The sequence below is a fragment of the Desulfovibrio piger genome, from assembly GCF_012843875.1.
GTDB lineage: Bacteria > Desulfobacterota > Desulfovibrionia > Desulfovibrionales > Desulfovibrionaceae > Desulfovibrio.
Genome location: NZ_JABAFY010000005.1, coordinates 1 through 57,671, shown reverse-complemented (window position 1 = coordinate 57,671; position 57,671 = coordinate 1). Strand labels below are relative to the sequence as shown.

Genomic DNA, 57,671 nt, shown 5'->3' with positions numbered 1-57,671 from the left:
GGGGACCGGCGAACCGGCCCCCCGGACAGTCATTGTTCCATTTACTTCTTGGGCATGGCCGCCAACACCTTTTCGGGGTACGCGGGCAGATGGGTCACGCGAACGCCGCAGGCGTTGTAGATGGCGTTGATGATGGCCGGATGCGGGCCGCACAGCGGGATCTCGCCCGTGCCGGAGGCGCCGAAGGGGCCGTCAGGACGCGGGGTCTCCACGTAGATGAGCTCGAGGTCGTCCGGGATATCCTTGATGGTGGGGATACCGGCGCCGGCCATGGTGCTGTGCTTCTTGATGTCCTCGTAGTCTTCGGTGAGGGCCAGACCGATGCCCTGGGCGATACCGCCGTAGAGCTGGCCGTCGGTGAGCAGGCGGTTGACCACCTTGCCGATGTCGGCCACCATGGTCATCTTTTCCACCTTGGTCTTGCCGGTGGCCACTTCCACGGCCACTTCGGCCATGAACAGGCCGTACATGTAGCAGCAGAAGGGTTCGCCCTGGCAATTCTTGCCGCAGTCGCGGGCCGGAGCGGTCCACTTGCCGTCCTGATGCACGGCGCGGCCCTCGGCCTTCATTTCATCATAGGTGTAGAAGCCGCCGTCAGGCTTGCGCATGGCTTCCACCAGCTGTTCGCAGGCCACGCGGATGGCGTTGCCGGTCATCACCTGGGAGCGGGAACCGCCGGCAGGACCGGAGTTGGGGGTCTTGCTGGTGTCGTTCATGACCAGGCGGATCTTTTCCACAGGCAGGCCGATGGGACGCAGGGCCTCATGGGCGGTGCACTGCGCGCCGGAGTCGGCGCCCTGGCCGTGATCTTCCCAGGAGCTGCCGATGGTCACGGAGCCGTCGGGGTTCAGTTCGGCCCAGGCTTCGGAGGAGTCGGGGCCGTCCAGACCGGCACCGTACACGGCAAGGGCCAGGCCCACGCCGCGCTTGACGGCATCGGTGGATTCCGCCTTGGCCTTGGCTTTGGCGGCCTCATACTTGGGACGCAGGGCCTTGAACATGGTGGGCAGGTTCATGACCTCGGGCTTCTGGCCGGTAGGCGTGGTGTCGCCTTCCTTGTAGCAGTTGAGCTCGCGCAGATCGAAGGGATCCATGCCCAGCTTTTCGGCCAGTTCGTCCATCAGCACTTCGGAGGGGAATTCCGATTCGGGACCGCCGTAACCGCGGAAAGCGGCGCCCCAGGCGTGGTTGGTGGCCACGGTGCGGCCGTCACCACGGATGTTGGGGATGCCGTAACCGGCGCCGATGAACTGGGCGCCGCGCAGGGTCAGCAGGTCGCCGAATTCGGAGTACGGGCCGTGGTCGCAGGTCCAGTCGGTCTCCATGGCCACGATCTTACCGGTCTTCTTGTTGGCGGCCATGCGCACCTTGGTCCAGAAGGGCGAACGCTTGCCGGTGTACTGCTGTTGCTGCTGGTAGTTGTAGCGCAGGTGGCAGGGACGGCCGGTGGCCAGCACGGCCACGCCGATGAGGGCTTCCATGGTGGGGCTGAACTTGTAGCCGAAGGTGCCGCCGGTGGTGTTCTGCACCATGACCAGCTCTTCGGGGAATTTCACGCCCAGACCGGGGGCGATCATCAGGGCATGCAGGTGCAGGCCGATGGACTTGGAGTGGATCACCAGCTGTCCCTGCTCGTTCAGGTAGCCGTAACCCACGTCAGGCTCGATGTTCAGGTGCGGCTGACGCTGGGTGTAGAAGCTGTCTTCCACCACCACGTTTTCGGGATCGTCGAAGAAGGGCTTGGTGTCCTCGCCCTTTTCGATGTGGGGCTCATAGTAGATGTTGGGCGTGCCGGGATGGATCTCGATGGCGTCGGGAGCCATGGCTTCGGGCGCGCTCATGTATTCGGGCAGCAGTTCCAGGTCGAACTTGACCTTGTCGGCAGCGGCGCGGGCGTGGGCCTCGCTGTCGGCGCAGACGATGGCCAGGGCGTCACCGTACTGGAACACCTTGGTATCGTTGAGGATGGGACGATCCCAGCCATCGCCCTTGTTGTCGGCAAAGGTGATGAGGCCGGTGATGCGGTTCTTGCCCTTGACGTCCTTGTGGGTCAGCACGCGGACCACGCCGGGCATCTTTTCGGCTTCGGAGGTGTCGATGCCCTTGATGATGGCATGGGAGACCTTGGCCTGGGCCAGGGCCAGGTGCAGGGTGTCGGGCGGCATGTGCACGGCGGCGTCGGCGCCGTATTCGGCCAGACCGGTCACCTTGACCAGGGCGCTGGGACGGGGCAGACGCGAACCGAAGGCGCGACCGTCGGCGGGCAGCTTGTAGTGCAGCTCTTCGATGTCCTTGTCACCGCGCATGACGGCGGCGGCGTCCATGACGGCGTCCACCAGGGGCTTGTAACCGGTGCAGCGGCAAATATTGTGATGTTTCTGGAACCAGTCGCGCACTTCTTCACGGCTGGGGGCGGGATTGGAGTCCAGCAGGGCCTTGGCGGACACGATGAAGCCGGGCGTGCAGAAACCGCACTGGGCCGCACCGTGGAACATCCAGGATTCCTGGAGGGGATGCAGTTTGGCGGGGGTGCCCACGCCTTCGAGGGTGGTGATCTGGGCCTGATCGGGCACGCGACGCATCTTGACGATGCAGGCGCGGGTGACCTTGCCGTCGAGGATCACGGAACAGGCACCACACTGGCCCTGACCGCAACCGACCTTGACGCTGGTGATCTGCAGCTGGTTGCGCAGCACGTCAACGAGAAGAGTGTCGGAATCCACCAGGACCTGACGGGGAATACCATTGACCACAAGCGTTTTCGTTTCCATATGCGACTCCTAGAAACGGCTTGCAAGTTGAGACGGTCGCTGTCGCGCCGTCTATTTTCCAAACGGACAGATGGGATAACGGCATTCGCCACAGCCGGCGCAGAAGCCCCCGTGACCCATGCCGGCGATATCCTCGGCTGTCACCTCCAGTCCGGCCAGAAGGCGCGGGACTACGAGTTCGAAGATGCTGGCCTTGTAATACATGACACAGCCGGGCAGCCCCAGTACGGGGACGCGGCCGCGTTCCGTGGGCACATAGCCCAGCAGGAACATGGCCCCGGGATAGACCGGTGCGCCATAGCTCACCACCTGCGCGCCAGCGGCACGGATGGAAGCGGGGGTCTTGTCGTCGGGATCCACGGACATGCCGCCCGTCACCACCACCATGTCGGCTCCCTGTCGGATGAAGCCGCTGATGGCTGACGAGGTCATCTCCACTTCGTCGCTGGTGAAGACCTGATCCATGACGGTGCATTCAAGGCGGGCGAACTTGTCTCGAAGCACAGGGCCGAAGGCATCCTTGATGCGGCCCGTGTAGACTTCGCTGCCGGTAGTGACAATGCCTACCTTGAACTTTTGCAGGGGCAGGACCTCGACCACGGGACGGGAAACCAGCTGCTCGAGAGCGACGATCTTGCTTTCCTCGATGAGCAGGGGCACCACGCGGGTGCCCGCCAGGTTCTGTCCCGGCCTGACCTGCTGCATGCTGTGCAGCGTGGCCAGGGTGATCTCTCCCAACAAATTGATGCGGGTCAGCGTGGGGACATCCACCCGCAAGAGGCCCATACAGGACGCCGAGTAGTTGATGCGCCCTTCCTTGGGCTCGCTCAGCGTGATGTTGGCCCCGGCCGTAGCGGCCGCGATGCGCCGGGCGGCTTCATTCTCATGCAGCACGCCCTCCTGCGGCTCGTACACATACAGATGTTCCTTGCCCACCTCCAGAAGGGTTTGGATGTCTTCCTCCCTCACGATATGCCCCTTGCGGAAAACGGGCCCTTTGTCCCCTCCGGGCACGATGCGGGTGATATCGTGACAGAGCACGCTGCCGACAGCGTCCTTGACGTGAATGGTTTTCATGGCAGCAGCTTTCATTGTCTCTCCTGAACAAACTGTGAGATACGGAAAAGAAATAGCAAGTTTTCATAAAAAGTGCAAAGAAAAACCTCATAAAATAAGATGGCTTGATGTGTCAGCGAATGATGCACGCTTTTCCAATGATTTCCGGGGGAATGTCACGCTTTGAGCTTTTCCGGTGATAAAAGTGCGCCTTGCAGCCTTTAATTGTGAAAACAAGTACAATCGTCACTGCTTCCCTGCCCATCGTTGCACCATTATTTTTTGCAGTGTCCTCTGTCCGTATCCCAAGCGGCACCCTCCCCTTCCGGGATACTGTTCCCGATCGCCCGGAGCCCGGCCCGATCGACCATGACGACCGTCTCCGGCTGCCAGTCCGTGCACAGATACGCAGGCGCCAAGAGCCCGGCCAAGCGAACGGACGAGGCTCCGGACCATAAAGAGGATCACGGGGAAAGGAACGAAATCCCCTCCCTACCTGCCGCAGGCCGGAAACGCACGAACGGCCGCATGACCACCGTCCCCTCCCCTCCGCAGCCCTGCCCATAAACACGAAAAGGCCGGAGCCTTTGGGGCTCCGGCCTTGCCGATGCATGTGAAAGGACGTCCTGCTAGATGCGCAGGCTGTCGCGGATGTCTTCCAGACGGTTCTTGGTGAACATCAGGTAGGAGATGATGAGCTCACCGGAGTTGAACGACGAGGTGATGTACATGGGATCATAGGTGCAGATGTCGTTCATGAACTGCATGGCGGCGGCCATGTTCTCGGCGTTGTTCTTCTGGGCGATCTCGGGATACAGGTCGTACAGGGCCTTCACGAAGTCACGGATGACCAGCACCATGCCCTGCACTTCGTAGATGCGGTTGTCCAGGGTATAGAAGGGGATGTCCTGGGCATCGGCCAGCAGGCCCAGGGCATAGCCCAGCATGTTCTCGCCCACCACCGTGTTCAGGGCCGCGTACAGGTCGTCAGTACGGCAATTGTAGGTGCCCTTGCCGGTATCCAGGGACTTCTTGTATTCCTCCACCTGCTTCAGGGCCTTTTTGTAAGAGCCTTCCGCCGAGGGGAACATGAAGCTGCGCGGGTCCACGGCAAAGCCGTTGAGGCGGGCCTGGTACAGGAACTCGCTTTCGCGGTCATTGGAGCCCAGCTTGGCGATCTGGGTGGAGTACAGGTCCATGAGCACGCGCGTGGCGTGGTAGACCCCGTACTGGCGATAGGCGCGGTTATCCAGCACGAAGCGGTTGAACACGATGTCGTTCATGGTCCAGCCGAAGGTGGAGCCCATCTCGCGACGCAGCTGATTGGTGACGGAATCCACCAGCAGCTTGCCCTTGTCGTTCTCGCTCAGGTTCGCCGTCTCGCCCACACTGTAGGCCTGGGGGAATTTTTTGGTATCGATGACGCCGTAGAAGGCCTGGCTGCCCCAGACCAGCACCAGCAGGCCCACAAAAAGGCATACCTGGATGCCCAGGGTCTTGGCCACCACACGGGCCTTGTCAAACACATGCATGTCCGTCAGTTTCATGTCATCCTCGCAGGATTGAAAATTTCATTTTTCGTATGACAGGACATATTTCCACAAAACGGAAACATATCCCGGACAACCTTTCCACACCGGCAGCACCGGCGCATCAGTCGCCGCACCCCTCTGGCCTAACAGCAAAGGCGTCAGTCAGCCGTCAGGATGCTTTATTCAGAGATAAGCCCGCCCGGACGCCGGTCAAGATGGCGGGCCTGTCCGGCACGGCAAAAATGCCCTGCCGCAAGCAAAAGGGGAAGGGACCCTGCCCTCGGCCGGAACCCTTCCCCTGTCATTGCACCCCGTCACCCTTGATCTAGGGCAGCAGGGTCACTTCATACATCTTGTCCACCAGCAAGTACTTGCGGGCGACCTCGCGCAGCTGCTCCGGCGTCACCTTGGCGGCCTTTTCCAGCAAACGCTTCTGGAAGTCCTGGGGCTGGCCCAGCAAACGTTCGCTGGCGGCCTCGTCGGCCCGCGCGCCCAGGCTCTGGCGACCACGATAATAGCTGCCTTCCATGCGGTTCAGGCCCTTGGCCAGCAGCTCGGCGGGCAGCAGGTCGGTCTTGATGTCCTTGATGATGCCGCTGAAGCCCTGCCGGGCCACATCCAGATTGCGGGGCGTGGTCCCGATATAGAAGGCCATGAAACCGGCTTCGGGCAGGCTGCGGTAAAAGGCCGTCACCGTGTAGCCCAGGCCCTGCTCGTCACGCAGCTTGTTGAACAGCAGGCCGCTCTGGCCGGAAAGCACCGATTCCAGCAGCATGAGCGCCGGAGCGTCGGGATGATCCAGCGGCACGGCATGGAAGGCCAGCAGCAGATGGGCCTGCTGGCGACCGGGCAGGGACAGGGGCAGACGCTTGTCGGCGCCCCAGGTCGGCTGGGGCACATCCACGGCAGGCGCGGTGGGCACGGGCAGGCTGCGGGCAAAAGCCAGCACCTTTTCCCGGTCGAAGTCCCCGGCCACGGAAAGGATCCACGGCTGGGCATTCTGCTGCTTCCAGAAGGCCTGCACGTCCCCGGGACCGAAACGGTCCTGGTTCTCCGCCGTGCCCAGGCCGTCAAAGCCGTAGGGCTGGCCGCCGGGGAAGAGGAAGCCGTTGATCTTGGAACCCATGAAGCTCATGGGATTGTCCTGACGGCGCACCAGGGCCGCCTTCAGCGTATCGGCCTGACGGCGCACGTCCTTTTCGGCAAAGGTGGGCTTGTGCAGCAGATCGCCCAGCAGGGCGAAGTAATCGGCATTGAAGCGGGCCGGGCCCGTCAGGGAAACGGTGAAGCTCTGCACGCCCGCCGAGGCACTCAGGGAAGCGGCGCGTTCGGCCACGAAACGTTCCATGGCATCCAGGTCACGCGTGCCGCAACCGTCGGTCAGGGTGGCGGCCGTGAGCTGGGCCAGGCCCTGGTCGGCGGGCTTGAGCAGCGCATTGCCGCCGGGGCGCAGGATCTCCAGCGAGACATAGGGGATGGTGCGGTCCGGCTGCAGGATCACGGTACGGCCCTGCCCCAGATCGACGATCTCGCGCTTGCCCACCTTTTCCGCGGCAGCAGCGGCCTTTTGCCGCTCCACGGCAGGCGCGGGCCAGTTGTGCTGCAAAATGGCATCCAGATCGGGCAGCTTGGCCTTTTCGGGCGCCAGCACGCGCACGCGCACCTGGTCGGGGCGCAGCCAGAGATCCTGGGCCTGACGCAGGCGCGCGCTGTCCACGGCGGCCAGCGCATGACGCACATTGGCTTCACCCCGCGGCCCGCCCAGCTCGAACTGTACCGTGGCCTTCCACGAGGTCAGGCCGTCCAGGGTCTCGCTGGCGCGGTCCATGCCGTCCTCGTAATTGAAGCGTGCCCGCTCGATGACGTCGGGCGTGATCTTGCCGGCGTCCAGCGCGGCCAGATCGCGGGTGAACTCCTGCCAGAAAGGCTCCACCTTGTCCGCATCCAGCTGGGCGACCATATAGAACAGGCCCGCGCGGTTGAGGCTCATGTTGCCGACGCTGATGCTGTCCACCAGCTGTTTTTCGTAACGGTACTTGCGATAGAACTGCGAAGTACCGTCGCCGCCCAGCGCATAGGCCAGCACGTCCAGGTCGATGGAGCGCTGGTCGCCCAGGGCGGGGGCAGGCAGGGCGATACCCAGATAGACCTTGTTCCACGGCCCGTACGTCACCTCGACACGGGGACCGCCCGCGGCGCCTTCCAGCTGCACGGGAGCGGGCTCGGGCAGGATGGTGTCGTTCTTCAGGTCGCCGAACAGCTCTTCGGCGTGGGCCAGCACGGCCTTGGGATCGATGTCGCCGGCCACCAGCAGCATCATGTTCTGCGGCTGGTACCAGGTACGGATATAGGCCCGCAGGTCGTCCGCGGTCACGGCCCGGATGGTCTTTTCAAAGCCGATGATGGGGCGCCCGTAGACCGTGTGGGCCAGACCGGCCACCTGCAGGTCCTCGAACAGGCGGCGGGTGGGCGTGTCGTCACCGCCCTTGAGTTCGGAAACGATGACGTTCTTTTCCGCTTCCAGCTCGGCCGGATCCAGCGAAGGATGGAAGGCCATGTCCTTGACCACGTCCATGCCCGTCTTCCAGTGCTTGGCGGGCATGTCGGTGATGAACCAGGTCTTGTCGAAGCTGGTGGCCGCGTTGAGGTAGCCGCCCAGGGATTCCACATCCCGGGCCACCTGCCCCTTGGGACGCTTCTCCGTACCCTTGAAGACCATATGCTCCAGCACATGGCTGATGCCCGCCTGCTCGGCGGTCTCGTTGGCGGAACCCGTGCCTACGAACAGGCGCGTGCAGACCAGCGGGAAGCGGCTGTCCCGGATGATATGGACCGTCAGGCCGTTCTTGAGGCGGACGAGCATGGTGTCGTTACCAGAGGTTGAAGGATTGGCCGGGGCGGCCTGCGGCGCGGCAGCGGCGAGCTGCGGCAAAAGCAGGATCCCCAGCAGAAGGATGAGCAATGCATGGCGAGAAATGCGCAGCATGGGTACTCCTTATGAAGGGTTGCGGACGTCTCCGGCCCCTCCGAAGACATCCGGGGAACAGCACGGACCGGTCCCCCTGCCTGACGGCAGCCGGTCCTGCATCCTCCGTTTTCGGACAGTAATGTCAGAAGGCCCGCCTGACAAGAGCCGAAGCCCCTGTGTGATGACGGGCACGAAAGACGAAGCGACGGGATTCGTGCTCCCCTGCCGCCATGCATAAAAAAAAGGAGGGGCGTCCCTTGCGGAAACATCCCCTCCCCTGCATGTCGATGATGCCGGAACTAGCCGCCCAGATAGGCTTCCTTGACCTTGGGGTTCTCCAGCAGTTCCTGGCCGGTGCCCTCCAGCACCACGCGGCCCACTTCGAGGATGTAGGCGTAATGGGCCACGGAAAGGGCCGCGAACGCGTTCTGCTCCACCAGCAGCACGGTCATGCCGTCCTCGTTGATGCGGCGGATGATGTTGAAGATCTCCTTGACCAGCAGCGGGGCCAGACCCAGCGAGGGCTCGTCGAGCATGATCATGTCCGGGCGGCTCATGAGCGCGCGGCCCACGGCCAGCATCTGCTGTTCGCCGCCCGAAAGCGTGCCGCCCTTCTGCCAGTGGCGTTCCTTCAGGCGGGGGAACAACGCATAGACACGCTCGATATCCTCGTTGATGCCGTCCTTGTCGGTACGCGAATAAGCGCCCAGGCGCAGGTTCTCCACCACGGTCAGATGAGGCAGGATGCGACGGCCTTCCGGCGAAAGCGAGATGCCCCGCCGCACCATCTCCTCGGGCTTGAGACCGATGAGGGAGACAGGTTCGTCGCCTTCCTTGCGGGTCAGCGAGATCTCGCCGCTGATATTCTTGTTCAGGCCGGCGATGGAACGGATGATACTGCTCTTGCCGGCGCCGTTGGCGCCCACCAGCGTGACGATGCTGCCGCGCTTGATGTCCAGGCTGACACCCTGCACGGCTTCGATGCCGCCGTAACGAACGTAAAGATCCCTGATTTTCAGCATACTACACCACGTCCTCGCCCAGATAGGCCCGGATGACCTCGGGATTGCTGCGAATGGCGTCCGGGTCGCCGTGTGCGATAAGCGCACCGTATTCCATCACCCAGATGTACTGGCACACGCCCATGACCACCTTCATGTCATGTTCGATAAGCAGGATGGTCAGGTCGAAATGGTCACGGATGGCCTGGATGAAGTGCATGAGCTCGATACTTTCCTGCGGGTTCATGCCGGCGGCGGGTTCGTCCAGCAGGAGCAGACGCGGTTCCGTGGCCAGGGCACGGGCGATCTCCAGGCGGCGCTGCGCCCCGTAAGGCAGGCTGCCCGCCTTCTCGTCCATGTATTCGGCCAGGTTCAGATGCTCCACCAGGTCGCGGGCCTTGTCCGTGATGGCCTTTTCTTCCTTGTAATACGTGGGCAGGCCCAGCGGCGCCATCCACCAGGGGCAGCGGCGGCGCACATGACAGCCCACCATCACGTTCTCCAGCACGCTCATGTGCGGCGAAAGACGGATGTTCTGGAAGGTACGGGCCATGCCCATGCGACAGATCTCGAACGGCTTGCGGCCGCGGATGCTCTTGCCCGCAAAGCGCACGTCGCCTTCCTGCGGCGTATAGAAACCGCTCAGCACGTTGAACAGGGTGGTCTTGCCCGCACCGTTGGGACCGATGACGCCCACGATGCTGCCCTCGTCCACCTTCAGGGAAAGATCGCTGACGGCCGTCACGCCGCCAAAGCGCATGGTCACGTTTTCAGCCGTCAGGATGGGCTGGACTTTGCTTGCACTCATGCCTTGCGCCTCCCCAGCGAAAAGATGGTTTTCCAGGTGATCTCACGGGTGCCCATGATGCCCTCACGCCGGAACAGGATGATGGCCAGCAGAATGAGCGAGAAGACCACCATGCGCATGCCGGGGATGCCCGGGATCTCGAACACGCCGAAGTCCATGGGCTCCTCGATGGCGCGCAGCCATTCCAGCAGGATGGTGACGATGGTGGCGCCCAGCAGGCTGCCGGTCAGCGAGCCCAAGCCGCCGGCCACCACGAACATCAGCACGTTGAAGGTCAGCAGGAAGTTGAACATCTTGGGGTCGATGGTGGACAGGTGGCTGCCCAGCAGCGCGCCGCCCACGCCCGCGAAGAAGGCCCCCACGCAGAAGGAGAGCACTTTGTAGCGGAACACGTTGATGCCCATGACGCCCGCGGCGATCTCGTTATCGCGTATGCAGCGCAATACGTTGCCGAAATTGCTGAATATGAGCCGTGACAGCACCACCAGCGTGATGACTGTCCAGATGTAACAGGTCAGCAGGGTCGCCTCGCCGGGGATGCCCTTGATGCCCAGCGAACCGTTGGTGATGGACGTGGCGTTGACGATGACCACGCGGATGATCTCGGCGAAGCCCAGGGTGGCGATACCCAGGTAGTCGTCACCCAGCCGCAGCACGGGCACGGCGATGATGAAGGCGAAGATCATGGCCACCAGACCGCCGGCGATGACCGCCACCCAGAAGGGCGTGTGCAGCACGGAGAAAGGCCAGATGATGGGATCCAGGATCCACATGATCTCTTTCTGTTCCGGCAGCAGGGTACACAGGGCGCCCACATAGGCGCCGATGGCCATGAAGCCGGCATGGCCCAGCGAGAACAGACCGGTGAAGCCATAGATCAGGTTGAGCGACAGGGCCAGGATGGCGTTGATGAAGATCAGTTTGAGGATGTAGATCTGATAGTCGCCCATATAGGCCTCGGCCTGGGTCAGGGCCAGACCGAAGATGACGATAAGCGCGATGTTGAGCAGGGTCGTTTGATTGAAGCGCATTAGATCTTCTCCTCCATGCGCTCGCCCAGCAGGCCCGTGGGCTTGAACACAAGCACCAGCACCAGCAGGATGAAGGCGAAGGCATCACGGAAGCCCGAAAGCTCCGGCATGAAGGCCACGGTCATGATTTCCACAAAGCCCAGGGCCACGCCACCGATAACGGCGCCGGGGATGGAGCCGATGCCGCCGAACACGGCCGCGATGAAGGCCTTGAGGCCGGGCATGATGCCCATGTAGGGGTGCACCTGCGGATAGCGCAGGGCCCACATGATGCCCGACGCGGCAGCCAGGGCGGAACCGATGAAGAAGGTGAAGGCGATGATGTTGTCCACCCGCACCCCCAGAAGACGCGTGGTCTCGATATCCTTGGAGATGGCGCGCATGGCCAGGCCGGGCTTGGTGTGGTGCACGATGTAGAGCAGGAGCGCCACCAGCACGATGGTCATGACCGGCACGAAGGCCGTGAGTTTGAGGATGCGCACATCACCGAACTGCCAGACCGAGAGCAGCCAGTCGGGCTGCAGCACGGGCCGGGGCTGGCCGGTGAAGACCACCACGGCCAGACTTTCGATGAAGAAGGAAACGGCGATGGCGCTGATGAGCGCCGAAATTCTGGGCGCGTCACGCAAGGGCCGGTAGGCCACGCGTTCCACCACCACACCCAGCACGCTGGCGCCGAGGATGGCGATGATGGCGGCCACACCCCAGGGCCAGCCATAGGCGAAAGTGCCGAAAAAGACGAAGTAAGCCCCGACCATCAAGATATCGCCGTGGGCAAAGTTGATCAGGCGCAGAATGCCGTAGACCATGGTATAGCCAATGGCGATCAGCGCGTAGAGCGAGCCTAGCGTCAAGGCGTTGAAACAGTGCTGCAAAAACATGTCAAGGGTCATGGGGCCACCTGGAAATAAGCTTTATCCCGCCCGAAGGGGCGCGAAGACGGAACGGCGGGGCCCGTCGGAGCCCCGCCGTGAACAGACGGATTCCCTTACTTGGGAGTGACTTCGGTCAGATAAACGCGCTTGCCGTCCTTGTACTCAATGATACCCACGGGCATTTCGGCGTCGTGGCTGGCATTGATGGTCAGGGTACCCAGCGGGGTCACCAGGTTCTTGGTCGCGGCCAGGGCCTTGGTGATGGCGGCGGGTTCGGCGGAGTTGGCGCGCTTGATGGCGTCAACGATCAGGAACAGACAGTTGTAACCCAGGGCGCCGTTCACGTTGGTTTCCTTTTCAGGATAGGCCTTGTTCCAGGCTTCGGTGAACTTTTTGGCTTCGGCGCTCATGTTGGGCATCTTGGCATCATAGGGGAAGGTGGTGTGCAGGAAGCCTTCCGCAGCCTTGCCGGCCAGCTTCACGGTGTCGGGGTTGTCCATGGCGTCAGCGCCCATCAGGCGGAAGGTGGCGCCCAGTTCGCGGGCCTGCTTCATGATGATGGCGCCTTCAGCGAAGTAGGCGGGCATGAAGACGATCTCGGGCTTTTTGGCGATCAGTTCGGTGAGCTGGGCAGTGAAGTCCTGGTCACCGGAGCTGTACTTGAGGTTGGCCACCACTTCGCCACCCAGCTTCTTGAAGGAGCGGGTGAAGAAGCTGGACAGACCCACGGCGTAGTCGTTGGTCATGTCCATGAGCACGGCGGCCTTGCGCAGGCCCAGGTTCTCATAGGCATAGGTAGCGGCAGCGGCACCCTGATAGGGGTCGATGAAGCAGGCGCGGAAGTAGTACTTCTTGCCCTGGGTCACCAGGGGGCTGGTGCAGGAGGTACCCACGCCGGGCACCTTGGCCTTTTCGGCCACTTCAGCACCGGCCATGGCCAGAGAGGAACCGTAGGTACCGATCAGGGCCACGACCTTGTCGCGTTCCACCAGGCGCTTGACGGCGTTGGCGGCTTCCACCTTGTCGGACTTGTTGTCCACCACAACCAGTTCAATGGGGCGGCCCAGCACTTCAGGCATGTCCTTCAGAGCCAGCTGCACACCTTCCAGCTCGAGCTGGCCGCCAAAGGCATTCTGACCGGTCAGGGGCAGGTACACGCCGATCTTGATGGGTTCAGCAGCCAGGGACTGGCCGGCCAGCCCCAGGGTCAGAGCCATCAGCGCCAAGCCAACGAATTTGCCCAGTTTCATAAATCATCTCCCAGGTCTTGGAGGGTGAAAGAGCTCGCCCCGGTGATCCTTTTCCAGGGCTATTCCTGTTGAGATACACCAAATCCCCCCATTGCGCAATTTGCCGGTTGAATTTGGCCATAAACCCCAAGCCGAAAAATCCCTGCGCATGGCCTCATGCAAAATGGTTCATCCGCAGTTGAAAAAATTTATCCTCTTTCACGCCAAGCGCCAAGGCCTTTTTTCGATAATTTGCGTTTTGATTTTTTATTACACATAACATATTGTAATAACATTATTTTTTAAACAATCCCCCATAGTGCTCCATGGTTGAATAAATCTCATCTCTGCCCCGTATCCTCCTGCGCCGGCCGCCCTGTCCGTATTGACGAAAGCCCATGAAGAAAGGAATATCCCCTTCTCGACATATATCTGTCCGCATCCCCTGCCCTTGCGGGCGGGATCTCCAAGGAGACAATGTGACGCTTCCCGACAGCAAAAACCGTCAGCGTTCCCGCAGCATCGCCCGCGTCCTCAACGATGACGCCAGCCTCATCAACATCAAGACCTTCGCCATCGCGGCCCGTTACATGAGCTTCAAGGCCGCGGCCCGGCATCTTGGTCTGACCTCCGGCGCTGTCAGCCACCGTATCGCCCGCCTGGAAAAGGAGCTGGGCTTCCCGCTGTTCAACCGCCTGACCCGCGCCGTCTCCCTGACACCGGAGGGCGAGCGCCTGCGCGACGTCTACCTCAATGCTTTCCAGAAGATCTATGAAGAGATCACCCAGCTGCTGCAGGACGACTTCAGCTCCCTGACCATCTATGCCGCCCCCAGCCTGGCCCTGGCCTGGCTCATCCCCCAGCTGAGCGACTTCCAGCAGCGCTACCCCTCCATGCAGCTGCATGTACGTACCGGCAACGCTCCCATAGATTTCCACGGGGACTCCACGGTGGACGTGGCCCTGTATTATGCCGAGAGCCACGTCAGCGGCCTGACCTCACGCAAGTTCATGGACGAGGCCACCCTGCCCGTCTGCTCCCCCGAGTACGCGCAAAAGCACGACCTGATAGGCCATCCCGAGAACCTGCCCGCCTGCACCCTGCTCCATGACTCCGCCGCCTGGCATTATGCCGCCACCACGGCCGAATGGCAGGAATGGGCCGACAGGAACCATGTGGACATCTCCAACTGCCTGAACTTCGTCACCTTCGACCATACCTACGGGGCTTCCGTGGCCGCCAGCCACGGCCTGGGTGTGGCTCTGGGGCGCTGCAGCCTCATCGCTCCCCTGCTGGCGGAACAAAAGCTGGTCACCCCCTTCCCCGACCTGCCGCCCACCACGGCGTTCCGCTCCTACTACGCCGCCTGGCCCCGTCATACCAATCCTTCCCCCAAGCTCCAGGGCTTCCTGGACTGGCTGGAAGAAAAAGGCCAGCAGAGCAATGCGGCTCTTGCCCGCCTGATGCACGCCTAGCAGGAAGAGACATTTGAGCGAGGGGGGAAAGGAGACCTTTTTGAAAAAAGGTCCTCCTTTCCCCCCTCGCGCTCCCCTCTTTCCTCCCAAAAACTTTTATCAGGCCACAAAAAAAGGACGCCAAGGCGTCCTTTTTTCATGGCCGCGGGGTGGCCGCTGCCATCCGCTTTCCGCATTATTCAAAATCACATTTGGACCACGCGCCCCGGAGGCGGACCATGTTTCCAGGATACGGTGCCTCCCCGTATGGCGGGTTTTGGGGAAGGAGGGGGCATGGGGGAGGAACCCACTTTTTGCCGCAAGCAAAAGGGGCTCCTCCCCCGTTCAGATTCCTACTTCTGCCAGCGGGCCGTGTAACGGGCCAGAAGGCGCAGCGAGGGGCGGGAGAAGCGGTCGAAGTCGGCGGTGAGCTCCAGACCGGGGACCAGGGCACGCACCACAGGCATGTCCAGGTCCTTGCGGGAGATGTCCACATACAGGGGCGTACGGCCCTGGGCGCACAGCGTCTTTTCCAGCAGCTTGCAGGAGGCTTCGGCCGACGGCAAACTGTAGTCGGGCAGATCTTCCAGCCAGCGCACCGGCAGGCCGCCCAGAGCGGGCCCCGTCGGTTCGCCATAGGGATAGGGCCAGGGCACTTCGGTCAGGGCCGCCAGCGCGGCCCGGCTGCCGCACAGGTTGGCGCCCGTGGCCTGTGCCACCTCGCCGCGACGGCTCATGACGAAGCAGCGGTAGACCGGCACGCCCAGCTCCGTGGTGATGTCCTGGAACTGGATCTGGATGCCGCGGGCCGCGTAATCGTCCAGCAGGGCCTGCAAACGTTCGTCACGGCTCTTGAGCACGAAGCAGCCCTCACGGCTGAAGGGCGTGGTGGCCTCGGCGTCACGCTCCACGATCTCCGTGAGCGCCGCCAGCCGGGCTTCGGCCTCGGTATTGCCGGAAGCCAGGCCCGTGGAGCCACCGGCCAGGAACAGGGACTGCTCGTCCAGATTGCAGAACAGGAAGACCGCCTGCGCGGGCACCAGCACGGTCTTGCCCTCGGGATCGCGGGCCTCCAGCCAGTACAGGGGCACATAGTCCTCGAAAGGCGTTTCCAGCGGCAGGGAGGACAGGGGCAGGAAATCCTTGCCCTGGGACCGCAGCTTGGCGCAGGAAGCATGGATCAGCGGCAGGGGCCGGCGGCGGTTCGTCACCTCGAAGGTGTGCTCGCCGGTACGGGCCACGCTCACATAGCTGCTGGCCCGTTCCACGATCTCCATGGCGTAGGAGGCCCGGGCCGCAGCCAGGGAAAGACCGCGCCCGTAGGCCGTGGCCTCGCCGCGCAGGCTGTGACGCATACGGCCGCAATCCACGGCCAGGTCCACCTTCCAGGAGCGCAGCAGCGCGATGGGAGACAGCGAAGCCTGATGACGCATCTCCTGCCCGGCCAGAACGTCGTTCTCCAGCAAAGCATTGACGGCCTGCTCGTAGGTCTCCTGTGCCGGACGGCGCTCAAGGCGCGGCAGGTCTTCCGCCTGCATGCGGGCGTGTTCCCGCTCCAGCATCCCGGCCCGGGCCCGCAGGCCTTCGCGGCAGACCTCCAGCTCTTCTTCACTGTAGGGCAGCTCCAGCTCCAGTTCTTCCCAGTGCGGCAGCATGTGGTGCCGGGCGATGTTGTCGGCAAAATGGGCGCTCCAGGCCTGCATGAGGCCAAAGTCCTTCCGGCTGGCAGCGCGCAGGTAGATCAGGGAGGAGGACAGCGTCAGCCGCTGCAGGGCATCTTCGGGGAAGCCGTCGCAGCAATGGGCCAGCTCGGGCACCAGCAGCGAGCACTCCAGCAGCAGGCCGGCAAGCCCCATGCGCCGGAAACTGTCGGTCTCGCGGTCGTACAGTTCATCGGCCAGATTTTTGATCTCCTCCGGCGAACGGCGGCTCAGCTGGCGCAGGCAATGCTGGCGCAAAAAATCATCGAAGGGCGTGGCCTCCAGACGGGCCAGCGCCTGGGGCAGGGTCAGGGATGCGGGCGGCTGGCAGGAAAAATAGCCGGTCGTGGCCTGGGTCGTCTCGTGGGTATAGGCATAGGCGATGCCTTCGGGGATCACGGGCATGGCGTGGAAAACCTCATGGCAAAAAGATGGCGACAACATCCCGGGGCGTGCGGCCCAACGCCGGAGGCGCAACCGGCCCGTCATCCGCCGCAAGGCGGGATGGGGGATGCCGATACGGCCCTGCAGGAAGACAGGGGCACGGACACAACGGCAGGAGACAGAGGCGGCAAGACCGTGAAGCAACGGACACGGCCGCCCCTCTTCCCGGGACAGGACGGGCGGAAGATAACAGAAAAGGGGTGGGCCAACAATGGCCCACCCCTTGAGGTTCCGTAATCCGGAGTGCGGATTAACGCTTCGAGTACTGGTAACGAGCGCGGGCAGCGCGCAGACCGTACTTTTTGCGTTCCTTCTTACGCGCATCGCGGGTCAGGAAGCCGGCCTTCTTCAGGATAGGACGAAGGGCGGGATCCACCAGCAGCAGGGCGCGGGAAATACCGTGACGCACGGCTTCGGCCTGACCGGCCACGCCGCCGCCAGCCACGTTGACGCGCACGTCCAGCTTTTCAGCCAGCTTGGACAGCACGAGGGGCTGACGGATGATCATCTGCAGGGTCTTGCGGGGGAAGTAATCTTCAAAGGCACGACCGTTCACCGTGATGTTGCCGGAGCCAGCGTAGACGCGGGTGCGGGCAGTGGCGGTCTTGCGGCGGCCGGTGCCGTATTCGAATTTGTCGCTCATGACGTGCGCTCCTTAGTAAGGCAGGGTCAGCGGCTGCGGGTTCTGAGCCGTGTGCGGGTGTTCGGGACCCGCGTAAATCTTGAGCTTCTTCAGCATGACGCGGCCCAGACGGTTCTTGGGCAGCATGCCACGCACAGCGGCCATGAGCACGCGCTCGGGCTTGGAAGCCAGCATATCGCCCAGGGAGGTGGTCTTCAGACCGCCCACCCAACCGGAGTGGCGATAGTAGTTCTTGTGGGCCATCTTGGTGCCGGTCACCTTGATCTTTTCGCAGTTGACCACGACGATAAAGTCGCCGTTGTCCATGTGACGGGCAAATTCGGGCTTATGCTTGCCGCGCAGGCGGTGGGCGATCTGGCTGGCCAGACGACCCAGCACCTGATCCTGGGCGTCAACCACAAACCATTCGTGGTTGATGTCTTTCGGGGTGGGGCTGAACGTCTTCATCGGGATGAACTCCTCATCTACTTATCTCAGTAGCCATCAAGCGGCGGAAAATCCGTCTGCGACGTGCCGCCTAACGGGTGACGACAGTATCGCTCACAAAGAAAGCGCTCTTTATCGCAAAGTGCGCAACTTGTCAAGCATTCACGACGGAATGCCAAATTTGTGCCGTATTCCAGACGGCTGCGGGTTGGTGTATATCAAAATGCTCCGGCTGTCATCCTTTTTTTGCCAAAAATTTGTACCAAGACAAAAACCATTTGAAAATATTGGTATTTTGCGACCCGCTTTTACGGGGCCAGCAGCTGCTGCCCAAAAGGCGGACAGGCTACCCCCCAAAAAGGCACCGCTCCCCTGCCCTTTTGGACTCGCGGATACGAAGGGGGAAAAACGCGGAAAGAACTGCATGTTCCGGCCGTTTTCCCAGGCTCACGCAGAAAAAATTTGGGAGAAAGAGGCCCCGATCCACACGAGTCCCCCTCCTCCCAAACAGGTGCCTCCATGTCGGCAACTTAATGCGCCGCGCCCCAGTCGTGACCGGTGCCCCAGTCCACCAGCAGCGGCACGGAAAGCTCCCTGCCTGCGGGGCAGACATCCTGCATGAGGCGGGCCACCAGGGCCCCGGCTTCTTCGGCGGCATCGGCGGGCACTTCCAGCAAGAGCTCGTCGTGTACCTGCAGCAGCAGACGGGCATCCAGCTCCCGCAGGCGTTCGTCACGGGCCACGGCCAGCATGGCCAGCTTGATGATGTCCGCCGCCGAGCCCTGGATCACGGTATTGATGGCCTGACGGCGGGCCAGGGCCGCAGCCTGCCCGCTGGCGGAATTGATGTCCGGCAGCAGACGGCGGCGACCGCCCAAAGTGGTCACGAGGCCGTGCTTGCGGGCCGAGGCCTCCACGCCTTCGTAAAACTCCTTCAGGCCCTGCAGGCGCTCGAAGTAACGGGCGATGAAGTCCTTGGCCTGCGTGGTGCTGATCTTGAGCTCCTGGGCCAGTTTCTGGGCGCCCATGCCGTAGATGAGGCCGAAGTTGATGGTCTTGGCATTGCGGCGCTGGTCCGGGCTCACCTGGTCGGGCGGCAGGTCATAGACCAGGGCCGCCGTGCGGGCGTGGATGTCCTCGCCGTTGCGGAAGGCTTCCAACAGTGCCGGATCCTGCGAGACATGGGCCAGCACGCGCAGCTCCACCTGCGAATAGTCGGCCGAGACCAGCAGGCGGCCCGGCCCGGCGATGAAGCAGGAGCGCATGCGCTTGCCCAGCGGCCCGCGCACGGGGATGTTCTGCAGGTTGGGATTGCTGGAGGAGAGCCGTCCCGTAGCCGTGGCCTTCTGGTTGAAAGTGGTATGGATGCGGCCCTGCGGGTCCACCAGGCGCGGCAGGGGATCGAGATAGGTGGAGCGCATCTTCTCCAGCTTGCGGTACTGCAGGATGCTGTCCACCACCGGATGCTGCCCGGCCAGTTTTTCCAGCGTCTGCTGGCTGGTGGACGCCTGGCCGCCCTTGGTCTTGCGCGGCGCGGGCAGGCCCAGCCCGTTGAACAGCACATCGCCCAGCTGCTGGGCCGAACGGATGTTGAACTGCGTGCCCGCCAGCTCGTAGACATGGGCCGTGAGCTGGTCCAGCCGGCCCTGCACATCGTCGAGGAAGGCCCGGAAGGCCGCGGCGTCGATGGCCACCCCGCTCTGTTCCATGCCTGCCAGCACGGGCAGCAGGGGCATCTCCAGGCGCCGGAACAGCTCCAGCAGGCCGTCCTTTTCCATGCGCTGCTCGAACAGCTGCGCCATGGCCAGTCCCAGGCGCGCGGGGCCGGGGGCCGTCTCGCCCCTGCTCTCCAGTTCATGGCGCAGCACGGCGCCCCAGCGGGCCGAAAGACGGGGCCAGCCGTAATCGTTCTCTTCGGGGTTCAGCAGATAGGCGGCCACGCCCAGATCGATGCAGTCCCCCGCCCGCCCGGCCAGGAACTGCCAGCAGGGCGCGGAGGTCAGTAGGCCCTTGAGGTCCGCCGTCACCAGGGTGCGGGCAGGGGCCAGCCACCGGGCCAGCTCCGCCACAGGACCTTTCCACTGCCATTCTCCCAAAGAACTGCCGTCAGCGCCTTCCACGGCAAGATAGGGGGCCTCGCGGTCGCCGTGGGCCCAGATCAGGGCCACGCGGGCATCTCCGCAGTCCGGCAGGGCCGACACGTCATCCAGCGCGGGCGCGGATTCCTGCGGCATGGCGTCCAAAAGGCTCATCTGGCTGGTGGCACGACCGCTGCGGGCAGGCTGGGCCAGCGGCAGGGAGGCCTGTTCCGCAGCCGTCTTCTTCCCGGCTGCAGGCTGTACGTCCTCACGGATGCTGCCCGCATCCAGGAACTCCTCGGGCAGGTCGGCCTCGGCGGCCTGCAGACGGTCCAGAGCGGCCAGCTCGCGCCGCAGGGCGAAGAGCTCGAACTCTTCCGTGAGCAAGGCGCAGGTGGCGGCATCCAGCGGCCGCACGCGCAGGTCCTCCAGCGTGACGCCGGGGCAGAAATCGCGTCTCAGGGTGGTGAGCTCGCGCCAGGTGAACATGTTTTCCAGATGCGCCTGCAGTTTGGCCTGCATCTTGGGCGGCAGCAGGACGAAATGGTCGCGGATGTCCTCAAGACTGGGGCAGATGGAGAAGATCTGGCGCGCGGTCTTGGGACCGATGCCCGGCACGCCGGGGATGTTGTCGCTGGTATCCCCGATGAGGGCCTGCACGTCGGGCCACTGGGCGGGCGTCACGCCGCTCTCTGCCGTGAAGTCGGCCTCGCTCACCAGCTTTTCTTCCTTGGAGGCCGGGTCCCACATGTAGACGTTGGGGCCCAGGCACTGCTTCAGGTCCTTGTCGCCGCTGACGATGATGACGGGATGTTCCGCCGCGAAGCGCGCCGCCAGCGAGGCGATGCAGTCGTCGGCCTCGCAGCCCTGCGAGACTTCCAGCCGCAGGCCCAGGGCCCGCACCATGCGGTGGATGGGATCCAGCTGGCGTACCAGATCTTCGGGCGTGGCATCGCGGTTGGCCTTGTAGAGGGGGAATATCTCGTGCCGGAAGTTGGGGCCCTTGCCGTCCTGCACAAAGGCGAAATAGCGGGGGCGCTCTTCGCGCAGGATGCGCAGCAGCACGCGGCTGACCACTACCAGGGAATTGGTGGGGAAACCGTCGGAACGCTGCATGTTCCTGTTGGCAAAAAAGCCGCGATAGATGAAGGCCGAGCCATCCATGAGAAAGACGGGCTCTGCGGCAAGCCCGAGGCGTTGTTTCAGCGACATGGCAATCCGGGGTTGTAGGGTAAGCAAAAAAGGGGAAAAAGCCTGCGGGGGAGCGGCCTCCCTCCTTGCGTAGCTTCTGTCCTGCGCGTATACTATAGAGATGGAAACAAGTCCGCAAGTAAACCTGGACAGGGCCGGAGAGCGCCTGCAGGTCACCGTCTCCGGCAGCTGGGCCATCAATACGCCCTGGCCGCCGCAGTGTGCCGACGCCCTGCAGCAGCTGCGAGGCCCCGGCATCCGGCAGCTGCATCTCGCGGCGGCCTCCCTCGACGCCTGGGACAGCAGCCTCCTGGTCTTCCTCGTCCAGCTGCACAAGGCCGCCCGCGCCGCGCAGATCGATATCAGCCAGGACCTGCCCACAGGACTGGCACGACTGCTGCACCTGGCCTTCGCCATCCCGGCCCAGGCAGGGGCCGCCCGCAGCGACCACCGGCAAGGGCTTTTCGCCCGGGTGGGCGAAGCGGTCATGGACCTGCCGCCCCGCTGTGCGGATTTTCTGGAATTCCTCGGCGATGTGACCCTTTCCATCTGGCGTCTCATCCTGGGACGCGCCGGCATGCGCATGCAGGACTTTATAGAAGCCATGTACGAATGCGGTGTGCGCGCCTTGCCCATCATCTCCATCACCAGCCTGCTGTTCGGTCTGATCCTGGCCTTTGTGGGCGCGGTGCAGCTGACGCAGTTCGGCGCCCAGATCTATGTGGCCGGGCTGGTGGGCATCGGCATGCTGCGCGTCATGGGCGCGGTCATGGTGGGCGTGGTCATGTCCGGCCGCGTGGGGGCCGCCTATGCGGCCATGATCGGCACCATGCAGGTCAACGAGGAAGTGGACGCCCTGACCACCCTGGGCATCTCGCCCATAGATTTTCTGGTGCTGCCGCGCATGCTGGCCCTGATGCTCATGGTCCCCCTGCTCACGGTCTATGCCGACCTCATGGGCATCCTGGGCGGCTATGTGGTGGGCGTCTCCATGCTGGGGCTGAGTTCCGCCGAATACCTCAACGCCACCATGCAGATGGTCTCCTTCGTCCACGGGCTCATCGGCATCGCCTACGGTACGGTGTTCGGCATCATCATCGCCCTGGCGGGCTGCTATCAGGGCATCCGCTGCGGCCGCAGCGCCCAGGCCGTGGGCCTGGCCACCACCACGGCCGTGGTCCAGTCCATCGTGGGCATCATCATCGCCACGGCCGTCATCACCATCATCTGCAACGTACTGGGCATCTGACATGAGCACTCCCCGCCTGCGCGTCCGCGACCTGACCCTGGGCTACGGCTCCTTCGTGCTCATGCGTGACGTCAATTTCGATGTGGCCGCCGATGACATCTTCCTCATCATGGGCGGTTCCGGCTGCGGCAAGAGCTCGCTCCTGCGCACGCTCATGGGCCTCAAGCAGCCCCAGAGCGGCCAGGTGCTTTACGGCGATACGGACATCTGGGCCTGTACCGAAAAAGAGCGCCGCCGCATCCTGCGGCGTACGGGCGTCCTCTTCCAGGGCGGCGCCCTGTGGAGCTCCATGACCCTGGCCGAGAACGTGGGCCTGCCGCTGCAGCAGTACACCGACCTCGATGACGACGAGATCCGCGAGCAGGCCTCGCTCAAGCTGGCCCTGGCCGGTCTGGCCGGTTTCGAGGACTACTATCCTTCGGAGATCAGCGGCGGCATGCGCAAGCGGGCCGGTCTGGCCCGGGCCCTGGCCCTCGATCCCGAAATCCTTTTTCTGGACGAACCTTCCGCCGGTCTGGACCCGGTGAGCGCCCGCATGCTGGACGACCTGATCCTGGAGCTGCGCGACGCCCTGGGCACGACCTTCGTCATCGTCTCCCACGAGCTGGCCAGCATCTTCGCCATCGCCAGCAACGGCATCTATCTCGACGTGCGGACCCGGCGCGTCACTGCCCGGGGCAACCCCTCCGAACTGGTGCGCGACCCGCACACCGAGCTGCAGGCCCTGCGCTTCCTGACGCGCGGCGAAGCGGGCGGCCCCCAACAACAGGACTGAACCCACAGGATACGGCATGGCAAAACAATCATTCAAAACCGCTGTAGGGGCTTTCGTCATCGGCGGACTGGCGCTGCTGGTGGCGGGCATCATCCTGCTGGGCGGCGGCCGCATGTTCAGTGACGACATCGAATACGTCCTGTACTTCGACGGCTCGGTGAGCGGCCTCAATATCGGGGCGCCCGTGGTCTTCCGCGGCGTGCCCATGGGCCAGGTGACGCGCATCAGCCTGGAGGCCAACCCGCGCGACGCCAGCGTCACCATCCCGGTCTACATCCGGCTGGACGAGAACAGCATCGTCCGGGCCGGGGTCACCGGCGAGCTCACGGACAATTTCCGGCAGGAGATCCTGCGCCGCCTGATCCAGCGCGGCCTGCGCGCCCGCCTGCAGCTCCAGAGCCTCATCACCGGCCAGTACCGCGTGGAGCTGGACTTTTTGCCCAATACGCCCGCCAACTTCCGTTCCCCCATGCCGGACAGGGAGATCCCCACCCTGCCCTCGCCCATCGATACCCTGCAGCGTACCGTGGCCAGTCTGCCTCTGGAAGAGATGGCGCATACCACGGCGGGCATCCTGGAAAAGCTCAACGCCGCCCTGTCCGGTGATGCGCTGGAACGCGGCATCAAGGCCTTTGCCACCTCCTTCGAAGAAGCGCAGGCCCTGCTGGCCGGCATGCAGGAATCCCAGAAGACCCTGGCCCAGGCCCTGGAAAAGCTGAATGCGGCGGCCACGTCGGCCCAGCACGATCTGCCCCAGGCCCTGCAAAGCACCCGGGACGCCATGAACAACGTCTCCTCCGTTTCCCTGGCCACCAAGGCCGTGGTGGAACGCAATGCCCCCCTCACCCAGGAGCTGCGCCGCCTGATTCAGGAAAGCGCGGCTGCCGTCCGCTCCCTGCGGGCGTTCATGGACGTGCTGGAACGCAATCCCGAAGCCCTGCTCCGCGGCAAACAAGGAAGTCGCCGATGAACCATCTCCTCCGCCATACGACCGTTTTCCTGGCCCTGCTGACGCTCCTGTTGACCGCTTGCGGCCGCAGCGCGCCCACGCACTTCTATCTGCTGGACAGCGGCCAGCCCCCCCTGACCGCCGACAGCCTGCCCGCTGCCAGTCTGAGCATCGCACCGGTGAGCGTGCCTGACTATCTGGACCGCAACGGTCTGGTGCGCCGCAGCGACGGCCAGACCCGCCTGGAGGTCTCGGAACTGGACATCTGGGCCGAGCCGCTGGGACAGGGCGCCCGGCGCGTGCTGGGCGAAGTGCTGGCCGCCCGCCTGCTGCCCCGGGGCATCGACGTGATCGCTGCCGGAGACCGGCAGGGCGACATGGAACTGGCCGTGGCTTTGGAACGTCTGGACGGCGACACGCCGGGCACGGCCCGGCTGCAGGCCCGCTGGCAGCTTTCCCGTGGCGGAGAGGCGCTGGATCGCGGCATCTACGCAGCCAGCGAGGATGCCGGCATGAGCAGCGCCAGTCTTGTGGCGGCCCAGAGCCGTCTGTTGCAGGGACTGGGCGAACATCTGGCCGAACGCCTGCTGCCCCGCCTCAAGGCCGGACGCTAGCGACAGCGCGTTTTCCCATCATCTGGCCGCCCGCAGGACCTAACGGCAAATGCGTACCGCCGGGCCGGTTGCACGAACAGGCCGGGAACCTGCGGGAAACGGCTCCCCAAACCCATACACAGGACAAAAAAAGGGAGGCTCAAGCCTCCCTTTCCTTTTTATCGCATTGTGTCCCATTCCGGTGCCCGCCCCGCGCAGGCCGTGTCATCCCACTTCCCGCCGTTTTATCCTTCACATGAAGAAGGCCGGTTTCGTGCAGCCAGAGCGGCTGCCGGGCATGTCTGCCTTCCGGTCCGGCACGGCCTTCCGGCAGCGCCATGGCCGGCATCCCCGAAGGGCCATTCCGTACCTTAGAAGGTGTAGCCGATGGTGGCGGAATAAATGTTGGCCACCGTGTTCCGGCTGTTCCCCGTGCTGACATTCCCCACGGACGAACGGATGCCGGAGGCATCGGTCTCCGAATAGTCCAGGCTGTGCACCCAAAGATGGGCATAAGCCAGATCGAGCGTCCAGTTGCCCCACTGGAAGCCCGCGCCCACACTGACGCCCGTGCGGCCGTGGCTGGGGACCATGAAGTCCGCGTGCGCCTCGTTGGTGACCGGCGTCTCGTACCAGACGCCCACACGCAGGGCCAGCCAGTCCAGGGGCTCATATTCCACGCTGGCGTTGAAGTTCCAGCCGTCACGCCACTTTTTATGATTGATGGACTGGAAATCGGAATCGAAATAAATGTTCATGGAATCGTAGGTGGACCAGCGGGTGAAGACGGTCCCCACCTCGAAGATCAGATTCTCCAGCGGGCGGTAGGCCAGGCCCAGGGCAAAGGAATCGGGCAGATGCACCGTGCTGTGCACATCGGTATCGATGGTGTGCGGCACCTGTCCTTGGTCGGCCAGCATATTGCTCTGATGCCGGGAAAAATCCGCCGAACCGGCGATATTGAGCGTGACCGGACTTTTGTAGGAAAAGCCCAGCGACAGCTCGTCGGTCATGCGCAAGTGCGCCCCCACCTGGGCCCCCACGCCCCAGCCCGTACCGTTGAGCGTCATCTTGCTGTCTTCCCCTCTGCTGGGGATGTAGCCGATATACTGCATGCTGGGGATCTGCTGTCCCATGGCAAAGCTGGCATGCATGATCTCCACGCCCGCCGAAAGGGAGAGGACATCGTTGACCTTCAGGGCCACGGTGGGCACGAGGGAAAAGGTCTGGAAATTGATGTTGGTCAGGTTGTACCGTCCCGTCCAGTTATCGGCAAATTCATTGCCGAGGCCGAAACGCGAGAACAGGCCCAGCCAGAAGCGGTCGTTCAGCTGATGGGTGATGTAGGCGTGCGGGGCAGCCCAGATATGGGGCTTGGTGGTCGTGGACGTGTGGCTGCCGTCGGCCAGATCCAGGTCGATGGTACCCATGGGCGCGATGGCGGCAAAACCGCCCATGACGTGCGTGCCCGGCAGCTGGGTGATGCCCGCCGCATTGTAGGCGATGGCCGAGGGATCGTCCGCGCGTCCCACCATGCCGCCTGCCAGCGAAAGACCTCGCGAGCTCCATTCCGTCAGGGCGAAACCTTCGGCCCCTGCCGTCGTCACCTGGCATGCCCACAGAAGGCAGACGGCAAGCACGACATACAATTTTTTCATAGATATCCCCCACAAAAATAGTCCGGGGCGCAGCAAAAGTTCCTTCCCCGCAACATGCAGTACCAATACAGATGTCTATTGTTACGCTAGAGTGCAACGCTTTTGAAAGTCAAGCTGTTTTGCCGGGCTTCCCGACGCTACCGCAGGGAACGCCAACGCGGCATGGCCCCGTACTTGTCCGGGGATACCGGACCACGGTATCGCGAAGATGTCCCGGTTGAAGCCGCTGGCGGAGAACCGCCGCTATGTCGGATGAAAGCCTTTGATAAGGATGCCGGACCAGAGGAGAGGGCTCCCCGGGCCCTGATGAGAGTCCCCTGATCCGTATGTCTGTATACAAAAAAGGGCCCTCCCCATATGGGGAAGGCCCTTCCGGCTGTCTTGCGGATAACGGCGCTTAGCCCTGCTTGATCATGACCTTGGCCGGGCGCAGCAGACGCTCGCCCAGCTTGTAGCCGCTCTGCAGAACGCGGGCCACGGCCCCGGCTTCCACATCGGCCTCGGCATCAAAGCCCACGGCTTCGTGCAGTTCGGGCGTGAAGGCCTCACCGGCCGTGCCCACGGGGGTCAGACCGTGACGCGCCACGGCTTCCAGCAGCAGCTTGCGGGTCATGGCCACGCCCTGGAGCATGTCCTTGCAGGCCTCGTCCTTGCTGCCGTACTGCAGGGCCAGATCGAGGTTGTCCAGCGTGGGCAGCAGGTCGCTCATGACCTTTTCCGCCGCATAGCGGATCTGTTCCTCGTGCTCGCGCTTCAGGCGCTTCTTGAAATTATCCATCTCCGCGGCCGCGCGCAGGCGTGCGTCATCGGCATCGCGCTTTTCGGTGCAGTTGGGGCACACATGTTCGTGGCACAGGCTTTCCAGATTTTCCGGCAGGGTCTGCACGGCGTCCCCGGCATCCCCGGCCTCGGTACCGGCACAGGCCTCTTCCTGCGCTTCCGTGTTCTGCGTGTCCTTCATATGCATATCATCGTTCTCGTTGTGACGATCCATGGTTCCTCCCAGAAATGCACCGGCGTTGTGCCGGCTAGTATTGAGTAAATACGCACTGCCGTACTGTCAAGGGGCTGACACCCCGGCAACGGCCTCCTGCACGGAAGTCTCGACATTGGCGCACGCCTTCGCTATATTCGTCCGACGCGCAATTCCGCGCGTCCACGCGCCCTCCGGTGGCGTTCTTTTCTTGAGGTATATTCCATGATTTGCCGAATTTTGCACCTGCAGTCCGAGCAGGAATGGGTCAAGGCCTCGCAGTGGCTCGACGGCCGCTTCAACCCCGGCGACAGCGTTGAAGGCAGCGTGCGCGAGATCCTCGCCAATGTACGTGAAAAGGGCGATGAGGCCCTGATCGACTATACCCGCCGTTTCGACTGTCCCGAATTTGCCGCGCCCCTGCGCGTCAGCGAGCAGGACATCGCCTGGGCCGCCGCTTCCATCTCTCCCGAACATCGCGAGCAGATCAGCGAAGCCGCCCACAACATCCGCACCTTCCATAAAGAACAGCTGGAAAAATCCTGGTTCCAGACCCGGCCTGACGGCAGCATCCTGGGCCAGCGCGTGCTGCCCGTGGACCGGGTGGGCCTGTATGTGCCCGGCGGCCAGGGCGGCAACACCCCGCTGCTCTCCAGCATGCTCATGAACGCCATCCCCGCCCTGGTGGCCGGCGTGCCCCGCGTGGCCGTGTGCACCCCGCCCCGCAAGGACGGCACCATCAACCCGCACATCCTGGCGGCGGCCCACCTGCTGGACATCGACGAGATCTACCGCGTGGGCGGCGCCTGGTCCATCGGCGCCATGGCCTACGGCACCCAGAGCATCGACCCTGTGGACGTCATCGCCGGTCCCGGCAACATCTATGTGGCCACGGCCAAGCGTCTGGTGCAGGGCACGGTGGGCATCGACATGGTGGCCGGCCCCAGTGAAGTGCTGGTGGTGGCCGACAGCTCCGCCCGCCCGCACTGGCTGGCCGCGGACATGCTCTCCCAGGCCGAGCACGACATGCTGGCTTCCGCCATCCTGCTCACCGACGACATCACCTTGGCCGAACAGGTGCAGCAGGAACTGGAAAAGCAGTGCAGCCAGCTGCCCAAGGCCCAGATCGCGGGCAAGTCCCTCATGGACTGGGGCGCCATCGTGGTGGTGCCCAACATCATGACCGCCGTGGCCATCGCCAACCGCGTGGCTCCCGAGCATCTGGAACTGTGCGTGCGCGATCCCTGGGCCCTGCTGCCCCACATCCGCCATGCCGGGGCCATCTTCATGGGCCAGCACAGCCCCGAACCCGTGGGGGACTACTTCGCGGGCCCCAACCATGTGCTGCCCACCCTGCGGACCGCGCGCTTCTCTTCCGCGCTCTCCGTCCAGAACTTCTGCAAAAAAACCAGCATCGTGGCCACTTCGCCGGCCTTCCTGCTGGAAAACGCGCCTGCCATTGCTTCTCTGGCCCGTCTGGAAGGGCTGGAGGCCCACGCCCGTTCCGTGGAGATCCGCAGCAAGCGCTAGTGCCTTAAACAAACTGGATCAAGACTATGCGCATCACCACCAAGACTGAAATCAGCGCTTACCCGCTGCTGTCCCGCGGCAAGGTCCGCGACATCTATGACATCGACGACAAGACCCTGCTCATCGTCACAACCGACCGCATGTCCGCCTTCGATGTCATCATGGACAAGCCCATCCCCTACAAGGGCGTGATCCTGAACCAGATCACCCTGTTCTGGATGGACAAGTTCAAGGACATCATCCCCAATCATCTGGTGGAAAGCGATGTGGACCGGTTCCCCGCCGCCCTTGCCCCCTGGAAGGACGAACTTGAAGGGCGTGCCGTACTGGTCCGCAAGGCAAAGCCCCTGCCTGTGGAATGTATCGTACGCGGCTACATTTCCGGCTCGGGCTGGAAAGACTATCAGAAGACCGGCACGCTCTGCGGCTATCAGCTGCCTGCCGGCATGCGGGAATCGGACAAGCTTGAAACGGCCCTCTTCACGCCTTCCACCAAGGCCGAGCTGGGCCAGCACGACCAGAACATCAGCCCGGAAGAGGCCTCCCGCCTGCTGGGCGAGGACGTGGCCCGCAAGGTCCGGGAGACCACCCTGGCCATCTATGAAGCCGGACGTGCCTATGCCGCCAGCCGCGGCATCATCGTGGCCGACACCAAGTTCGAATTCGGTTTCGTGGACGGGGAACTGCGCCTCATCGACGAAGTGCTGACCCCCGACTCTTCCCGCTTCTGGCCCGCGGACCAGTACGAACCCGGCCGCAGCCAGCCCAGCTTCGACAAACAGTACCTGCGCGACTGGCTCACCTCCCAGCCCTGGGACATGCAGCCGCCCGCGCCTGCCCTGCCTGCCGAGGTCGTGGACGCCACGGCCCGGCGCTACCGTGAGGCCTACCACATCCTGACGGGCAAAGAATTCACCATCTAACCTGTGGTCACCGTCGCCAAGGCGACTTTTCTGGAGGATATTACATGCTGCTTCAAGGAAAAAAAGCCCTGATCCTGGGCCTGGCCAACAACAAGAGCATCGCTTACGGCATCGCCAATGCCTTCAAGGAACAGGGCGCCCGCCTTGCTTTCAACTATGTGGGCGACGCCATCAAAAAGCGTGTTGAGCCCCTGAGCGAAGAACTGGGAGGCGAGTTCACCTTCCAGTGTGACGTGACCGACGACGCCCAGATCCAGGCCGCCGCCGACCTGGTCAAGGAAAAGTGGGGCGAGGTAGACATCCTGGTCCACTCCGTGGCCTTTGCCAACCGTGAAGACCTGAGCGGCCGCTTCCTGGATACGTCGCGCGCCGGTTTCCATCTGGCCCTGGACATCTCCGCCTACTCCCTCACCGGCGTCTGCCGCGCTTTCGAGCCCCTGCTGCATGACGGTTCTTCGGTGCTGACCATGACCTACCACGGTTCCACCAAGGTCATCCCCGGCTACAACATCATGGGCGTGGCCAAGGCCGCTCTGGAAGCTTCCGTGCGCTACCTGTCCTACGACCTGGGCGAAAAGGGCGTGCGCGTCAATGCCCTGAGCGCCGGCCCCATCAAGACCCTGGCCGCTTCCGCCGTCTCCGGTCTGAAGAACATCTTTACCCGCGTGGAAGAGCACGCTCCCCTGCGCCGTAACGTGACCACCGCCGATGTGGGCGGTGCCGCCGTGTTCCTAGCCTCCGAGCTCTCCCACGGCGTGACCGGCGAAGTCATCTACGTGGACAGCGGCTTCAGCCAGCTGGGCATCTAAAACGACCATCAGGCGGCTGCCGCGGCGGCCAAGCCTTTTCTTGATGCTGACGGCCCGGCAACGGCGGGGCGGGACCACCCCGCTCCCCTGCCGGGCCTTCCGGTAGCAACGGACGAACTCCGGGACACCCCGGACAGTCTTTCAGGAGATCGTATGGATACCATCTTCATGCTCAATCTGGCCGGCATCGTGGCCTTCGGTGTGGCCGTGCTGGGCTTTTTTTACATGATGGGCAAAAAAAAGCGCGAAGAAGACAGGGACCGCAAGGACTAGGCCATGTGGCAAGCCCTGCTCGTCCTGCTGGTCATCGTCCTTGCCGTGGCCCTGTCCAGGGGCAGGGCCGGGACGCCTTTTCGTCATCACGCCCCGTGAGTGGGCAGCTGTGACCATCTCCGGCGGAAGATGGAGACGAAAAACAGTGATGATAACAAGCTGAAATAACAGCTAAATTTTTAGAGAAAAAATTTTTTTGCGAAAAGTGCGATTTTTTGCTTGCCAAAGCCGAAGGTTCTGCCTATAAAGAGCAGGTCTTCACGACACGGAGAGGTGTCCGAGTTGGTCGAAGGAGCACGATTGGAAATCGTGTGTACGTTAAAAGCGTACCAAGAGTTCGAATCTCTTCCTCTCCGCCACCGAGAAAATAGCCCGCTGAGCAATCAGCGGGTTTTTTCGTTTATGGTGTTGCCGGAGCAGGTGTCCCGGACCGCCCTTTTTCCGCGCCTTCCCGTGTGCAGCATCCGCCCGGGCCGCCCTTTCACCTTCGCCCTTCGGTCTTCCCCTCCCCATCCGTTTGCAATCCCCGACGATATTTGTCACATTTTCTTCTTTCACACAGGGGGACGACCCGGCATATCCGTGCGACCGCTGGCCGCCGCCAGTGCCGCCCGCATCTCCAGCAATAGAGGGAACCGTCATGTGCGCCACCAGACATTCGGCCAATGCCGTCACCACTTCCGGCCCGGACAAGCAAGCGTCCTGGCTGTTCGACCTGCAGGACCATCAGCTGATCCAGCTGGTCAACAGTTTCGTGGCCGCCCGCAACATGTCCATGAGCCTGGCCCAGCCTGAAGAAGGCCTGCATCCGCGCGGCATCATCAAGCTGACCACGGACCCCGGCATGCGCATCGCCCGCGCCGTCATCATCCTGCTGGAGAGCCTGGAGGCCCGCGGCCCGCAGGAGCGCCTGCAGGCCCTGCGCCGTCTGCATGACGAGGTCCTCTACTCCGCCCTTTCCAGCCTGCAGAAGAATACGGCCCGCGTCCTGATCCAGATCATGAAAGACCTGGTCCGCGCCGCGCCGCACGTCCATATCCAGCTGCCGCTGGCCCACGATTTCTACCAGGCGGTGCGCGGCACGCCCCACGTCATCCGCTCGCTGCTGCGCCGCTATCATCTGCTGGAGATGCCCGAAGCCTGGAACCAGCAGGCCTTCGACCACCACGTCCATGATGCCAACACCAAGGGCCGCAAGAGCCCCACGCATCTGGTCATGGATGCCTGGCTCAAGGGCCTGCGCTTCATCACGGTGGTCTACTACAATACCGTGGACCCCGAAGCCGCCAGCGAACTGCTGCGCGCGGCCCGCATCATGGGCATCACCGTGCGCATCGGCATCGAGTTCCGGGCCACCTTCCATGACAAGCTCATCGAACTCACCTGGTCGCCGCTCAACGTCCACAGCAGCCGGGCTTTCATCAAATTGCTCCAGCGCCCGGACATCGCGGCCATCCTCAAGGAATACGCCACGGTGAACCAGTGGATGCGCCAGCATGTCCTGCGCCTGCTCCAGGCCTGGAACCAGAAGCACGCGGCCACCCTGGCCCGCAAGCTGGAAGTCTCGCCCCCGCCCCCGCTGGATGCGGATGCCTTCCTGGCTTTCGTGGGCCAGCGCCAGCCTTCGTCCCTGCATCTGGCCGAATACATCCTCCAGCAATGGCAGCCTGTTCTGGAACAGACTCTGGAAGAGCTCCGCAACGATCCCCGGCGGAACGGCACGGATGAAGAAGCCGCCCGCCTGCGCGCCCGTCTGGAAGCCATGGAAAGCCTCATGCCCGACAGCCTGCGCCAGGAATGGCTGGGACCGCAGACCAACCCGGATATCCTGTTCCCCGTGGCGCCCCACAAGGATCTGCCCCCAGTGCTGCTGCGCGATCCCGAAGTCCTTTTGCAGTCCCTGGTGCCCCTGCACCCCTGCCAGATGATCCTGGGCCTGGAAGGGCTGAACGTACAGGACACGCTGGAACTGCTCTGGCGCGGCAAGGGGCTCATCACCCATCTGGAACTGTTCAACCTGCGCACCTGGTCCAAGGGCCAGCTGCCGCATATCGAGGCCATCAACGAGCTGCAGCGGGCCATCAACGAGGGCAGCCCCCTGCGCCTCAAGCAGGTTGTCCGCCGGATCGTGCAGGACGAACCCGCGGATTCGCCCCGCCGGGACCTGCTGCTGGAAGTGCAGGACAACCTGACCCAGCTGCGGAGTTTTTACGAGCTCTCGTGGCTCGGCTCGCGCATCGGCACGGACTCCACCAGCCGTTCGCACATGACGCACGGCATGGGCCTGGTCTTCACCGAGACCCTGCCCCCGCAGGCCCGGGCCGCCCTGCGCCATGAAAAGAGCGGCCAGCGTCTGACCCTGCCCGTGCATACCGACATCTACGGCTTCACCCATTATCACGAGCCCGCGACCCTGCCGCGCTGGCTCCGGACCCTGCGCCGCCTGCCCCTGCTGCACCATCTGGGCTGTCGCGTGGTCCGTGGCTGGGAGCTGGAAAAAAAGACCACCACCATCAGCCCCGACGGCGGCAACCTGGTGACCCTTGGCGGCGTGGACTCCCGCGGCATCAACGCGGAACAGCACGATCCCGTGAGCATGATGCGCGATGCCGCCACCCCCTGGAACGTCCACTACTTCAACAGCAATCTGGTGAACGTGCTCAAGGTGCTGCTGGGCTTCATCCCCGCGCAGTGGGCCTTCTGGTACGTGGACAGCTGGTGGATCCTGACCTGGATCGGCGCTCTGCTCTGGTTCGCCATCACGGCCGTGCGCAATGTCCTGCAATCCATGGTGGGCGGCGGGGCCTTCTGCCGCTCCATGCTCCTGCCCTGGAACCGCTATGTGAGCTGGAGCCGCATGGCGGACTCCCTGCTCTACACGGGCATATCCGTCCCCCTGCTGGAGGTGGTCGTCCGCATGTGGCTGCTGGAGGACTGGCTCGGCATCACGGTCCAGAACAACGAGCTGGCGGTCTATACGGTCATCGCCATGATCAACAGCGTCTACATATCAGGGCACAACATCTTCCGCGGCCTGCCCAAGGAAGCTGTCGTGGGCAACCTGTTCCGCAGCGCCATCTCCATCCCCCTGTCCATCGTGCTGGGCAAGGGCCTGCTGGTCTGCTTCGTCTGGCTGGGCATCGCCGACCCGGTGGGCGCCCTGCAGAACTGCGCCGCCATCGTCTCCAAGTGCTCCTCGGACATCGTGGCCGCCGTCATCGAAGGTTTTGCGGACCGCAACATGTATCTGCGCATGCGCACCCTGGAGTACGACAGCAAGTTCAGCCAGATATTCAACAATCTCGTGAAGCTGGCCCTGCTCTTCCCCCAGGCCACCATCCGGCGCCTGATGCAGGAGCAGCCCCGCGAGTTCTGGCAGCAGCTTTTGGAAAAGGACCCCAACGCCGCCCGGCAGGCCATCGTCCATCTGCTCGACCTGATGTACATGTGGTACTATCTGCCCCGTTCGCACGACATCTTCTGGCGTCGTCTGGGCAGCATGCCCACGGAAGAAGTGGAAGGCATCCTGGCCCTGCATTCCCTGCTGCGCCTGCAACGCGAGATCTCCAGCCAGGTCCTCGACGGGCTGCTGGGCGACAACTTCGCCAACGCGCTGGCCTTCTACCTGCGTCAGCACGACAGCTACCGCAAGGAGATCCGGTCCGAAGCCGCCCGCAGGAACCTGTTCACGGAGAAGGCAGCGTAACGCGTGCCGCCCTTGCGGGAAGCATCCCCTGTTCTCTCTTCCGGCGGTGTCCGTGAGTCCCCGGGGACTGGCGGACACCGCCGCGGCCCATCCGTCACGGACGGCGGAAAAGAGACATTGTTTCCTCTACCGGCACACACAGGGGCACAGGTGCTCCTGTTGCCCGCCCTGAAAAACCTTTTCCCTTGGACGGCCGGACATCCTTCGAGCCGTCATGCCGTCCCGCGACGGCCCGTTATCAACCTCAAGGTCCGCTCCGGCGGGCCCCGTCCAGGAGCTTCCATGCATATCAGACAAGCCCGCCCCGAAGACCTGCCCGCCATCGCCGCTCTGGAGGCGCGCGGTTTTCCCCCTGCCGAAGCCGCATCGCCGGAAAGCTTTGCCGCCCGTTTTGCCGTCTTTCCCCACTGTTTTTTCGTGGCCGAGGATGACGGCGCCATCGTGGGCCATATCAACGGCTGCATGACCGATTTCGATACCTGCCGGGACGAGCTCTACCACGATGCCGGACTGCACCGTGAGGAGGCCCCGCATCAGGCCGTCTTCGGGCTGGTGGTGGATCCGCAGCGGCAGCATCAGGGCATCGGCGCGGCCCTTGTCCGCCATTTTCTGGAAGTGGCCCGGCAGCGGGGCAAGGAAGATGTGGTCCTCACCTGCAAGGAACGGCTGATCCCCTTCTACAGCTCACTGGGCTTCCGGCTGCTGGGGCGCTCCGACAGCCAGCACGGCCAGGCCTGCTGGTATGACATGCGCTGCCCGCTGTAACGCCCCAGAGGTCCCTCCCCCGCCATATTCCCCGGCAAGGAAAACGTTGCGTGCGGAACGAATCTTGCTTACTGTCGGCGACAGTATCGTGACATTACGCAACACGCAGTGAGGTTCCTATGAGCGCACGCAAGAAAATGGGCCTGCCCCTGCAAATGGGCATCGGCATGGTTTTGGGCATACTGGTGGGCACGCTGGCCCCCAAGCTGGGCATCAGCGCCGCCTTCTTCAAGCCGTTCGGCGACCTGTTCATCAATCTCGTCCGCATGGTCGTCGTACCGCTGGTGCTGGCCACCCTGGTCTCCGGCGCCGCCAGCGTGGGCGATGTGGGCCGTCTGGGCCGCGTGGCCGCCAAGACGCTGGTCTTCTATTTCGCCACCACGGCCCTGGCCGTGGCCATCGGCCTTATCCTGGGCAATATCTTCCAGCCCGGTGTGGGGCTCGACCTTTCCACCGCCAACCTGAGCGCCAAGGAAGTGGCCGCGCCCTCGCTGGTGCAGGTGCTCATGGGCATCGTGCCCCTGAACCCCGTGGATGCCCTGGCCAAGGGCAACATCCTGCAGATCATCTTCTTCGCCGTGCTGGTGGGCATGGCCATCAGCCTGTGCGGTGACAAGGCCAAGCCTGCCGCCGCCTTCTTCGACGCCATGAGCGAAGTCATGATCCGCGTCACCAGCATGGTCATGCACTACGCGCCCATCGGTGTCTTTGCCCTTATGGCCTACACCGTGTCCAACCACGGGCTGGAAGTGCTGCTGCCGCTCATCAAGCTCATCGGCATCATGTACCTGGGCTGCCTGATCCACGTCATCATCACCTACCTGCCCTGTATCCGCTACGCCGGTCTCAAGCCCGGCACCTTCTTCCGCGGCCTGAGCGCCCCGCTGCTCACCAGCTTCACCACCTGTTCCAGCGCCGCAGCCCTGTCCACCAACCTGACCTGTGTGCAGAAGCTGGGCGCCTCCCGCAGCGTCTCCAGCTTCTCCATCCCGCTGGGCAACACCATCAACATGGACGGCACGGCCATCTACATGGGCATCGTGACCATCTTTGCCGCCGAGATCTACGGCATGCCCCTGCCCCTGGACCAACAGATCTCCGTGCTGCTCATCGCCCTGCTGGCCAGCGTGGGCACCATGGGCGTGCCCGGCGCGGCCCTGATCATGCTCTCCATGATCTTCACCCATGTGGGCATCCCGCTGGAAGCCATCGCCCTGGTGGCCGGTATCGACCGTGTCATGGACATGGCCCGTACCACTATCAACGTGCTGGGCGACGCCACCGCGGCCATCTTCATCTCCCGCACGGAGAACGACTTCGATCCCCAGCGGGGCGCCGCCCTGCAGGACGAATAAGTCCCGTCACCGCACAAGGACGTTTCGGGAAGAGGCAGGCCCCGTGCCATGCGGGGCCCCTCTCCCGGATATCCCTTTTCCGGCAACGTTCTTTTCCGACAGGGGCACAGACAGCGGCAGGAGGCCTCCGCCTCGTCCCCGCTCAGTGTCCCTGCCGTTCCCAGCCCCGCCCGGCGGGGATTTTTTGTACCCGCTGCGCAGGCCATGGGGCCAGAGCCGCAGACCTTCTGCCGCCGCTGACCGCCCCTGACGGCCGGCGGCACCAACGGCAGGCGTCAACGCCCCGCATCCCGGCAAAGGAGCATCGTATGGAATTGAGGACCCTCCGCTATTTTCTGGTGGTCGCGCAGGCAAAGACCATCTCCGCTGCCGCCGAGGCCCTGCACGTGACCCAGCCCACCCTGTCCCGGCAGATGCAGGAGCTGGAAGAAGAGCTGGGCAAGACGCTTTTCCTGCGCGGCAAACGGAGCATCACCCTGACGGAGGAAGGTACGTTTTTCCGCAAGCGGGCGCAGGAGGTCGTCAGCCTGCTGGAAAAGACCACGGCGGAGCTCAAGGCACCGGACGAGCTGCTGAGCGGTGACATCCACATCGGCGGCGGCGAGACCGACGCCATACGCCTCATCGCCCGGGCCGCGCGCCGCATGCGGCAGGATCACCCGCATGTGACCTTCCACATCTTCAGCGGCAATGCCGAGGACGTCATGGAAAAGATAGACCGGGATCTGGTGGATTTCGGCCTCTTCATCGAGCCCGTGGATCTTTCGGGCTACGAGTTCTTCCGTCTGCCGGTCAAGGACCGCTGGGGCGTCCTGATGCGCAAGGACGCGCCGCTGGCAGCCCGGCCGTCCGTCGCCCCTGCGGACCTGCGCGGCCTGCCCCTGCTGGTCTCCCGGCAGAACATGGTCAACAACGAAGTCGCAGGCTGGCTGGGGGAAACGCACGATGCCCTGCAGGTGGTGGCCACCTACAACCTGCTTTACAGTGCCTCGATCATGGTCGAGGAAGGCATGGGCTATGCCCTTTGCCTGGACAGGATCATCCGCCTGCCGGAAGACGGCCCGCTCTGCTTCCGGCCCCTGCATCCGGCCATGGAAGTGGGCCTGAACGTGGCCTGGAAAAAGCAGCAGCTCTTCTCCAAACCGGCCAGGGTCTTTCTGGACTATCTGAAGGCCTCGCTCTGGGGCGGGCCCGTCGCGGAAGGAGCATCAGCGACAGGGACGCCACAAGACGACCCCGCCACGGCATAGGCCTGCTCGCACAGGCTTGGGCCCACAGACGGCCGTGCCTGTTCATCCCGTCTGCCCGGAAGACGGGTACGGCACCAGGACCGCTGCCATCATGGCGCAGGATGGCAGACCATCCCCATCCCGTACAGGACGGGGATGCCACAGGAGGCCCCAGGGCAGCCAGAGGCGAACTGATATGCGCTGATTTGGAGGGAGATGGGAGGAAGAACGGGCCGCCTGCGGGAACGACAGGCCTCACTGCCGCACAGGGAGGCCTTCGAAACACAAGCCCCGCCCGAAAGGACACGCTCCCCCGCCGGCACCGCCGCAGGGACAGCAGGCAGGAAGCGTACGGAAACGCTCTGAAGGACAGGCCCGAATGCGGACTACAGGGAGACCAGGCCCAGGCGGATGGCCATCTTGGTCAGCTCGTTGATGGAGCCGGCGCGCAACTTGGTCAGCACGCTGTACTTGTGGGTCTCCACGGTCTTGGGGCTGATGTTGAGGGCGTCCCCTATCTGGCGGACGCTGTAGCCGTCGGCCAGCAGGCGGAAGATCTCCTTCTCGCGCGGCGAGAGCATGCCGATGTCCGGCCCGCCCTCGGCGGGGCTGAGGCGCTGGCGGTTCTGGCGCATGAGGGCCGCCATGCAGCCGCCGGGGTCAGCACAACTGAGGAAGACCTCCCCCTGCCGCACGGCATCGATGGCCTGGAGCAGGACGGACGGCGGATCGCTTTTGCAGACGTGGCCCATGATGCCCAGCTGGATGAGCTCCAGCAGATGCCGCTGGTCCTCGTGACCGGTATAGATGAGGATGCGCGTCTCGGGCCGGATCTGGAGGATGGCGCGGCTGGCTTCCACGCCGTTCATGCCCGGCATGGAGATGTCCATGATGACCAGATCGGGCGACAGGGTGGCGGCCAGGCCCACGGCTTCCTTGCCGTCGGGGGCCATGCCGGCCACGCGCAAATGGCTGTGGGGGGCCAGCAGGCTGCGGATGCCCTCCATGAGCAATTTGTGATCGTCCACCAGCAAAATGCGGCAAACGTCGTGCATGGCTACCTGCCTTTGCGTTATGTCCGGGCAGGCCTAGAAGAGGAACATGGTGGCCAGCCCGAGAAAGATGAAGAAGCCCGCGCCGTCTGTGATGGTGGTCAGGAAGATGCTGGAAGCCTGGGCCGGGTCGCGTCCCAGGGCCCGGAAGATGAGGGGGATGGAACCGCCGGCCACCGCGCCCAGCATCATGTCGCACAGCAGCGCACCAGCCATGACCATACCCACCAGCGGGTTGCCTGTGAAGCCCCAGGCGCCGCACAGCGCCAGCATGGCCATGAAAAGACCCGTGACCAGGCCGATCTTGGCCTCGCGCAGCACGGCCATCCAGGCCTTTTTGGTCTCGAAGCGGTCCGTGGCCAGCTGCCGGATCATGACGGCCAGAGCCTGCTGGCCGGTGTTCCCGGCCTGGTTGGCCACCATGGGCATGAGCACGGCCAAGGCGGCCATCTGGGCGATGGAGCCCTCGAACATGTAGACCACCGATGCCGAGAGCGCCGAATTGACCATGTTCACCACCAGCCAGGGCAGGCGCTTGCGCACGCTCTCCTTCCAGGGGGTGTCCACGCTTTCTTCGGGGTCGGCGCCCACCATGCCCAGCATGTCGGCGCTGGCCTCTTCGTGCATGATGTCCATGATGTCGTCGTAGGTCACCACGCCCATGATGTGCCCCTCGTAGTCCACGACGGGCATGGCAAGATAATTGTAGTGCGACAGCAGGTTGGCCACTTCGCCCTTGTCCATGTCATAGGGCACGGAGACCACGCTCTGGCCCGACACGGCATCGCCCACGATGGTCCCGGGGCGCGCCAGCATCAGGTCGCGCAGCGAAAGCACCCCCACCAGTTTGTCGTTCTTGTCCACCACATAGGCGTAGTAGGGGCTTTCCTTGTCCTCCATCTCGCTGCGGATGTGAGTGATGGCCTCGTCGGCCGTCATGTTCTCTTCCAGCAGGATCAGCTCGGTGTTCATGACACCGGCCGCGGAGTCGGGGTCGAAGTTCAGCAGGTTGCGCAGCTCTTCGGAATCTTCGCGCGTCAGCTTGCCCAGCAGGACGTCGCGGTGTTCCTCGTCCAGCTCGTCCAGCACGTCGGCGGCGTCGTCGGGCTCCATCTCGGCGATGATCTGGGCGGCCACGTCGGCATCCAGGTTCTCCAGCACGTCCACGGCCACGCTGCCTTCCAGTTCGGCCAGGGCCTCGGCGGCGTCCTCCGTGGGCATGTGGCGCAGGGCGCAGACCTGCTTTTCCAGACTCAGGTTCTCCAGATGGTCGGCAAGGTCGGCGGGATGGACGAATTCCGCCTCGTCCCCCAGCTCGCGGCAGGCCTCGGGTATGCTTATGCCATGTCCTTCCGCCATCCCGTCGTCTTCGGGGATCGGGTTCGCCATCTGCGGCCGGTCGTCTGCGGTCTGGATCTTCTCTTGTTCACTCATGGCAATCAGCTCCCTCGTCTGTACGCGTGCCGGGCCTCTGCCTGCCCGACGGACTTCTCCCACAACACGGCGGTATCATACAGCATCTTGGTGACAAAAAGAATGCTTTTTTGCTGCGCTGTTGTGAAAAAGCTCTCAAACTTGACGCGCCCCAACGGGCCATTTATCACTATGTAATGCCGTGCTTATGCGCAGGGCTTACCATGCACACCATAGACGGGACAAGAAGAATGTTCACACCCTGGAGCACGTTTTTTTCCGACGAAGGCCGACGCTATCTGCGTCGTTCCATAGAACTGGCCCTGGATGAGGACGGCCCCGACCTGACCGCCCAAGGCCTTTTTGCCGCTGACGCACCCATGCATGCCGTCATCCGCGCCAAGGAAGACACCCACGTGGTGGGCCTGCCCGTCATCCACGAGGTCTTCGAGGTCATGGGCGCCGACCCGCACGTGGAGATGCTGGTGGAGGAGGCCTCCACCGTCCCGGCCATGACCGAGGTCGTCCGCATGGAGGGCCCGGCCATCGTCCTGCTCAAGGCCGAGCGGGTCATCCTCAATTTCATCACCCACCTTTCGGGCATCGCCAACCTCACGGCCCGCTATGTGCGCGAGCTGGAAGGCACCGGGGTCCGCCTGCTGGATACCCGCAAGACCACGCCCTGCCTGCGCTGGCCCGAAAAATACGCCGTCCAGGCCGGTGGCGGCTGCAACCACCGCAAGAACCTGGTGGAGATGCTCATGCTCAAGGACAACCACATCGATGCCGCCGGTTCCATCACCCGCGCCGTGGCCCGCCTGCGTGAGACCTACTCCCCCTGCCCGCCCATCGAGGTGGAATGCCGCACCCTCGACCATGTGCGCGAAGCCGTGGCCGCCGGGGCCGACCGCATCATGATGGACAACATGGGCGCGCCCCTGCTGGGCCAGGCCCTGGAGCTGGTGCCCGCCCACATCGAGGCCGAAGTGAGCGGCGGCGTGACCCTGGAGACCATCCGCGGCATCGCCCTCACCGGTCCCCGCCATCCCGATTTCATTTCCGTGGGCCGCCTGACGCATTCCGCCGTGGCTGCCGACTTCAGCATGACCCTGGCCAACGCCTGATCATCCCCAACCCAAAGGAAACCATGTCTCGATTCTCCGACGCCATTACGGCCATCAAGCAAGGACTGGGCGACCGCCTGTGCATCATGGGGCACCATTACCAGCATGATGATGTGGTGCGGCATTGTGATGTGACCGGGGACTCCCTGGAACTGGCCCGCCGCATCGAAGGCATCGATGCCGAGCACATCGTGTTCTGCGGCGTGTACTTCATGGGCGAATCCGCGGCCCTGCTGGCCAAACCGGGCCAGAGCGTGCATATGCCCGCCTGGGACGCCAACTGCATGATGTCGCTCATGACGCCGGCCGGGCTCGCCCGTACCGTGCTGCTGCAGTTGCAGGCCACAGGCCGCAAGATCGTGCCCCTGGCCTATGTGAACACCACCCTGGCCCTCAAGGCCGTGGTGGGCGAATTCGGCGGGGCTGTCTGCACCTCGGCCAATGCCCGCACCATGCTGGCCTGGGCCCTGGAAGAAGCCGGGCCCGACGGCGCCGTGCTCTTCATGCCCGACAAGCACCTGGGCCGCAACACGGGCCTGCAGCTTGGCCTGGGCCCCGATGACTGGCACGTGCTGCGCCTGAGCGGCAAAAACGGCCTGGCCGAGAGCGAACGCCGGCCCGGCAGTGCCGCCGCCTGCCGCCGCCTGCTGCTCTGGCCGGGCTGCTGCGCCATCCACGGCCACCTGCGTCCCGAAAGCGTGCAGGCCGCCCGGGCCGCCTATCCCGGCTGCCGCGTGCTGGCCCATCCCGAATGCCGTCCCGAGCTCATCGGCCTGTGCGACGGCTCCGGCTCCACCTCCTACCTCATCAAGGAAGCGGAAAAGGCCGCCGGCGAAGGCGGCACCCTGATCATCGGCACGGAGACCAACCTCGTCCACCGCCTGCGTGACCGCTTTGCCGGACGCTGCCGGATCGAGCCTCTGGCGCCCGCCATCTGCCCCGACATGGCCAAGGTCACCGAAGAAAACCTGCTGGCCTGCCTGCAAGGCGTCGCTGCCGGCACAGCCCCCATCATGACATTGCAGGACGAGCAGCTGGCGCCCGCCCGGGCATCCCTGACCCGCATGCTCCAGGTATGCGCGGCCCAACGCTAGCGCAAGAAACAAGGAGTCAAGATGAGCTCGACACGTCGTCACGTCACCATCCTGATCATCGGTTCCGGCATCGCCGGTTGTACTGCCGCCCTTACCCTGGCCGATGCCGGGCGTGACGTGCTGCTCATCAACGCCGGTCCCGACCTGGACGACGGCAACACCCCTCTGGCCCAGGGCGGCATCATCTACAAGGCCGCAGATACCCCCCGTGACGCCGAAGCCCGCGCCCTGGAGCACGACATCCTCGTGGCGGGCCACCGCTACAACAACAACCGCGCCGTGCGCTTCCTCTGCCGTCAGGGCCCCGACTGCGTGGACAATATGCTCATCGAGCGCGCCGGGGTCGATTTTGACCGCAACGAGGACGGCACCTACAACCTCACCCGCGAAGGCGGTCACGGTGCCCACCGCATCCTCCACAAGGCCGACTATTCCGGCCGCGCCCTCATGGACGGCCTGGCCGCCCAGGTGAAGATCCATCCGCGCATCACCTGCCTGCACAACCATTCGGCCATCGACCTGCTGACCACCCACCACCACGCCAAGAACTCCCAGTACCGCTACAGCGTCACCAACCGCTGCCTGGGCGCCTACGTGCTCAATGCCGAGACCGGCGAGCCCGAGACCATCCTGGCCGACTGGACCGTCCTGGCCACCGGCGGCGTGGGGCAGGTCTTCCTGCACTCCACCAACGCTCCCGGCTGTGTGGGGGCGGGCATCTCCATGGCCTTCCGCGCCGGTGTGGAACTGGCCAACCTGGAATTCATGCAGTTCCATCCCACGGCCCTGTATGAGGAACGCAGCTACCGCCGTCCGCTCATCACCGAGGCCATGCGCGGTGAGGGCGCCCGTCTGCTGGACGACCGCGGCGAGGCCTTCATGCTCCGCCACGACAAGCGCGGCGACCTGGCCCCCCGTGACGTGGTGGCCCAGGCCATGGTGGAAGAGATGCTGCGCCGGGGCGTGCCCTGCCTGTACCTTGATGTGAGCGGCGTCAAGCAGGATCTGCCCACGCGCTTCCCCACGGTCTTCAACCAGTGCCTTGAGATCGGCATCGACATCCGCAAGGAGCCCATCCCCGTGGTGCCCGCGGCCCACTACTTCTGCGGCGGCATCCTCACCGACACCTTCGGCCGTACGTCCATGCCCGGCCTGTACGCCATCGGTGAGTGCGCCTGCACCGGCCTGCACGGCGCCAACCGTCTGGCCAGCACTTCCCTGCTGGAAGCCGCCGTCTGGGGCCAGAGCTGCGGCCAGCACCTGGCGCGCATCACGGCCTCCGGCCGCGAAGCCATCCCCCGCGCCCTGGCAGCCGCCATCCCCGACTGGCGCCACGAAGGTAACGAACACCATGACGACCCGGCCCTGGTGGCCCAGGACTGGGCCAACATCCGCAACACCATGTGGAACTACGTGGGCATCTCGCGCTCCAAGGCCCGCCTGCGCCGGGCTTTCGAAGACATGCGCGACCTGGTGCGTCATATCCACGACTTCTACAAGGGCACGCGCATCTCCAAGCCGCTGGTGGATCTTTTCCACGGCTCCCAGACGGCCTACGTCATCACCCAGGCCGCCATGCGCAACAAGAACAGCATCGGCTGCCACCATCGCGTGGACTAGCCTTTCCCCCTCCCAGCGACAACGCGCCGTGGTCTTCGGGCCACGGCGCTTTCCGTTTCCGCGTCCTCCAGGCTTTTTTTCTGTACAAGCAGCCGAAGCCCGGCTATTTTGAAAAAAGCCCCACTCTCAACAGGGGCCATCCATCCTTTTTTCCAAGGAACTACTGCCATGTCGAAAACAGCGAAAGGCCTGTCGGCCGCACTCATCATCTGTGTCCTCGCCGTCGTGGGGGGATTGTTCGCCTGCAAGCCTCTGGTGGAACAGGCCGTCCGGGATGCCCTGCGCAATGTCAATCCCGACGCCACCATCTGCAGTATCGATACGGTGGACATCAATCCCCTGAGCTTCACCCTGAAACTCGGCAACATCCGTATCTCCGACCAGCGCACGTACGACACGGTCCTGAAAGAAGCCACCATGACGCTCAGCCCCCGCTTCGTCCTGGCCTGCGTGCCCTTCCTGCGGGACAGCATCCTGCCCGCCGCAGGGGACGCGCCCCTGTTCTCCAGCGCCACAGGACGTGATCTTATCGAGAAATCTTTGATACCGGGAGAGCCCATGACCTGCACGGTGGAGGCCCTCACCTCCGGCCCTGTGGCCATGGACGCCGCTGTGCTCAAGCGTCTGCTGAACGGGCAGCAGGTGCCCGAGGGTGAATTCATGATCTCCATCATCGCGGAGAAGGTCACCTACGGGCCCGTCCACATCAGCAGCACGGCCCCCGAAACGCCGATGCAGAGCTCCGTCGCCGCCGTCAGCATCGAAGGCGTGGACCGCCGTACCTGGAAGCGGATGACTATGGATGCCACCGAGGTCATCATCCGGTCCGAAGGCGCGTTCAAGATGGGCAAGCTGGAGATCCGCGACATCTTCCTGCCCAGCGCTGACTGGTTCGGGCGTTTCCTCAGCCTGGTCCGCCGTGCCGACGATCTCTCCGTCGAGGCATTCGAACCCCAGCTCGAAGTCCTGATCCTGGAAGCCGCGCGGCCCCGGAAGGATGCCGCCGGCAAGCAGATGATGACCCGGCCCCTCTTCGGTCAGCTGGCCATCAGGGATGTCGACATTATCGAATCGCCCGGCAGGACGAACGAGAACCTGTTCCATGCCAGCGATATGCAGTTCGACTGGCTGGGGCTCGCCCCCCATCATTTCAAGAGCAGCCTGACCTGCGACTTTTCCACCAGGCCCTTCCGCGAGATGTTCGCCATCCCGGGCAAGGAGCGCATCGCCCTCAAGTGGCAGGACGATACCCTGGGAAAGACGGGCGCTGCCGGTAAGGACCTCCTGCGCCAGACGGGCCGCCTGAGCCTGGAAGGCCTGGCCGATCTGGACTATGCCTACGACTTCTTCAGTGAAGACCCGAGCATGATGGATGCCGCCGTCTCCGACCTGTCGCTGGATCTGCACGATCATGGTCTGATGGCTGTCCTGGCCTACAATATCGATCCCCGTCCCGAGGCCATGGAAGCCATGATGCCCCTGCTGGGGGCCTCTTTGAGCAGAGACCTCGGTGATCCCGCTGATGCGGAAGCCATCCAGACCTTCCTGGCCCGCCCCGGCAGCCTGTCCATCCGCAGCGAGGACCCGGCCCAGCTCATGCCCTGGATCCAGTTCCTCGATCCCGCCGCCCTGGGCCGCATGCTGGCGATCACGGCAACGCCCGGTGAAAAGTCCCTGCCGGAGCAGATGAAGGCCCTTATGGCCCGCTAGGCCCTCACCGGCCGCAGGGGCCCGCCGCTCCCTGGGCCCTGCCCTGACTGACAGGAACGCTCCCTTCGGGGAGCGTTCTTTTTTTCGTCCCTGCAGCAGAAGGCGCAGGATCGTCCGGTGCCGGCAAGGCGCTCCCTCCCGCAGGGCTCGGGGGCATCATGGTGCTGGCGAAAAATCCATTTTTCAGCCATAGTCATCTGTGCGGCATCGGACAGGATGCCTCCTGCCCGCGCTGCCAAACTTTTTTGCCCATCGGGAGTTACCATGAAGACACTTTGGCTGAAAAAAGGGGAAGACCGCCGCATCCGTGCCGGCCACCTGTGGATTTTCAGCAACGAGATAGACAGCGCCAAAAGTCCCCTGCCCGACTTTGAGCCCGGCGAGAACGCCACCCTGCGCGACGCGCGCGGGGCCGTGCTGGGCAGCGTCTTCGTCAACCCGCATTCGCTCATCTGCGCCCGCCTCTACAGCCGCAAGGCCGACCTGCCCCTGGACGCGGACCTGCTGCGCCAGCGTCTGCAAAGCGCCCTGGGCCTGCGCCAGCGCCTCTACAACCAGCCCTGGTACCGCCTGTGCCACGGCGAGGGCGATCTGCTGCCCGGCCTGGTCATGGACCGTTTCGGCGACCACCTCACCGTGCAGGTCGGCACCTGGGGCATGGAAGCCCGCAAGGAAGAACTGCGCGAAGTGCTGGGCGAACTTTTGCAGCCCCGCTCCATCCTTTGGGACAATGATATCGCCGCCCGTTCGCTGGAAGGCCTGCCCCGCGAGAACGAGAGCGAGGGCCCGGTGCCCGACGTGCTGGAAGTGCCGGAAAACGGCTGCATCTTCCGGGCCCCCCTGCAGGGCGGCCAGAAGACCGGCTGGTTCTATGACCAGCGCCGCAACCGCCGCGAGGCCGCCCGCTACGCCGCAGGCGCCGACGTGCTGGACATCTTCTGCTACGCCGGCGGCTTCGGCGGGACGGCCGCCGCTGCCGGTGCCCGTTCCGTGACCTTCCTGGACGCCTCGCCGCAGGCCCTGGCCCTGGCCACGGAGAACGCGGCCCGCAACGCGCCCGAACTGGCCCGCACCAAGGCCATCGAAGGCCTGTGCGGCGATGCCTTCGAACGTCTGGCCGAGCTGGACGCCCAGGGCCGCCGCTTCTCGCTCATCTGCCTGGATCCGCCCGCCTTCATCAAGCGCCGCAAGGACTTTGCCCAGGGCCTGGCCGCCTACCGCAAGATCAATGCCCTGGCCATGCAGCTCTTGACGCCGGGCGGTGTCTTTGTAAGCTGTTCCTGTTCACACCACCTGCCCGCCGAGTCCCTGCGTTCCTGCGTGCAGCAGGCCGCCGCCCGCCGCAAGTGGCAGGCCCGCATCCTCTATGCGGGCGGACAGGGTGCGGACCATCCCGTGCATGCTGCCATGCCCGAGACAGCCTATCTCAAATGTTTCATCGCGCATCTGCTGCCGTAAGCGGCGCATAAAGGACGCATCATGCTCAACAAAAAACGCCTCCTGACCCCCGGCCCCACGCCCCTGCCCGAAGAAGTCCGCCTTGCTCTGGCCCAGGACATGATCCACCACCGCAAGGGCCAGTTCAAGGAAATCATGCAGCGCGTACAGGGCCACCTGCGCGAGCTTTTCGGCACCACGCAGCCCGTCCTGCCCCTGTCCTGCTCCGGTAGCGGCGCCATGACCGCCGCCGTCTACAACCTGTTCGCCCCCGGTGAGAAAGTGCTGGTGGCCGAAGCCGGCAAGTTCGGCGAGCGCTGGGTGGAGATCGCCCGCTCCCGCGGTCTGGAATGCACCGTGCTGTCCGCCCCCTGGGGACAGGCCGTCAAGGCCGGGGACGTGGCCGCCGCCCTGGACGCCGATCCCGACATCCGCGGCGTGCTGATCCAGATGTCCGAGACCTCCACCGGCGTGCTCCATCCCGTGCGCGAGGTGGCGGCCATCACCCGCACCCGCAACGTGCTCTGCGTGGTGGACGGCATCTCCGGTGTCAGCCTCTCTCCCTGCCCCATGGACCAGTGGGGCGTGGACTGCCTGGTCACCGGCTCCCAGAAAGGCCTGATGCTGCCCCCCGGCCTGGCCCTGCTGGCCCTTTCCGCCCGCGCCTGGGACAAGGCCGAAAAGACCGGTACCGGCTGCTTCTATTTCGACCTGTGCCGCGAACGCGACAACGTGCTCAAGAACCAGACCCGTTTCACCACGCCCGTGAACCTCATCGTGGGCCTGGACGTGAGCCTGAAGATGCTGCTGGCCGGCGGCCTGGATGCCGTCTACCGCAAGCAGTGGGCCCTGACCATGTTCACCCGTGCCGCCGTCAAGGCCATGGGCCTGGAACTGCTGGCGCCCGATGACTTCGCCTGGGGCATCACCAGCGTGCTGCTGCCCGAAGGCGTGGACGGCAATGAGGTCCTGCGCCTGGCTGCCGAAAAGCACGGCATCTACATGGCCGGCGGACAGGACCAGCTCAAGGGCCGCATCGTGCGCATCGGCCACATGGGCTGGGTGGACTGGGCCGACGTGGCCGCGGGCCTCTACGCCCTGGAACGCAGCATCGTGGACGCCGGCGGCTACATCGGCGCGCGCAACTACCTCGAACAGGGCCTGGCCGTGTACCGTGCCGCCCTCGAAGTGACGCCCGGCACGCCCGTGAGCTGCCCCGCCGTCCGCTAGATCACAGCAGCGGCCGCTGCGGCGGCCGCACCGCTTTCGGGGCTGCCGGACGGCCCCCGGAACGCATCAGCAGGAGAACAGCATGAGTCAGAACCAATGCGGTTGCGGCGGCAAGGGCCCCCTGCCGGAAGTGACCTTCTCCACCTTCGTCCTTTCCCTGGCGTCCGCCGCCCTCGTGCATCTGGGCGAGGTGGCCGACCCCGAGACCGGCCAGACCAGCCAGCAGCCGGAACTTGCCCGGCACAGCATCAGCATGCTGGAGATGCTGCATGAAAAGACCACCAAGGGGCTGGACGAACAGGAGCGCAAGATGCTGGAGAGCATCCTTTACGAATTGCGCATGAAATACGTCATCAAATGCGGCCCGGACAGCAAATAAAGGAGAGGGAGATGAAGATATTCAAAGTGGGTCTTGTGGGCGTCACCGGGTACACCGGCATGGAACTGGCCCGGCTGCTGGCCAGCCACCCCCGCATGAAACTGGAGATGGCCTGTTCCCGTACCGAATCCGGCCTGCGCCTGGGCGAGTTCTATCCCTTCCTCGAAGGTCTGCCCGGTTCTGACGTGGTCATCAGCATCTTCGATGCCAAGGAAGCCGCCCGCCGCTGCGACCTGGTCTTCCTGGCCGTGCCCCACGGCAAGGCCATGGAGATGGCCGGCGAACTGCTGGAGGCCGGGACCCGTGTCATCGACCTTTCCGCCGACTTCCGCCTGCGTGACGTCAATGTCTATGAAGACTGGTATGTGCCCCACACCCGTCGCGAGCTGCTGCCCGAGGCCGTCTACGGCCTGCCCGAGCTCTACGCCGCCGAGACCGCCAAGGCCCGCCTGGTGGCCAACCCCGGCTGTTATCCCTCGTCGGCCATCCTGGGCCTGTACGCAGCCTTCAAGCATGGCCTGATCTCGCCGGACAACATCGTCATCGACTCCAAGTCCGGTACCTCCGGCGCGGGCCGCAAGCCCGTGGTGCCCTCCCTGTTCTGCGAAGTCTACGACACCTTCCGCGCCTACGGTCTGGGCAAGCACCGCCATACCCCCGAGATCGAGCAGGAATACAGCCGCGCCGCCGGTTGCGACGTGCGCGTCTCCTTCAACCCGCATCTGGTGCCCATGGTGCGCGGCATCCTGTCCACCATCTACACCACCCTGCGCAAGCCCGGCACCACCCTGGACGAAGTCCACGCCGCCTACTGCGAGACCTGGGCCCAGAGCCCCTGGGTCCGCGTGCTGCCCAAGGGCAAGCTGCCCGAGACCCGCTTCGTGCGCGGCAGCATGTTCTGCGACCTCGGCCTGGTGGTGGACCCGCGTACCAACCGCCTCATCGTGGTCTCGGCCATCGACAACCTCTGCCGCGGCGCCTCCGGCCAGGCCCTGGCCAATGCCAACCTTATGTGCGGCCTGCCCGTGGACTGCGGCCTCAACGCCGCGCCCATGCTGCCCTAGCCGAGGCCTGCCATGTCCCTGAGCTCTCCCTATCAGGACCCCGCGCTCTGCCGCGCCCTGCTGGACCGCCTGCAAACGGCCCTGGACGGCCGTGAGCTGCGCTTCATGGAAGTCTGCGGCACGCACACCGTGTCCATCTTCCAGAGCGGCCTGCGTTCCCTGCTGCCCAAGGAAGTCACGCACCTGTCCGGGCCGGGCTGCCCCGTCTGCGTCACCCACGACGCCGAAGTGGCCGCCTTCCTCGATCTGGCCGGTCGTGACGGCGTCATCATCGCCACCTTCGGCGACCTGCTGCGCGTGCCCGGCCCCGGCGGCCGCAGCCTCAAGCACGCCCAGGCCCAGGGGGCCCGCATCGAGATCGTCTACTCTCCGCTGGACGCCCTGAACATCGCCGCCGCCAACCCCGGTGACACCGTGGTCTTCCTGGGCATCGGCTTCGAGACCACCGCGCCCACCGTGGCCGCCACCCTCATGATGGCCGAGCAGCGCAAGCTGGACAATTTCTGCGTGCTTTCCCTGCACAAGCTGGTGCCGCCCGTGCTGCGCGCCCTGCTGGACGACAAGGACGGCTGCGGTGTCCAGGCCTTTTTGCTGCCGGGGCACGTCTCCACCATCCTCGGTCTGGAGCCCTACGGCTTCCTGGCCTCGGAATACCGCGTCCCCGCCGTGGTGGGCGGCTTCGAGCCCGTGGACATCCTGCAGGCCCTCTGCATCATGGCCGAACAACGCCGCGATGACGCCCCGGCCGTGGTCAATGCCTACCAGCGCGCCGTCAGCGACCAGGGCAATCCCCGCGCCCGCGCCCTGCTGGAGACCTACTTCATGCCGTCCGACGCCCTGTGGCGCGGCCTGGGCCCCATCCCGCACAGCGGCCTGGCCCTGCGGCCCGCCTATGAGCGCTTCGATGCCATGAAGCGCCTCGACATCACCCTGCCGGACGTGCCGCCCCTGCCGGGCTGCCGCTGCGGGCAGGTGCTCAAGGGACGCATCACGCCGCCGCAATGCCCCCTGTTCGGCAAGGCCTGTACCCCGGCCAGCCCCGTGGGGCCCTGCATGGTCTCCACCGAAGGCAGCTGCGCGGCCTACTTCAAGTATATGACTTAGGAGCGGGATCTCTCCGGCTGCCCATGCCGCCACATCCTGAACGCCGGCATGGACAGCCGCAGCATCCTGCCTCTGGACAGACGGGGAAGGGGCACCTTCCCCGTTTTTTCCGGCCCGCGCCGCAGCGACGCCCGGCCGTAACCCCAAGACTCCCGGGATCATCATGGACGATCGCATTCTGCTGGATGCAGGCAGCGGCGGACGCGCCTCGCAACGGCTCATCTCCCAGTGCTTCATGCGCCATTTCTCCAACCCCCTGCTAGACCGCATGGACGACGCCGCCCTGCTGGACATCAAGGGCCCGCTGGCCATGAGCACGGACTCCTACACCGTCACGCCCCTCTTTTTCGCCGGGGGCAGCATCGGCACCCTGGCCGTGCACGGCACGGTCAACGACGTGGCCATGCTGGGCGCCCGGCCCCGCTACCTGAGCTGCGCCTGCATCATCGAGGAAGGTCTGGAGCTCTCCATCCTCGACCGCGTGGTGGCCGACATGGCCGCGGCCGCGCAGACCGCCGGCGTGCACATCGTCACCGGTGACACCAAGGTGGTGCCGCGCGGCATGTGCGACAAGATCTTCATCAACACCACCGGCGTGGGCGAGATCTTCGCCTCCCCCGTGCCCTCCGGCCATGCCGCCCGTCCCGGCGATGCCGTGCTGGTCAGCGGCGCTCTGGGCGATCACGGCCTCACCGTCATGGGCAGCCGCGAAGGCCTGTCCTTCCTCACCGACGTGGCCTCGGACTCCGCGCCCCTCAACCACATGATCGCCGACATCATCACCGCCTGCGGCGAGGTCCACGTCCTGCGCGACCCCACCCGCGGCGGTCTGGCCACCACCCTCAACGAGATCGCCGAACAGTCTTCCGTCTGCATCGACATCGAAGAAAGCCTGCTGCCCGTGCACGAGAGCGTGCGCAACGGCTGTTCCTTCCTCGGTCTCGATCCGCTCTATCTGGCCAATGAGGGCAAGTGCATCTGTATCCTGCCCCAAGACAGGGCCGAAGCCGCCCTGCGCGCCATGCAGGCCAGCCCCTACGGTAAGGAAGCCGCCATCATCGGCCGCGTGGCCGAGGACGGCAAGCCCGGCCAGGTGCGCCTGCGTACCCGCATCGGCGGCCAGCGCCTGCTGGGCATGCTCGAAGGCGCCCAGCTGCCGCGCATCTGTTAGGCAAACTATTGGGAGGAGAAGAAAGCAGGATGCGGGGGAAGGAAACCTTTTGTGAACAAAAGGTTCTCCCTCCCCCGTACCCCCTCCCTTCCAAAAAACTTTGCTCCGGTCCGGATGGCCGGTCCCCGTCGCTGACCAACGGGAAGGGACTTCGTGCCCGTACCGGGAGAGGTCTCCGGCTGAAGGCCGTATGGTCGTTGGGGACAGATGACGAAAAAAGGACGCCAGAGGGCGTCCTTTTTTTGTGTGCATGGGGCTGGGAGAGGTTATTTTTTACGGCTCAAGATCAGGGACATGTACGGTGGGGTCCCCTCTTCGGCAGCCACCGTGGTCACGGGAGCCAGACGCTCTTCGGGCTGCTCCACATGGCTGGCCATAAGGCCGCTCTCAAGGCGCCCGCTACGGCGCAAGGATGACACGATGGCCGGGAAGTTGCGATAAGCCTTGAGGATGACGGCGGAGTCGGCCTGCTCCAGCGTTTGGGTCAGGCTCTCTTCGTCACGGATACCGGGGATGATGCACAGGGTCTCGTGGCTCTCGCACAAAATGGTGCGGGTACGCGCGGCCGCCGCCTGGAACGACGTGATGCCCGGTATGATCTCCACCGGCAACGAATCATCCAGTTGCCGGAGCGTTTTCAGCAGATAGCCGAACGTGCTGTAGACCAGGGGGTCGCCGATGGTCAGGAAGGCCGCGTTCTCGCCGCCGCGCAGCACGTCGCGCGTGATGCCCGCCGCCTTTTCCCAGGCCGCGCGCAAGGTGGCCTTGTCGTGCGTCATGGGGAATTCCAGCCGCTGCAGGCGCACGTCCGGGCGCAGATGGGGACGGGCCGTTTCCAGCGCCCGTGAATAGTCGTTGCGCGGCGAGGCCGCCGCCAGGATCACGTCCACCCGGCGCAGGGCCTCCACGGCACGCAGGGTCAGCAGATCGGGAGCGCCGGGGCCCACGCCCACAGCGTACAGGGTTCCTGTCATGGTCATCTCGTATCGTTGCGGGCTCATGCCCGGTTACAGACTGTTTCTTTCATCTCTCCACAAGGACAAACGGGGCCGGCCGCCATTGCATGAGAGCATGGCAACGCTCCATCGTTTCTCCCTTCAAAGGCGGCATACCGTCCGGCAAAAAAATGCCTGTCCGTGATACAGCCCCTCAAAAATCCGGCCCGCCTCGCTCCCCAGAATCCAGCTGTCTGGTCCCAGAAGGCTTGCCGCCGTCCTGGATTTCTCCCCGGAGACTGAGATACATCGCCCTCCATCCCCTTCTCCTGGAGACCGCCCCTCCGCCTTTTTGCCTCTCCTCGCGGAGAGCAGCGTTTGCTGTCCTGAGACCGCAGCCCCGATCAGCCCCTGCCCTCTCCTCCCGGAGACCGACGGCACGGCAACGCCCGGCGCACCCCCGTTGCCTTCCACAGACCAGAAAAAAGAGCTTTTGGAGGATGGGGGGAGTTTGAGGGGGGAAGGCCCCTTTGAGCTCTGGCCAAAGGGGCCTTCCCCCCCTCAACAAAATACCCGGCTCACTCCCCGCTGCCCTGCTCCTCGCCATGCAGCCAGCGGGCCAGCCGTTCGGCGGCCTCCACGGAACGGGGACCGGGACGGGCGAACAGATGCTCGTCCACCAGCAGCACGCGCCCGGAGCGCACGGCACTGAGGCCCCGGTAATGCGGACGCTCCGCCGGAGCCTGCGGCGCGGGGTTCATGGGCCCCTGTTGCAGGATGTAGGCTTCCGGGTCCAGCGCCACCAGCATCTCTTCGTTGCAACGCACCAGCTTTTGCGGCGCGTCCAGCACATTGCGGCCACCGGCATGGCGGATGATCTCGTCCACGATGCTGGCGCGTCCGGCAGCCAGCAGGTTGGGATAGCGCACCTCATAGAACACGCGCACAGGCGGCTGCCCCGCATAGCGCTGCTCCAGGACCGCCAGACGCCGCTGCCAGTCCGCCACCAGGGCTTCGGCGCACGTCTCGCGTCCGGTGAGCCGCCCCAGAGCGCGGGTCACGGCAAAAAGCTGTTCAAAGGACTGCATCTCGTAAACCAGCACCGGGATGCCCACGGCTTCCAGGGCCTCGGTCTGGGTCAGCACTTCCTGCCGCCCGGCCAGTTGCAGCACCACATCAGGCTGCCGGGCCGCCACCAGCTCCGCATTGGGGCGCATGTGCGTACCCACGGCAGGCAGGTCTTGCAGGCCGGGGATGGCCGCATCGGCCGCCGTGCGGGCCACGAGGGTCTCGCGGGCATCCAGCGCCAGCAGTATCTCGTTGAACGCGCCGTACAGAGCGATGATCCGCTGTGCGGGCTGTTCCAGGCGCACGGTCACGCCCCGGCTGTCCACCAGCTCCAGTGCCCGGGCAGGCAGTACGGAGCAGCAGAACAGGCAGAGGCAGAGCCCCAGCCACAGGCCAGGGCGAAAGCCCCAAACGGCAATGCGCTGCCCCAGACGACAAAGATCAGGCTTCATGCGGAGAGTCCTCCCGGTATTCAGGGCCACGAGGCCGCAGGGGCAGGGCCTGGGGCAGACCGTTGCGGGGATGCGGGACGATATGCAAGTCCACGGCATAGAGAGCGCGCAGGTTCTCCGCCGTGAAGCAGCGGCGCACCGGGCCGTCGAACAACACACGGCCCTCGCGCAGGCCCAGCAGGCGGGTGGCATACTGGGCCGCCAGATTACAGTCATGCATCACCAAGAGCAGCGCGGCACCTGCCCGGCGACGGCGCTCCAAGAGGTCGAAAAGTTCCAGCATCCGGGCCAGATCCAGACCGGCGGCCAGCTCGTCCAGCAGCAGCACGGGGCTTTGCTGGGCCAGCGTCCGGGCCAGGGCCACACGCTGCAATTCACCGCCGGAAAGCTCGCTCACCTGCCGCCCGGCCAGCGGCAAGGCACCGGTCTCCTCCAGGGCCTCGTGGGCGATGCGGCGGTCTTCGGCGCTGTAGCTGCCCCACCAGCCCAGCCAGGGGTAGCGGCCCAGCAGGACCAGCTGCAGGGCGGTCATGCCCTGCGGTGCGGCACTGCGCTGGGAAAGTACGGCCACCCGGCGGGCCCGCTCCCGGGGGGAAAGACGGCGGATGTCCGCGCCTTGTACCTGCACCATGCCCGCCGTCGGCATCAGGCTGCCCGCCAGAACCCGCAGCAGCGTGGTCTTGCCGCTGCCGTTGGGCCCCAGCAGGGCCACGGCCTCACCGGGATGGAGGTCGATGTCCACACCATGCAATATCTCGTCCGTGCCGTAGGCCGCCCGGATGCCTTCTGCCCGCAGCATCAGCGCCTCCGCACCAGAAAAGCGAAAAAGGGACCGCCCAGCAGGGCCGTCACCACGCCCACGGGCAATTCCTGCCCGCCGGAAAGCACACAGCGGGCCAGCACGTCCGCCCAGACCAGCAGGATGCCACCGCCCAGGAACGCACCGTACAGCAAGGGGCCATGCGCGCTGCCCAGCAGCATGCGCAGGACATGCGGCACCACCAGGCCCACGAAGCCGATGACCCCGGCCACGGCCACGCAACCGGCCGTCATGCAGCTGGCGCCGGCCAGCAGCCAGAAGCGGGTGCGGCCCACGGCAAGGCCCAGATGCGCGGCCTGTTCATCGCCAAGGGCCAGCATGTCCAGCTTGCGCCAGCCCGGCAGCACCACCAGCAGCCCCGGCAGCAAGGTGGCCAGCAGGAGCGGAACGCTGTCCCAGCCACGGCCTTGCAGGCTGCCCATGATCCAGAAAACGATGCTGGTGACGGATTCTTCGTTGAGGGCTTTGACCAGGGCCACCACGGCGCCCAGAAAGGCCGCCACGGCGATACCGGCCAGGATGACGGTCTCGCGCCTAAAGCTCCCCTGCCCGCTGCCCAGCCAGAGTGCGCCGCCCAGGGCCAGCAGAGAGCCCAGCAAGGCCGCCAGGGAGACCGTGGCCGCCGCGGAAAGGCCCACGGCAAGACCTCCGGCCCAGATGCCCAGGCTACCGCCCAGTGCGATGGCCATGCTGGCGCCGCAGGCAGCTCCGGCGGAGATGCCCAGGGTAAAGGGGTCCGCCAGCGGATTGCGCAGCACGCCCTGCAGGGCCACACCGGCCACGGCCAGCGCACCGCCGCACAGCAGGCCCAGCAGCACGCGGGCCAGACGGATCTGTCCCACCACCAGCTGCACGCTGCCGTCCGCCGGGGGGCACAGCCCCACCACGGCCCCCAGCGCCTGCCAGACATCGGCCACAGCCACAGGTACGGGTCCGGGCAGACAGGCCAGCGGCAACGAAGCACACCAGAGGATGGCCAGCAGCACGCAGCAGCACCAGCGGCGCGCGCTCCGGGCATCCTTGGCAGTGGGGGTGTTCTCCGGCATGATCCGTCCTGTCATGGCCATCAGTGGCCGGGCTCACTGGCCCGGAAACAAAAAAAGCCCCTTCCACCAATGGAAGAGGCCCGTATTCCCTTGCTCCCCTCGGCAAGACCCGTGCCGATACCGGTCGCGGCCAGCGGCCACGGTCCACGGCAGGTATTCCGGCTCGGCCCCCGGCTTCCGGCCTTCCCGTTGCCAGTGGCACATGAAGGAAGCTGGTATGCGGGCCTTACGGCGGCGGGTCCGCTCCCGATTCTCACGGGATTCCCTTTTGACGCCGGCAGGTTCCGGCGACCATGGACGCGCTACTCTAGGCAGGGAGCTGCGGCTTGTCAACGTGTGACGGAAAGAGGGAGATGTGACAGACAGACCTAGTAAAGACCGTTTGTGGCTGCTGCCGATGTCCTCAGCTTCGCGACAGGCGCTTCCCGCAGGGCCGGGACGATACCCGGCAGTACAGCGCGGACGGTGGTCTTGCCTGGCGGGCTGTAGCCCAATCCCGTGCCGCAGCGGCTCCCCGCGCTAAAAAAGTCTTTTCCTCAACACGCAGCATCACGGCAATCGGGACTGTGGGCGCCCGTCGTCCCCGGCACACAAAAAAGACAGCCAAAGGCTGCCCTTGCCATCTCGCGCTACAGTCTCGCAGGGGCAGTGTGCTCTCCCCGACGGCTCTCATGCCGGAGAATAAAGACGGCACGAAAAGACCATGCTCCTCACACCCTGCATTTTAATAAAAATACAACTATCCTACATAAATACAATAAACAGAAGAGACTGCCTCCACCGCTTTGATACCCCATCTTTCGGGGACCGGCGGCAGGGGCTGCCTCCCCGTAGCCCGGACAGGTTCCATCCTTCAAAAAAAAGCGCGTTGGAAAGGGGATGGCCAGCAGAGAGCCCAGCAAGGCCGCCAGGGAGACCGTGGCCGCCGCGGAAAGGCCCACGGCAAGACCTCCGGCCC

The 57,671-nt window shown here is 64.5% G+C and carries 43 protein-coding genes, 1 tRNA gene and 1 riboswitch; of the genes, 23 read left to right on the top strand and 21 right to left on the bottom strand.

The window, feature by feature from the left end; translation table 11 throughout:
- Window positions 1–41 precede the first annotated feature (41 nt).
- From HF854_RS02475 to HF854_RS02435, 9 genes are all read right to left on the bottom strand, one after another.
- Window positions 42–2,771 (bottom strand): molybdopterin-dependent aldehyde oxidoreductase, encoded by a 2,730-nt coding sequence (locus tag HF854_RS02475; protein ID WP_168934857.1) that lies wholly within the window; start codon window positions 2,769–2,771, stop codon window positions 42–44.
- A gap of 51 nt (window positions 2,772–2,822) precedes the next feature.
- Window positions 2,823–3,848, bottom strand: coding sequence for a molybdopterin-binding protein (locus HF854_RS02470; protein ID WP_346765645.1), 1,026 nt, complete (start codon window positions 3,846–3,848; stop codon window positions 2,823–2,825).
- A 608-nt stretch (window positions 3,849–4,456) separates the two neighbouring features.
- Window positions 4,457–5,374 carry a DUF2333 family protein gene (locus HF854_RS02465; protein ID WP_168934855.1) on the bottom strand — a complete coding sequence of 306 codons (918 nt, stop codon included), beginning with the start codon at window positions 5,372–5,374 and terminating at the stop codon, window positions 4,457–4,459.
- Window positions 5,375–5,684: 310 nt separating this feature from the next.
- Window positions 5,685–8,345, bottom strand: a complete 2,661-nt coding sequence (locus tag HF854_RS02460) for a M16 family metallopeptidase (RefSeq protein WP_168934854.1) — start codon at window positions 8,343–8,345, stop codon at window positions 5,685–5,687.
- A 281-nt stretch (window positions 8,346–8,626) separates the two neighbouring features.
- Entirely contained in the window at window positions 8,627–9,349 is a 723-nt protein-coding gene (locus tag HF854_RS02455) for an ABC transporter ATP-binding protein (protein WP_006004328.1), read from the bottom strand.
- Between the two features lies 1 nt (window position 9,350).
- On the bottom strand, window positions 9,351–10,136 hold the full coding sequence (locus HF854_RS02450) for an ABC transporter ATP-binding protein (protein ID WP_168934853.1): 786 nt from the start codon (window positions 10,134–10,136) through the stop codon (window positions 9,351–9,353).
- Window positions 10,133–11,167 (bottom strand): branched-chain amino acid ABC transporter permease, encoded by a 1,035-nt coding sequence (locus HF854_RS02445; RefSeq protein WP_168934852.1) that lies wholly within the window; start codon window positions 11,165–11,167, stop codon window positions 10,133–10,135. The genes HF854_RS02450 and HF854_RS02445 overlap by 4 nt, the downstream gene beginning before the upstream one ends.
- The gene (locus HF854_RS02440) at window positions 11,167–12,060 is read right to left on the bottom strand and encodes a branched-chain amino acid ABC transporter permease (protein WP_006004323.1); all 894 of its coding nucleotides are present in this window, start codon (window positions 12,058–12,060) and stop codon (window positions 11,167–11,169) included. Before HF854_RS02440 ends, HF854_RS02445 begins: the two co-directional genes overlap by 1 nt.
- A 95-nt stretch (window positions 12,061–12,155) precedes the next feature.
- On the bottom strand, window positions 12,156–13,292 hold the full coding sequence (locus tag HF854_RS02435; RefSeq protein ID WP_168934851.1) for an ABC transporter substrate-binding protein: 1,137 nt from the start codon (window positions 13,290–13,292) through the stop codon (window positions 12,156–12,158).
- A 458-nt stretch (window positions 13,293–13,750) separates the two neighbouring features.
- Between HF854_RS02435 and dsdC the strand changes: the two genes are divergently transcribed.
- A complete protein-coding gene (gene dsdC, locus HF854_RS02430; protein ID WP_168934850.1) occupies window positions 13,751–14,746 on the top strand; it encodes a DNA-binding transcriptional regulator DsdC in 996 nt (331 codons plus the stop codon).
- Between the two features lie 332 nt (window positions 14,747–15,078).
- Here the strand turns inward: dsdC and HF854_RS02425 are convergent, their stop codons facing one another.
- The 4 genes from HF854_RS02425 to polA all read right to left on the bottom strand — a co-directional run bounded on the left by HF854_RS02425 (window position 15,079) and on the right by polA (window position 21,228).
- Window positions 15,079–16,830, bottom strand: a complete 1,752-nt coding sequence (locus tag HF854_RS02425) for a YcaO-like family protein (protein WP_168934849.1) — start codon at window positions 16,828–16,830, stop codon at window positions 15,079–15,081.
- 289 nt (window positions 16,831–17,119) lie between these two features.
- Window positions 17,120–17,512: a 30S ribosomal protein S9 gene (rpsI, locus tag HF854_RS02420; protein WP_006004313.1), complete on the bottom strand. Its 393-nt coding sequence runs from the start codon at window positions 17,510–17,512 to the stop codon at window positions 17,120–17,122.
- A 12-nt stretch (window positions 17,513–17,524) separates the two neighbouring features.
- Window positions 17,525–17,959 (bottom strand): 50S ribosomal protein L13, encoded by a 435-nt coding sequence (rplM, locus tag HF854_RS02415; RefSeq protein WP_168934848.1) that lies wholly within the window; start codon window positions 17,957–17,959, stop codon window positions 17,525–17,527.
- Between the two features lie 509 nt (window positions 17,960–18,468).
- A complete protein-coding gene (polA, locus tag HF854_RS02410) occupies window positions 18,469–21,228 on the bottom strand; it encodes a DNA polymerase I (protein WP_168934847.1) in 2,760 nt (919 codons plus the stop codon).
- Window positions 21,229–21,328: 100 nt separating this feature from the next.
- On the opposite strand from polA, the gene HF854_RS02405 reads away from it, so the two are divergent.
- The 4 genes from HF854_RS02405 to HF854_RS02390 are packed head-to-tail and all read left to right on the top strand — an operon-like array spanning window position 21,329 to window position 24,794.
- Window positions 21,329–22,456: an MlaE family ABC transporter permease gene (locus HF854_RS02405; protein ID WP_168934846.1), complete on the top strand. Its 1,128-nt coding sequence runs from the start codon at window positions 21,329–21,331 to the stop codon at window positions 22,454–22,456.
- Window position 22,457: 1 nt separating this feature from the next.
- Complete coding sequence (locus HF854_RS02400) at window positions 22,458–23,231, top strand: ABC transporter ATP-binding protein (RefSeq protein WP_168934845.1); 774 nt, start codon at window positions 22,458–22,460, stop codon at window positions 23,229–23,231.
- A gap of 16 nt (window positions 23,232–23,247) precedes the next feature.
- On the top strand, window positions 23,248–24,201 hold the full coding sequence (locus tag HF854_RS02395; protein ID WP_168934844.1) for an MlaD family protein: 954 nt from the start codon (window positions 23,248–23,250) through the stop codon (window positions 24,199–24,201).
- Entirely contained in the window at window positions 24,198–24,794 is a 597-nt protein-coding gene (locus tag HF854_RS02390) for a PqiC family protein (RefSeq protein ID WP_168934843.1), read from the top strand. Before HF854_RS02395 ends, HF854_RS02390 begins: the two co-directional genes overlap by 4 nt.
- A gap of 350 nt (window positions 24,795–25,144) precedes the next feature.
- On the opposite strand, the gene HF854_RS02385 is transcribed toward HF854_RS02390, so the two are convergent.
- Both HF854_RS02385 and grpE read right to left on the bottom strand, forming a co-directional pair.
- A complete protein-coding gene (locus HF854_RS02385) occupies window positions 25,145–26,431 on the bottom strand; it encodes an OmpP1/FadL family transporter (protein WP_240937632.1) in 1,287 nt (428 codons plus the stop codon).
- A 397-nt stretch (window positions 26,432–26,828) separates the two neighbouring features.
- Window positions 26,829–27,398 carry a nucleotide exchange factor GrpE gene (gene grpE / locus HF854_RS02380; RefSeq protein WP_168934891.1) on the bottom strand — a complete coding sequence of 190 codons (570 nt, stop codon included), beginning with the start codon at window positions 27,396–27,398 and terminating at the stop codon, window positions 26,829–26,831.
- A 231-nt stretch (window positions 27,399–27,629) separates the two neighbouring features.
- Between grpE and hisD the strand changes: the two genes are divergently transcribed.
- The 8 genes from hisD to HF854_RS02340 all read left to right on the top strand — a co-directional run bounded on the left by hisD (window position 27,630) and on the right by HF854_RS02340 (window position 38,015).
- Window positions 27,630–28,934: a histidinol dehydrogenase gene (gene hisD / locus HF854_RS02375; RefSeq protein WP_168934841.1), complete on the top strand. Its 1,305-nt coding sequence runs from the start codon at window positions 27,630–27,632 to the stop codon at window positions 28,932–28,934.
- A 26-nt stretch (window positions 28,935–28,960) separates the two neighbouring features.
- Window positions 28,961–29,857 carry a phosphoribosylaminoimidazolesuccinocarboxamide synthase gene (locus HF854_RS02370; RefSeq protein WP_168934840.1) on the top strand — a complete coding sequence of 299 codons (897 nt, stop codon included), beginning with the start codon at window positions 28,961–28,963 and terminating at the stop codon, window positions 29,855–29,857.
- Window positions 29,858–29,901: 44 nt separating this feature from the next.
- Entirely contained in the window at window positions 29,902–30,666 is a 765-nt protein-coding gene (locus HF854_RS02365; protein WP_006004296.1) for an enoyl-ACP reductase FabI, read from the top strand.
- A gap of 540 nt (window positions 30,667–31,206) precedes the next feature.
- Window positions 31,207–31,298 (top strand) — tRNA-Ser (locus HF854_RS02360).
- Window positions 31,299–31,579: 281 nt separating this feature from the next.
- A complete protein-coding gene (locus tag HF854_RS02355; RefSeq protein WP_168934839.1) occupies window positions 31,580–34,645 on the top strand; it encodes a hypothetical protein in 3,066 nt (1,021 codons plus the stop codon).
- A 282-nt stretch (window positions 34,646–34,927) separates the two neighbouring features.
- Window positions 34,928–35,410 (top strand): GNAT family N-acetyltransferase, encoded by a 483-nt coding sequence (locus HF854_RS02350; RefSeq protein ID WP_168934838.1) that lies wholly within the window; start codon window positions 34,928–34,930, stop codon window positions 35,408–35,410.
- A gap of 119 nt (window positions 35,411–35,529) precedes the next feature.
- Window positions 35,530–36,765 (top strand): dicarboxylate/amino acid:cation symporter, encoded by a 1,236-nt coding sequence (locus HF854_RS02345; RefSeq protein WP_168934837.1) that lies wholly within the window; start codon window positions 35,530–35,532, stop codon window positions 36,763–36,765.
- A 308-nt stretch (window positions 36,766–37,073) separates the two neighbouring features.
- Complete coding sequence (locus tag HF854_RS02340; RefSeq protein ID WP_168934836.1) at window positions 37,074–38,015, top strand: LysR family transcriptional regulator; 942 nt, start codon at window positions 37,074–37,076, stop codon at window positions 38,013–38,015.
- Window positions 38,016–38,380: 365 nt separating this feature from the next.
- Here the strand turns inward: HF854_RS02340 and HF854_RS02335 are convergent, their stop codons facing one another.
- Together HF854_RS02335 and mgtE are read right to left on the bottom strand one after the other, a co-directional pair.
- On the bottom strand, window positions 38,381–39,049 hold the full coding sequence (locus tag HF854_RS02335; RefSeq protein WP_168934835.1) for a response regulator: 669 nt from the start codon (window positions 39,047–39,049) through the stop codon (window positions 38,381–38,383).
- A 33-nt stretch (window positions 39,050–39,082) separates the two neighbouring features.
- The gene (mgtE, locus tag HF854_RS02330) at window positions 39,083–40,405 is read right to left on the bottom strand and encodes a magnesium transporter (protein WP_239463818.1); all 1,323 of its coding nucleotides are present in this window, start codon (window positions 40,403–40,405) and stop codon (window positions 39,083–39,085) included.
- Window positions 40,406–40,710: 305 nt separating this feature from the next.
- Here mgtE and nadC point away from each other — a divergent pair, with 305 nt between their 5' ends.
- The 10 genes from nadC to hypE all read left to right on the top strand — a co-directional run bounded on the left by nadC (window position 40,711) and on the right by hypE (window position 52,392).
- Window positions 40,711–41,583 carry a carboxylating nicotinate-nucleotide diphosphorylase gene (gene nadC / locus HF854_RS02325; RefSeq protein ID WP_168934833.1) on the top strand — a complete coding sequence of 291 codons (873 nt, stop codon included), beginning with the start codon at window positions 40,711–40,713 and terminating at the stop codon, window positions 41,581–41,583.
- A gap of 23 nt (window positions 41,584–41,606) precedes the next feature.
- Complete coding sequence (locus HF854_RS02320) at window positions 41,607–42,677, top strand: quinolinate synthase (RefSeq protein WP_168934832.1); 1,071 nt, start codon at window positions 41,607–41,609, stop codon at window positions 42,675–42,677.
- 21 nt (window positions 42,678–42,698) lie between these two features.
- Entirely contained in the window at window positions 42,699–44,297 is a 1,599-nt protein-coding gene (gene nadB / locus HF854_RS02315) for an L-aspartate oxidase (protein WP_168934831.1), read from the top strand.
- 168 nt (window positions 44,298–44,465) lie between these two features.
- Complete coding sequence (locus HF854_RS02310; protein ID WP_168934830.1) at window positions 44,466–46,007, top strand: hypothetical protein; 1,542 nt, start codon at window positions 44,466–44,468, stop codon at window positions 46,005–46,007.
- A 264-nt stretch (window positions 46,008–46,271) separates the two neighbouring features.
- Complete coding sequence (locus tag HF854_RS02305) at window positions 46,272–47,465, top strand: class I SAM-dependent rRNA methyltransferase (protein WP_168934829.1); 1,194 nt, start codon at window positions 46,272–46,274, stop codon at window positions 47,463–47,465.
- A 21-nt stretch (window positions 47,466–47,486) separates the two neighbouring features.
- Entirely contained in the window at window positions 47,487–48,674 is a 1,188-nt protein-coding gene (locus HF854_RS02300; RefSeq protein ID WP_168934828.1) for a pyridoxal-phosphate-dependent aminotransferase family protein, read from the top strand.
- An 82-nt stretch (window positions 48,675–48,756) separates the two neighbouring features.
- The gene (locus HF854_RS02295; protein WP_006004276.1) at window positions 48,757–49,053 is read left to right on the top strand and encodes a DUF1844 domain-containing protein; all 297 of its coding nucleotides are present in this window, start codon (window positions 48,757–48,759) and stop codon (window positions 49,051–49,053) included.
- 11 nt (window positions 49,054–49,064) lie between these two features.
- Complete coding sequence (gene argC / locus HF854_RS02290; protein ID WP_168934827.1) at window positions 49,065–50,117, top strand: N-acetyl-gamma-glutamyl-phosphate reductase; 1,053 nt, start codon at window positions 49,065–49,067, stop codon at window positions 50,115–50,117.
- 12 nt (window positions 50,118–50,129) lie between these two features.
- On the top strand, window positions 50,130–51,221 hold the full coding sequence (gene hypD, locus HF854_RS02285; RefSeq protein ID WP_168934826.1) for a hydrogenase formation protein HypD: 1,092 nt from the start codon (window positions 50,130–50,132) through the stop codon (window positions 51,219–51,221).
- Window positions 51,222–51,384: 163 nt separating this feature from the next.
- Window positions 51,385–52,392 carry a hydrogenase expression/formation protein HypE gene (hypE, locus tag HF854_RS02280; protein WP_168934825.1) on the top strand — a complete coding sequence of 336 codons (1,008 nt, stop codon included), beginning with the start codon at window positions 51,385–51,387 and terminating at the stop codon, window positions 52,390–52,392.
- Between the two features lie 266 nt (window positions 52,393–52,658).
- Here hypE and cobI read toward each other — a convergent pair whose 3' ends face one another.
- The 4 genes from cobI to HF854_RS02260 all read right to left on the bottom strand — a co-directional run bounded on the left by cobI (window position 52,659) and on the right by HF854_RS02260 (window position 56,713).
- Window positions 52,659–53,366: a precorrin-2 C(20)-methyltransferase gene (gene cobI, locus HF854_RS02275; protein ID WP_168934824.1), complete on the bottom strand. Its 708-nt coding sequence runs from the start codon at window positions 53,364–53,366 to the stop codon at window positions 52,659–52,661.
- Window positions 53,367–53,905: 539 nt separating this feature from the next.
- Complete coding sequence (locus HF854_RS02270) at window positions 53,906–54,847, bottom strand: ABC transporter substrate-binding protein (RefSeq protein WP_168934823.1); 942 nt, start codon at window positions 54,845–54,847, stop codon at window positions 53,906–53,908.
- A complete protein-coding gene (locus HF854_RS02265) occupies window positions 54,837–55,646 on the bottom strand; it encodes an ABC transporter ATP-binding protein (protein WP_168934822.1) in 810 nt (269 codons plus the stop codon). Before HF854_RS02265 ends, HF854_RS02270 begins: the two co-directional genes overlap by 11 nt.
- Entirely contained in the window at window positions 55,646–56,713 is a 1,068-nt protein-coding gene (locus HF854_RS02260) for a FecCD family ABC transporter permease (protein WP_168934821.1), read from the bottom strand. Before HF854_RS02260 ends, HF854_RS02265 begins: the two co-directional genes overlap by 1 nt.
- A 131-nt stretch (window positions 56,714–56,844) precedes the next feature.
- Window positions 56,845–57,023: riboswitch (cobalamin riboswitch) on the bottom strand.
- Window positions 57,024–57,671 lie beyond the last annotated feature (648 nt).

What these genes read in the sequence shown, in the direction of transcription:
- HF854_RS02475 (WP_168934857.1), bottom strand. Translation starts at nt 2,771, where the DNA reads ATGGAAACGAAAACGCTTGTGGTCAATGGTATTCCCCGTCAGGTCCTG.
- HF854_RS02470 (WP_346765645.1), bottom strand. Translation starts at nt 3,848, where the DNA reads ATGAAAACCATTCACGTCAAGGACGCTGTCGGCAGCGTGCTCTGTCAC.
- HF854_RS02465 (WP_168934855.1), bottom strand. Translation starts at nt 5,374, where the DNA reads ATGAAACTGACGGACATGCATGTGTTTGACAAGGCCCGTGTGGTGGCC.
- HF854_RS02460 (WP_168934854.1), bottom strand. Translation starts at nt 8,345, where the DNA reads ATGCTGCGCATTTCTCGCCATGCATTGCTCATCCTTCTGCTGGGGATC.
- HF854_RS02455 (WP_006004328.1), bottom strand. Translation starts at nt 9,349, where the DNA reads ATGCTGAAAATCAGGGATCTTTACGTTCGTTACGGCGGCATCGAAGCC.
- HF854_RS02450 (WP_168934853.1), bottom strand. Translation starts at nt 10,136, where the DNA reads ATGAGTGCAAGCAAAGTCCAGCCCATCCTGACGGCTGAAAACGTGACC.
- HF854_RS02445 (WP_168934852.1), bottom strand. Translation starts at nt 11,167, where the DNA reads ATGCGCTTCAATCAAACGACCCTGCTCAACATCGCGCTTATCGTCATC.
- HF854_RS02440 (WP_006004323.1), bottom strand. Translation starts at nt 12,060, where the DNA reads ATGACCCTTGACATGTTTTTGCAGCACTGTTTCAACGCCTTGACGCTA.
- HF854_RS02435 (WP_168934851.1), bottom strand. Translation starts at nt 13,292, where the DNA reads ATGAAACTGGGCAAATTCGTTGGCTTGGCGCTGATGGCTCTGACCCTG.
- HF854_RS02425 (WP_168934849.1), bottom strand. Translation starts at nt 16,830, where the DNA reads ATGCCCGTGATCCCCGAAGGCATCGCCTATGCCTATACCCACGAGACG.
- rpsI (WP_006004313.1), bottom strand. Translation starts at nt 17,512, where the DNA reads ATGAGCGACAAATTCGAATACGGCACCGGCCGCCGCAAGACCGCCACT.
- rplM (WP_168934848.1), bottom strand. Translation starts at nt 17,959, where the DNA reads ATGAAGACGTTCAGCCCCACCCCGAAAGACATCAACCACGAATGGTTT.
- polA (WP_168934847.1), bottom strand. Translation starts at nt 21,228, where the DNA reads ATGTCGCTGAAACAACGCCTCGGGCTTGCCGCAGAGCCCGTCTTTCTC.
- HF854_RS02405 (WP_168934846.1), top strand. Translation starts at nt 21,329, where the DNA reads ATGGAAACAAGTCCGCAAGTAAACCTGGACAGGGCCGGAGAGCGCCTG.
- HF854_RS02400 (WP_168934845.1), top strand. Translation starts at nt 22,458, where the DNA reads ATGAGCACTCCCCGCCTGCGCGTCCGCGACCTGACCCTGGGCTACGGC.
- HF854_RS02395 (WP_168934844.1), top strand. Translation starts at nt 23,248, where the DNA reads ATGGCAAAACAATCATTCAAAACCGCTGTAGGGGCTTTCGTCATCGGC.
- HF854_RS02390 (WP_168934843.1), top strand. Translation starts at nt 24,198, where the DNA reads ATGAACCATCTCCTCCGCCATACGACCGTTTTCCTGGCCCTGCTGACG.
- HF854_RS02385 (WP_240937632.1), bottom strand. Translation starts at nt 26,431, where the DNA reads ATGAAAAAATTGTATGTCGTGCTTGCCGTCTGCCTTCTGTGGGCATGC.
- grpE (WP_168934891.1), bottom strand. Translation starts at nt 27,398, where the DNA reads ATGCATATGAAGGACACGCAGAACACGGAAGCGCAGGAAGAGGCCTGT.
- hisD (WP_168934841.1), top strand. Translation starts at nt 27,630, where the DNA reads ATGATTTGCCGAATTTTGCACCTGCAGTCCGAGCAGGAATGGGTCAAG.
- HF854_RS02370 (WP_168934840.1), top strand. Translation starts at nt 28,961, where the DNA reads ATGCGCATCACCACCAAGACTGAAATCAGCGCTTACCCGCTGCTGTCC.
- HF854_RS02365 (WP_006004296.1), top strand. Translation starts at nt 29,902, where the DNA reads ATGCTGCTTCAAGGAAAAAAAGCCCTGATCCTGGGCCTGGCCAACAAC.
- HF854_RS02355 (WP_168934839.1), top strand. Translation starts at nt 31,580, where the DNA reads ATGTGCGCCACCAGACATTCGGCCAATGCCGTCACCACTTCCGGCCCG.
- HF854_RS02350 (WP_168934838.1), top strand. Translation starts at nt 34,928, where the DNA reads ATGCATATCAGACAAGCCCGCCCCGAAGACCTGCCCGCCATCGCCGCT.
- HF854_RS02345 (WP_168934837.1), top strand. Translation starts at nt 35,530, where the DNA reads ATGAGCGCACGCAAGAAAATGGGCCTGCCCCTGCAAATGGGCATCGGC.
- HF854_RS02340 (WP_168934836.1), top strand. Translation starts at nt 37,074, where the DNA reads ATGGAATTGAGGACCCTCCGCTATTTTCTGGTGGTCGCGCAGGCAAAG.
- HF854_RS02335 (WP_168934835.1), bottom strand. Translation starts at nt 39,049, where the DNA reads ATGCACGACGTTTGCCGCATTTTGCTGGTGGACGATCACAAATTGCTC.
- mgtE (WP_239463818.1), bottom strand. Translation starts at nt 40,405, where the DNA reads ATGGCGGAAGGACATGGCATAAGCATACCCGAGGCCTGCCGCGAGCTG.
- nadC (WP_168934833.1), top strand. Translation starts at nt 40,711, where the DNA reads ATGTTCACACCCTGGAGCACGTTTTTTTCCGACGAAGGCCGACGCTAT.
- HF854_RS02320 (WP_168934832.1), top strand. Translation starts at nt 41,607, where the DNA reads ATGTCTCGATTCTCCGACGCCATTACGGCCATCAAGCAAGGACTGGGC.
- nadB (WP_168934831.1), top strand. Translation starts at nt 42,699, where the DNA reads ATGAGCTCGACACGTCGTCACGTCACCATCCTGATCATCGGTTCCGGC.
- HF854_RS02310 (WP_168934830.1), top strand. Translation starts at nt 44,466, where the DNA reads ATGTCGAAAACAGCGAAAGGCCTGTCGGCCGCACTCATCATCTGTGTC.
- HF854_RS02305 (WP_168934829.1), top strand. Translation starts at nt 46,272, where the DNA reads ATGAAGACACTTTGGCTGAAAAAAGGGGAAGACCGCCGCATCCGTGCC.
- HF854_RS02300 (WP_168934828.1), top strand. Translation starts at nt 47,487, where the DNA reads ATGCTCAACAAAAAACGCCTCCTGACCCCCGGCCCCACGCCCCTGCCC.
- HF854_RS02295 (WP_006004276.1), top strand. Translation starts at nt 48,757, where the DNA reads ATGAGTCAGAACCAATGCGGTTGCGGCGGCAAGGGCCCCCTGCCGGAA.
- argC (WP_168934827.1), top strand. Translation starts at nt 49,065, where the DNA reads ATGAAGATATTCAAAGTGGGTCTTGTGGGCGTCACCGGGTACACCGGC.
- hypD (WP_168934826.1), top strand. Translation starts at nt 50,130, where the DNA reads ATGTCCCTGAGCTCTCCCTATCAGGACCCCGCGCTCTGCCGCGCCCTG.
- hypE (WP_168934825.1), top strand. Translation starts at nt 51,385, where the DNA reads ATGGACGATCGCATTCTGCTGGATGCAGGCAGCGGCGGACGCGCCTCG.
- cobI (WP_168934824.1), bottom strand. Translation starts at nt 53,366, where the DNA reads ATGACAGGAACCCTGTACGCTGTGGGCGTGGGCCCCGGCGCTCCCGAT.
- HF854_RS02270 (WP_168934823.1), bottom strand. Translation starts at nt 54,847, where the DNA reads ATGAAGCCTGATCTTTGTCGTCTGGGGCAGCGCATTGCCGTTTGGGGC.
- HF854_RS02265 (WP_168934822.1), bottom strand. Translation starts at nt 55,646, where the DNA reads ATGCTGCGGGCAGAAGGCATCCGGGCGGCCTACGGCACGGACGAGATA.
- HF854_RS02260 (WP_168934821.1), bottom strand. Translation starts at nt 56,713, where the DNA reads ATGCCGGAGAACACCCCCACTGCCAAGGATGCCCGGAGCGCGCGCCGC.